The sequence below is a fragment of the Mesorhizobium sp. B2-4-6 genome (assembly GCF_006442775.1).
Lineage (GTDB): Bacteria > Pseudomonadota > Alphaproteobacteria > Rhizobiales > Rhizobiaceae > Mesorhizobium.
This window is the reverse complement of sequence record NZ_VFVI01000003.1, coordinates 387,466-442,009: the sequence shown is the minus strand read 5'-3', so window position 1 is coordinate 442,009 and position 54,544 is coordinate 387,466. Positions and strand designations below refer to the sequence as shown.

Annotated in this window: 60 protein-coding genes, 2 pseudogenes and 1 riboswitch (2 of these 63 running past the window's edge); of the genes and pseudogenes, 29 read left to right on the top strand and 33 right to left on the bottom strand. The window is 63.5% G+C overall.

What is annotated here, in order from left to right; translation table 11 throughout:
* The 8 genes from FJ957_RS12255 to FJ957_RS12220 all read right to left on the bottom strand — a co-directional run.
* Nucleotides 1-1,037, bottom strand: partial view of a PIN domain-containing protein gene (locus FJ957_RS12255; RefSeq protein WP_140831636.1) — the 5' portion only. Its footprint begins 292 nt before the window's first position; only the first 1,037 of its 1,329 coding nucleotides appear in the window; the start codon lies at nt 1,035-1,037; its stop codon lies beyond the left edge, outside the window.
* A gap of 38 nt (nt 1,038-1,075) precedes the next feature.
* Entirely contained in the window at nt 1,076-1,813 is a 738-nt protein-coding gene (locus FJ957_RS12250) for a reverse transcriptase domain-containing protein (RefSeq protein WP_140831634.1), read from the bottom strand.
* A gap of 404 nt (nt 1,814-2,217) precedes the next feature.
* A complete protein-coding gene (locus FJ957_RS12245; protein ID WP_140831632.1) occupies nt 2,218-2,640 on the bottom strand; it encodes a DOPA 4,5-dioxygenase family protein in 423 nt (140 codons plus the stop codon).
* A 527-nt stretch (nt 2,641-3,167) separates the two neighbouring features.
* A complete protein-coding gene (locus FJ957_RS12240) occupies nt 3,168-4,166 on the bottom strand; it encodes a nucleoside hydrolase (protein ID WP_140831630.1) in 999 nt (332 codons plus the stop codon).
* 138 nt (nt 4,167-4,304) lie between these two features.
* Nucleotides 4,305-5,066, bottom strand: coding sequence for a Stf0 family sulfotransferase (locus FJ957_RS12235; protein ID WP_140831628.1), 762 nt, complete (start codon nt 5,064-5,066; stop codon nt 4,305-4,307).
* 99 nt (nt 5,067-5,165) lie between these two features.
* Nucleotides 5,166-7,316: an ABC transporter ATP-binding protein/permease gene (locus FJ957_RS12230; protein ID WP_140831626.1), complete on the bottom strand. Its 2,151-nt coding sequence runs from the start codon at nt 7,314-7,316 to the stop codon at nt 5,166-5,168.
* 361 nt (nt 7,317-7,677) lie between these two features.
* A complete protein-coding gene (locus FJ957_RS12225) occupies nt 7,678-9,651 on the bottom strand; it encodes a GGDEF domain-containing phosphodiesterase (RefSeq protein WP_140831624.1) in 1,974 nt (657 codons plus the stop codon).
* A gap of 144 nt (nt 9,652-9,795) precedes the next feature.
* Nucleotides 9,796-10,554 (bottom strand): alpha/beta hydrolase, encoded by a 759-nt coding sequence (locus FJ957_RS12220; protein ID WP_246685816.1) that lies wholly within the window; start codon nt 10,552-10,554, stop codon nt 9,796-9,798.
* 186 nt (nt 10,555-10,740) lie between these two features.
* On the opposite strand from FJ957_RS12220, the gene FJ957_RS12215 reads away from it, so the two are divergent.
* From FJ957_RS12215 to FJ957_RS12200, 4 genes are all read left to right on the top strand, one after another.
* Complete coding sequence (locus tag FJ957_RS12215; RefSeq protein ID WP_140831622.1) at nt 10,741-12,288, top strand: winged helix-turn-helix domain-containing tetratricopeptide repeat protein; 1,548 nt, start codon at nt 10,741-10,743, stop codon at nt 12,286-12,288.
* 9 nt (nt 12,289-12,297) lie between these two features.
* Entirely contained in the window at nt 12,298-13,236 is a 939-nt protein-coding gene (locus tag FJ957_RS12210; RefSeq protein ID WP_140831621.1) for a GNAT family N-acetyltransferase, read from the top strand.
* Between the two features lie 112 nt (nt 13,237-13,348).
* Nucleotides 13,349-14,497 (top strand): amidohydrolase, encoded by a 1,149-nt coding sequence (locus tag FJ957_RS12205; protein ID WP_140831619.1) that lies wholly within the window; start codon nt 13,349-13,351, stop codon nt 14,495-14,497.
* Between the two features lie 42 nt (nt 14,498-14,539).
* Nucleotides 14,540-15,103, top strand: a complete 564-nt coding sequence (locus FJ957_RS12200; RefSeq protein ID WP_140831617.1) for a DNA-3-methyladenine glycosylase — start codon at nt 14,540-14,542, stop codon at nt 15,101-15,103.
* Here FJ957_RS12200 and FJ957_RS12195 read toward each other — a convergent pair.
* Nucleotides 15,100-15,414, bottom strand: coding sequence for an EthD family reductase (locus FJ957_RS12195; RefSeq protein WP_140831615.1), 315 nt, complete (start codon nt 15,412-15,414; stop codon nt 15,100-15,102). The two genes, FJ957_RS12200 and FJ957_RS12195, sit on opposite strands and share 4 nt — an antisense overlap.
* Before the next feature lie 201 nt (nt 15,415-15,615).
* Here FJ957_RS12195 and FJ957_RS12190 point away from each other — a divergent pair, with 201 nt between their 5' ends.
* Nucleotides 15,616-15,975, top strand: coding sequence for a hypothetical protein (locus FJ957_RS12190; RefSeq protein ID WP_140831613.1), 360 nt, complete (start codon nt 15,616-15,618; stop codon nt 15,973-15,975).
* A 22-nt stretch (nt 15,976-15,997) separates the two neighbouring features.
* On the opposite strand, the gene FJ957_RS12185 is transcribed toward FJ957_RS12190, so the two are convergent.
* Both FJ957_RS12185 and FJ957_RS12180 read right to left on the bottom strand, forming a co-directional pair.
* Nucleotides 15,998-16,609 carry a dihydrofolate reductase family protein gene (locus FJ957_RS12185; protein ID WP_140831611.1) on the bottom strand — a complete coding sequence of 204 codons (612 nt, stop codon included), beginning with the start codon at nt 16,607-16,609 and terminating at the stop codon, nt 15,998-16,000.
* Between the two features lies 1 nt (nt 16,610).
* Nucleotides 16,611-17,141: a cupin gene (locus tag FJ957_RS12180; RefSeq protein WP_140831610.1), complete on the bottom strand. Its 531-nt coding sequence runs from the start codon at nt 17,139-17,141 to the stop codon at nt 16,611-16,613.
* A gap of 80 nt (nt 17,142-17,221) precedes the next feature.
* Here FJ957_RS12180 and FJ957_RS12175 point away from each other — a divergent pair, with 80 nt between their 5' ends.
* Nucleotides 17,222-17,740, top strand: coding sequence for a hypothetical protein (locus FJ957_RS12175; RefSeq protein ID WP_140831608.1), 519 nt, complete (start codon nt 17,222-17,224; stop codon nt 17,738-17,740).
* Nucleotides 17,741-17,796: 56 nt separating this feature from the next.
* Here the strand turns inward: FJ957_RS12175 and FJ957_RS12170 are convergent, their stop codons facing one another.
* From FJ957_RS12170 to FJ957_RS12155, 4 genes and pseudogenes are all read right to left on the bottom strand, one after another.
* Nucleotides 17,797-18,813, bottom strand: a complete 1,017-nt coding sequence (locus tag FJ957_RS12170) for a zinc-dependent alcohol dehydrogenase family protein (RefSeq protein ID WP_140831607.1) — start codon at nt 18,811-18,813, stop codon at nt 17,797-17,799.
* 42 nt (nt 18,814-18,855) lie between these two features.
* The gene (locus FJ957_RS12165; RefSeq protein WP_140831605.1) at nt 18,856-19,251 is read right to left on the bottom strand and encodes a cupin domain-containing protein; all 396 of its coding nucleotides are present in this window, start codon (nt 19,249-19,251) and stop codon (nt 18,856-18,858) included.
* A 19-nt stretch (nt 19,252-19,270) separates the two neighbouring features.
* Nucleotides 19,271-19,734: pseudogene (locus FJ957_RS12160) on the bottom strand (cyclophilin-like fold protein).
* Nucleotides 19,731-20,919: pseudogene (locus tag FJ957_RS12155) on the bottom strand (MFS transporter). Before FJ957_RS12155 ends, FJ957_RS12160 begins: the two co-directional pseudogenes overlap by 4 nt.
* A 177-nt stretch (nt 20,920-21,096) precedes the next feature.
* Between FJ957_RS12155 and FJ957_RS12150 the strand changes: the two are divergent.
* On the top strand, nt 21,097-21,990 hold the full coding sequence (locus tag FJ957_RS12150; protein WP_140831604.1) for a LysR family transcriptional regulator: 894 nt from the start codon (nt 21,097-21,099) through the stop codon (nt 21,988-21,990).
* Nucleotides 21,991-22,176: 186 nt separating this feature from the next.
* Nucleotides 22,177-22,935 carry a sulfotransferase gene (locus FJ957_RS12145; RefSeq protein ID WP_348639755.1) on the top strand — a complete coding sequence of 253 codons (759 nt, stop codon included), beginning with the start codon at nt 22,177-22,179 and terminating at the stop codon, nt 22,933-22,935.
* 25 nt (nt 22,936-22,960) lie between these two features.
* Here FJ957_RS12145 and FJ957_RS12140 read toward each other — a convergent pair whose 3' ends face one another.
* The 3 genes from FJ957_RS12140 to FJ957_RS12130 form a co-directional block, all read right to left on the bottom strand.
* On the bottom strand, nt 22,961-23,149 hold the full coding sequence (locus FJ957_RS12140; protein WP_140831601.1) for a hypothetical protein: 189 nt from the start codon (nt 23,147-23,149) through the stop codon (nt 22,961-22,963).
* Between the two features lie 306 nt (nt 23,150-23,455).
* The gene (locus FJ957_RS12135) at nt 23,456-24,187 is read right to left on the bottom strand and encodes an SDR family oxidoreductase (RefSeq protein ID WP_140831599.1); all 732 of its coding nucleotides are present in this window, start codon (nt 24,185-24,187) and stop codon (nt 23,456-23,458) included.
* Nucleotides 24,188-24,218: 31 nt separating this feature from the next.
* Complete coding sequence (locus tag FJ957_RS12130; protein WP_140831597.1) at nt 24,219-24,680, bottom strand: VOC family protein; 462 nt, start codon at nt 24,678-24,680, stop codon at nt 24,219-24,221.
* Between the two features lie 133 nt (nt 24,681-24,813).
* Here FJ957_RS12130 and FJ957_RS12125 point away from each other — a divergent pair, with 133 nt between their 5' ends.
* The 6 genes from FJ957_RS12125 (at nt 24,814) to FJ957_RS12100 (ending at nt 31,482) form a co-directional block, all read left to right on the top strand.
* Nucleotides 24,814-25,701: a transcriptional regulator GcvA gene (locus FJ957_RS12125; RefSeq protein ID WP_140831595.1), complete on the top strand. Its 888-nt coding sequence runs from the start codon at nt 24,814-24,816 to the stop codon at nt 25,699-25,701.
* Nucleotides 25,702-25,764: 63 nt separating this feature from the next.
* Nucleotides 25,765-25,992: a hypothetical protein gene (locus tag FJ957_RS12120; RefSeq protein ID WP_140541733.1), complete on the top strand. Its 228-nt coding sequence runs from the start codon at nt 25,765-25,767 to the stop codon at nt 25,990-25,992.
* Between the two features lie 317 nt (nt 25,993-26,309).
* On the top strand, nt 26,310-27,308 hold the full coding sequence (locus tag FJ957_RS12115) for a L,D-transpeptidase (protein ID WP_140831594.1): 999 nt from the start codon (nt 26,310-26,312) through the stop codon (nt 27,306-27,308).
* A gap of 148 nt (nt 27,309-27,456) precedes the next feature.
* Complete coding sequence (locus FJ957_RS12110; protein ID WP_140831592.1) at nt 27,457-29,895, top strand: FAD-dependent oxidoreductase; 2,439 nt, start codon at nt 27,457-27,459, stop codon at nt 29,893-29,895.
* Between the two features lie 55 nt (nt 29,896-29,950).
* Nucleotides 29,951-31,060 (top strand): mandelate racemase/muconate lactonizing enzyme family protein, encoded by a 1,110-nt coding sequence (locus FJ957_RS12105; protein WP_140831590.1) that lies wholly within the window; start codon nt 29,951-29,953, stop codon nt 31,058-31,060.
* Nucleotides 31,061-31,158: 98 nt separating this feature from the next.
* The gene (locus tag FJ957_RS12100; RefSeq protein ID WP_140831898.1) at nt 31,159-31,482 is read left to right on the top strand and encodes a DUF2934 domain-containing protein; all 324 of its coding nucleotides are present in this window, start codon (nt 31,159-31,161) and stop codon (nt 31,480-31,482) included.
* A 216-nt stretch (nt 31,483-31,698) separates the two neighbouring features.
* Here FJ957_RS12100 and FJ957_RS12095 read toward each other — a convergent pair whose 3' ends face one another.
* Together FJ957_RS12095 and FJ957_RS12090 are read right to left on the bottom strand one after the other, a co-directional pair.
* Nucleotides 31,699-31,971 carry a PilZ domain-containing protein gene (locus FJ957_RS12095; RefSeq protein ID WP_140831588.1) on the bottom strand — a complete coding sequence of 91 codons (273 nt, stop codon included), beginning with the start codon at nt 31,969-31,971 and terminating at the stop codon, nt 31,699-31,701.
* A 149-nt stretch (nt 31,972-32,120) separates the two neighbouring features.
* The gene (locus tag FJ957_RS12090) at nt 32,121-32,693 is read right to left on the bottom strand and encodes a histidine phosphatase family protein (protein ID WP_140831586.1); all 573 of its coding nucleotides are present in this window, start codon (nt 32,691-32,693) and stop codon (nt 32,121-32,123) included.
* A gap of 85 nt (nt 32,694-32,778) precedes the next feature.
* Nucleotides 32,779-32,922: riboswitch (adenosylcobalamin (AdoCbl) riboswitch) on the top strand.
* On the opposite strand from FJ957_RS12090, the gene FJ957_RS12085 reads away from it, so the two are divergent.
* The 4 genes from FJ957_RS12085 to FJ957_RS12070 all read left to right on the top strand — a co-directional run bounded on the left by FJ957_RS12085 (nt 32,923) and on the right by FJ957_RS12070 (nt 35,624).
* A complete protein-coding gene (locus FJ957_RS12085; protein WP_140658443.1) occupies nt 32,923-33,132 on the top strand; it encodes a CbtB domain-containing protein in 210 nt (69 codons plus the stop codon).
* A 102-nt stretch (nt 33,133-33,234) separates the two neighbouring features.
* On the top strand, nt 33,235-33,975 hold the full coding sequence (locus FJ957_RS12080; protein ID WP_140831585.1) for a CbtA family protein: 741 nt from the start codon (nt 33,235-33,237) through the stop codon (nt 33,973-33,975).
* Nucleotides 33,976-34,026: 51 nt separating this feature from the next.
* A complete protein-coding gene (locus FJ957_RS12075) occupies nt 34,027-34,611 on the top strand; it encodes a hypothetical protein (RefSeq protein ID WP_140831583.1) in 585 nt (194 codons plus the stop codon).
* Between the two features lie 65 nt (nt 34,612-34,676).
* Nucleotides 34,677-35,624 carry a DMT family transporter gene (locus tag FJ957_RS12070; RefSeq protein WP_140831581.1) on the top strand — a complete coding sequence of 316 codons (948 nt, stop codon included), beginning with the start codon at nt 34,677-34,679 and terminating at the stop codon, nt 35,622-35,624.
* A gap of 59 nt (nt 35,625-35,683) precedes the next feature.
* Here the strand turns inward: FJ957_RS12070 and FJ957_RS12065 are convergent, their stop codons facing one another.
* On the bottom strand, nt 35,684-36,586 hold the full coding sequence (locus FJ957_RS12065; RefSeq protein ID WP_140831579.1) for an AraC family transcriptional regulator: 903 nt from the start codon (nt 36,584-36,586) through the stop codon (nt 35,684-35,686).
* A 103-nt stretch (nt 36,587-36,689) separates the two neighbouring features.
* Between FJ957_RS12065 and FJ957_RS12060 the strand changes: the two genes are divergently transcribed.
* Nucleotides 36,690-37,445: an SDR family oxidoreductase gene (locus FJ957_RS12060; RefSeq protein WP_140831577.1), complete on the top strand. Its 756-nt coding sequence runs from the start codon at nt 36,690-36,692 to the stop codon at nt 37,443-37,445.
* Between the two features lie 159 nt (nt 37,446-37,604).
* Complete coding sequence (locus tag FJ957_RS12055) at nt 37,605-37,940, top strand: hypothetical protein (RefSeq protein WP_140831575.1); 336 nt, start codon at nt 37,605-37,607, stop codon at nt 37,938-37,940.
* 37 nt (nt 37,941-37,977) lie between these two features.
* Here the strand turns inward: FJ957_RS12055 and FJ957_RS12050 are convergent, their stop codons facing one another.
* On the bottom strand, nt 37,978-38,127 hold the full coding sequence (locus FJ957_RS12050) for a hypothetical protein (RefSeq protein ID WP_140831573.1): 150 nt from the start codon (nt 38,125-38,127) through the stop codon (nt 37,978-37,980).
* A 246-nt stretch (nt 38,128-38,373) separates the two neighbouring features.
* On the opposite strand from FJ957_RS12050, the gene FJ957_RS12045 reads away from it, so the two are divergent.
* The 3 genes from FJ957_RS12045 to FJ957_RS31810 all read left to right on the top strand — a co-directional run bounded on the left by FJ957_RS12045 (nt 38,374) and on the right by FJ957_RS31810 (nt 39,305).
* Nucleotides 38,374-38,556 carry a hypothetical protein gene (locus tag FJ957_RS12045; protein ID WP_036258067.1) on the top strand — a complete coding sequence of 61 codons (183 nt, stop codon included), beginning with the start codon at nt 38,374-38,376 and terminating at the stop codon, nt 38,554-38,556.
* Nucleotides 38,557-38,615: 59 nt separating this feature from the next.
* On the top strand, nt 38,616-38,996 hold the full coding sequence (locus FJ957_RS12040) for a YkvA family protein (RefSeq protein ID WP_140831571.1): 381 nt from the start codon (nt 38,616-38,618) through the stop codon (nt 38,994-38,996).
* Nucleotides 38,997-39,143: 147 nt separating this feature from the next.
* Entirely contained in the window at nt 39,144-39,305 is a 162-nt protein-coding gene (locus FJ957_RS31810; protein WP_181177536.1) for a hypothetical protein, read from the top strand.
* Between the two features lie 128 nt (nt 39,306-39,433).
* Here the strand turns inward: FJ957_RS31810 and FJ957_RS12035 are convergent, their stop codons facing one another.
* Nucleotides 39,434-39,655, bottom strand: coding sequence for a hypothetical protein (locus tag FJ957_RS12035; RefSeq protein ID WP_140831570.1), 222 nt, complete (start codon nt 39,653-39,655; stop codon nt 39,434-39,436).
* A 475-nt stretch (nt 39,656-40,130) separates the two neighbouring features.
* Nucleotides 40,131-40,313: a hypothetical protein gene (locus FJ957_RS12030; protein ID WP_140831568.1), complete on the bottom strand. Its 183-nt coding sequence runs from the start codon at nt 40,311-40,313 to the stop codon at nt 40,131-40,133.
* Between the two features lie 547 nt (nt 40,314-40,860).
* Between FJ957_RS12030 and FJ957_RS12025 the strand changes: the two genes are divergently transcribed.
* Both FJ957_RS12025 and FJ957_RS12020 read left to right on the top strand, forming a co-directional pair.
* Complete coding sequence (locus FJ957_RS12025; RefSeq protein ID WP_140831566.1) at nt 40,861-42,258, top strand: sensor histidine kinase; 1,398 nt, start codon at nt 40,861-40,863, stop codon at nt 42,256-42,258.
* Complete coding sequence (locus FJ957_RS12020) at nt 42,255-42,899, top strand: response regulator transcription factor (RefSeq protein WP_140831564.1); 645 nt, start codon at nt 42,255-42,257, stop codon at nt 42,897-42,899. Before FJ957_RS12025 ends, FJ957_RS12020 begins: the two co-directional genes overlap by 4 nt.
* A gap of 86 nt (nt 42,900-42,985) precedes the next feature.
* Here the strand turns inward: FJ957_RS12020 and FJ957_RS12015 are convergent, their stop codons facing one another.
* The 8 genes from FJ957_RS12015 to FJ957_RS11980 form a co-directional block, all read right to left on the bottom strand.
* Complete coding sequence (locus FJ957_RS12015; RefSeq protein WP_140831562.1) at nt 42,986-43,519, bottom strand: hypothetical protein; 534 nt, start codon at nt 43,517-43,519, stop codon at nt 42,986-42,988.
* 5 nt (nt 43,520-43,524) lie between these two features.
* The gene (locus tag FJ957_RS31805) at nt 43,525-43,944 is read right to left on the bottom strand and encodes a hypothetical protein (protein ID WP_181180546.1); all 420 of its coding nucleotides are present in this window, start codon (nt 43,942-43,944) and stop codon (nt 43,525-43,527) included.
* A 361-nt stretch (nt 43,945-44,305) separates the two neighbouring features.
* Nucleotides 44,306-44,755, bottom strand: coding sequence for a hypothetical protein (locus FJ957_RS12005; RefSeq protein WP_140831560.1), 450 nt, complete (start codon nt 44,753-44,755; stop codon nt 44,306-44,308).
* 219 nt (nt 44,756-44,974) lie between these two features.
* Complete coding sequence (locus FJ957_RS12000; protein ID WP_246685815.1) at nt 44,975-45,862, bottom strand: DMT family transporter; 888 nt, start codon at nt 45,860-45,862, stop codon at nt 44,975-44,977.
* 322 nt (nt 45,863-46,184) lie between these two features.
* Nucleotides 46,185-46,457, bottom strand: coding sequence for a cell division topological specificity factor MinE (minE, locus tag FJ957_RS11995; RefSeq protein ID WP_140644955.1), 273 nt, complete (start codon nt 46,455-46,457; stop codon nt 46,185-46,187).
* Nucleotides 46,454-47,269, bottom strand: coding sequence for a septum site-determining protein MinD (gene minD, locus FJ957_RS11990; protein ID WP_140644956.1), 816 nt, complete (start codon nt 47,267-47,269; stop codon nt 46,454-46,456). Before minD ends, minE begins: the two co-directional genes overlap by 4 nt.
* Before the next feature lie 107 nt (nt 47,270-47,376).
* Nucleotides 47,377-48,279 carry a septum site-determining protein MinC gene (gene minC, locus FJ957_RS11985; RefSeq protein WP_140831556.1) on the bottom strand — a complete coding sequence of 301 codons (903 nt, stop codon included), beginning with the start codon at nt 48,277-48,279 and terminating at the stop codon, nt 47,377-47,379.
* Between the two features lie 233 nt (nt 48,280-48,512).
* Nucleotides 48,513-48,758, bottom strand: coding sequence for a hypothetical protein (locus FJ957_RS11980; protein WP_140831554.1), 246 nt, complete (start codon nt 48,756-48,758; stop codon nt 48,513-48,515).
* A gap of 359 nt (nt 48,759-49,117) precedes the next feature.
* Here FJ957_RS11980 and mauJ point away from each other — a divergent pair, with 359 nt between their 5' ends.
* From mauJ to FJ957_RS11965, 3 genes are all read left to right on the top strand, one after another.
* Nucleotides 49,118-50,539: a methylamine utilization protein MauJ gene (mauJ, locus tag FJ957_RS11975; protein WP_140831552.1), complete on the top strand. Its 1,422-nt coding sequence runs from the start codon at nt 49,118-49,120 to the stop codon at nt 50,537-50,539.
* Nucleotides 50,540-50,746: 207 nt separating this feature from the next.
* On the top strand, nt 50,747-51,508 hold the full coding sequence (locus FJ957_RS11970; RefSeq protein WP_140831550.1) for a hypothetical protein: 762 nt from the start codon (nt 50,747-50,749) through the stop codon (nt 51,506-51,508).
* On the top strand, nt 51,505-53,589 hold the full coding sequence (locus tag FJ957_RS11965; protein WP_140831548.1) for a hypothetical protein: 2,085 nt from the start codon (nt 51,505-51,507) through the stop codon (nt 53,587-53,589). Before FJ957_RS11970 ends, FJ957_RS11965 begins: the two co-directional genes overlap by 4 nt.
* 464 nt (nt 53,590-54,053) lie before the next feature.
* On the opposite strand, the gene FJ957_RS31800 is transcribed toward FJ957_RS11965, so the two are convergent.
* Nucleotides 54,054-54,218: a hypothetical protein gene (locus FJ957_RS31800; protein ID WP_181177518.1), complete on the bottom strand. Its 165-nt coding sequence runs from the start codon at nt 54,216-54,218 to the stop codon at nt 54,054-54,056.
* A 152-nt stretch (nt 54,219-54,370) separates the two neighbouring features.
* On the opposite strand from FJ957_RS31800, the gene FJ957_RS32185 reads away from it, so the two are divergent.
* On the top strand, nt 54,371-54,544 hold the 5' portion of the coding sequence (locus FJ957_RS32185) for a DUF982 domain-containing protein (RefSeq protein WP_246685814.1). The gene runs 225 nt beyond the window's last position; only the first 174 of its 399 coding nucleotides appear in the window; its start codon is at nt 54,371-54,373; its stop codon lies off the right edge, out of view.

The window sequence follows — 54,544 nt, the reverse complement described above, 5'->3', positions numbered from 1 at the left end:
TTTGGCAGTGAACCAAAACTCTCGAATTTCCTTATGGGCAGCTCAAACATTTTGCGGGGAGTGGGAACATCTGGAGGGCTAGGCAAGGCTGGAATGCCGGCTAGCCGACACGCATCGGTGCGATCTGCTGCAAGCCAAGCGTCGCCCTCTATCGCTGTCTCGATGCGAAGGCCTTTGGTAGCTATACCGCTATCATTTGTGACCGTGTACGGCACTCTAATCACGAGCGCAGCCCTGCGCACCATCTTATGGAGCCGTTCGAAATAACCTTTCACGGACTGCTCGAAACGGTCATATTCTCTGCGGTAACGATCCGCGGATTCCTGGGAGACCCCATGTCCCATTAGCTCTTCAAGGTCGCTAACGCGCCTTAGAGAAGCACGCGGATGTTGGGTAAGAATAGTATCTGTCTTTCGACGGATTTCTTCTGGGTCGAGAGGCGGGAGGATGGGCACCACCCACTCCAAACTCTCTTTCGCCACCCCCAAGGCTAGTAAGATTTTTGGATGCCGTTCACGAGCCGCACGCTCGAGCTGTTCAATTTTGCGGTCTTTTTCCGAGCGCTCAGGCGGCAGAAGCCATGTTTCTTCGGGCTTTAGCGTCTTCACGGAAATGGCGCGGGCACTAATACGCGGCCCACGGTCATGAGAGAACACAATCGCACCTTCGCCATGGACGGCGGCGTGCGCGACGATCAGATCATCTGTCTTGGCAAGGTCAAGTTCCGGAAAGCGCGCCTCCTCAATCCTGTTGCGGGCGCCAACGCGCAGCCAAACGCTCGGGTGACCAGGTTTCCATTCCAGTGCCATGCTATCGAGTTCCATCGCCTCGTCAATTAACGCAAGCGCTGCGCGTGAGCGATCGCGCCGCCGTTCATTGGGCCCGACCTTGAAGGCTTCGAGCTCTTTGATGACGGGCATTATGACCATGATGTCGATGCGGCTTGCCTGTGGAAATGTCGCCGCCCAAGGGATATCCTTCAGATCCCGCATTTGAATGAAGGCGTTAGTGTCGACAAAAATAGGAATAGTCTTCATAGCGAATTCTAGTTCAATTTGTCCGGTGCCGAATGTCACTAAGCCGCTGGCGCATTACCGTTGGCGACGCCGTCGCAATAGCGCTCAAAAGCAGATGCGCTCGCGGCAGAGCGGTCTATCGAATAAAACTCAGCCTTCCGCGCGGCCTTAACCGCCGCGTGTTGATGGGTCAGGTCACAATGGAACAGCGCGACGGCCTCGGCCGGCGGCTGAGTTTTTTCTTTATTCAACGCGAAATTGGATTGCTCGAGTACCTGTAGTAGCCGAGCGAAGGCGGTATCCAACAGCTCTTTGTCGTCGCCCGAGAGCGAGATATCGTCCATATAGACCGACGCCGTCACCGGTAGATCACGCAGGAATGCGCCTACCGGCGAGCGCATCAACACGAGCGTCGCCAAGATCGGCGACTGCACAAAACCGTACGGCAATGCGTAGCGTGGTTCTCCGTAGGGGTTACGCACGCAGGACCATTTTGCAGCCTCGCCTGCCTTTGCAATGCCAATCTCCGCCAGCGCCCGTGCGACTCGATTTCGACCGATGCCATAGAAAAACCGCTCGATGTCGATGCGGGCAAAATAGCGGTGTTGACGATGCGCGTGCAACGCGGCGACGTGGCCGCCCCGGCGAAGATGGTAGAGAAACTGATCGAATTCAACCGCGGCCTCGATCTGTTCCTTCAGCGCGTAACCGATCGCTTGGCCACGCTCGCTAGGCACAAAGACGGGCTTGCCTTTGCGCAAGTAGGAGTAGCGGTAGGTTTCGAATAGAACAGACATAGTTGACGACCTTACTTACGAGATCAAGCGTAACGTTGGCGAGTTCAAGAAGAACTGCAATCCACGAGACGTACTCGTAAGCAAGGCGCGTGAGATTCTGCTTTTTACGCATAAACCCACCTCCATCTTCTCATCCCCGGCAACCTACAACTCCATCAAATGGAGTCGTCAACTGAGAGAACCATATGGCCTCGAAGCGTAACTACAGGGTTGCATGAAGCAGGTCCCAGGTAGCCCGCCGGGTGAGCTGCAGGTTATCGCCGGCAATGTGCTCAGCAATGTAGAAACAGCGTTTGACGATTACAAGCAGGGTTGGGCCCTCAAAAGAAAAAACCGCGTAACTGTAGCGGCAGGTGTCCGGGCTTGCCTCATCATCAAGCCGTCGCATACAAGCAATAGCCTCCTCACACCCCCAGCGTCGGCTCGGTATTCACCTCCAGCGCCTTTTCCGCCTCGTCCTCTTCGCCGAGCACCTCGCCGTGCACGCCGAGCGCGCGGCCGATCCAGATCGGGTCGATCAGGTGGTCGCGCTTGGGGTTGGTGGTGTTGGGGTGGATGAGGATGCTCAGGCCGCCATGGTTCAGCATCAGCCAGGGAACCAGCGTGGCGAAGATCCCGGTGGCGAAGGAGACCTGGTACATGGCCTGCTCGTGCGGGCCGACCGGCTCGTCGCGCCAGTTGCCGAGGCGCACGCGGAAACGTTCGCCGATGCGCTGGCGCAGCCATTCGGCCTGCCGCCGCTGCGCCGCATCGCCGTAATAGATGTGGGCGTGGTAGCTGGCGATCTCCGCAAGCGGTCTTGGATCATGTGGCGTGGTGTCTTTCATCGCGATGTTCCCGATGGTTCCAGTCTGTCGTGCGGAACTCTAGGCGGTTCTTCGTTGCCTGGAAACGGCGGGCCGCTCTACAGACTGTTTAGCATCGGCGCGTTTGGCGCGTGATCGCAGACGCCGGCCCTGCCCCCGCTCCGGCTCGGCGCTGCGCGCCGAGCCACCTCTACCCCACTTTGTCTACGCTATGCACACATCTTCTGTGACTGGCGCGACTGATCAGGCCGAGGCTTGATTGCCACGTGGTTCCCCCAATCCGTCGCTGCTTCGCAGCGCCACCTTCCCCCCTCCGGAGGGAAAGGAAGGGAGCGTTGCTGGACGGGCGTTGAACGCAAAAAAGCTTGGCGCCTTTCCTCTACCCCGTCGATCGGGGGAGAGGTGGCTCGGCGAAGCCGAGACGGAGTGGGGGTCAACCAGTGCTGCATAAGACAATGCATGCGCCAAGCTGCCATGCACGCTATCGCCAAAGGCCAGCCGCGTGGAATGTGTGCATGCCGTAGCCCATTTCATGGGGGCGAGGAACGCTAACCGCCAAGGCCGCGGCCTCGGCCGGCTTTCTTGCCGCTCAGCCGCTCGACCGCGTCGACGATCAGGTCGCAGAATTTTTGATGGTCGAGCTTCATCGCCACGCTGTGGCGGAAGTTCACCTGCTCGCTCGCCGTGCCGCCGAAATGGCGCATGCCGCCCATCTTCTCGAAATTGCAGACCGTCATGCCCCTGGTCCAGCGTCCGGCGGTCTCGACGCGGATGTCGGCCTTCTGCGTGGTGAAGACGCTTGCGTCGATCATGGCCGCCACGCAGCAGGCGTCATGCACGGCGGGATATTCGATCTGCAGGAGGCCGCCATGCGTGGTGGCGATGAATTCCCAGATATCGAGGATGAATTTGGCGATCGAACCGCCGACGGCGCGCACCCTGTCCTGAAGTTCGGGCGTGGCCAAAGCCTGGTGCGTGAGGTCGAGCCCCACCATGGTGACGTCCCAGTCGGCGCGGAACACCACGTCGGCCGCCTCCGCGTCGGCATAGACGTTGAACTCGGCCGCTGGCGTGATGTTGCCGCGCGTGAAGCTGCCGCCCATCGCCACCACCTTCTTCACCCGGCCGATGATGCGCGGGTCCTTGCGGGCCGCGAGCGCAATGTTGGTGTAGGGACCGACCGGCACCAGCGTGACGGTCTTCGGCTCATGCGCCATGACGGTGTCGATGATGAAGTCGACGGCATGCCGCCTGTCGAGCTCGAAGGAGGCCGGCGGCAGCTCGGGGCCGTCGAGCCCGGTCTCGCCATGGATCTCGATCGCCAGCACCTGATCGCCGACCAAAGGGCCGGGCGAGCCCTTCGCCACCGGCACCTCGATGCCATAGGCCGTGCAGGTGGCCAGCGCGTTGCGCGTGGTGTTCTCGACATTGTGGTTGCCCGAAACCGTGGTGATGCCGAGCAGGTCGATGTTCGGGTTGCCGGCCGCAAGCAGGATGGCGATGGCGTCGTCGTGCCCCGGGTCGCAATCCAGGATGATCTTTTCCATGGGTGGCGTCCTCCTCCTGTCGGCCGGTTGGTGCGATTACAGATCAGGCAGCAGGTAAGAGGCAGTAGGCAGTAGGGAAAGGGGACACATACTGCCTGCTGCCTGCTGCCTGCTGCCTGCTGCCTGCTGCCTACTGCATCAGAAGCGCCTTCGGTTGAGCGGCCGCTTTGTCGCGAAGCGGGCCAGATTGTCGAGCGTGCGCGGCACCGGCGCATCCCCGATCGCCTCGATGGCGCCTTTGTGCCCGGCTTCCTGCCGAAAACGCCTCGCCCACTCCTCGGTGACGTCGTCGCGCTGGATCCTGAGTTGAGAGACCGGCACCGTGGCCGGGGCCGGAACATCGAGCAATTCGGCGACGGCGTCGAGATAGGGTTGCGGGTCCGCCAGCAGATCCTCGTAGACGAAACGGCGATAGGGCAGTTCCGAAAGATTAAGATAGGCCCGCCAGAATGCGTAACTCTGCTCGATCTGGAAGAAAGCCTGGCTGATGCCGGCAAAGCTGTATGGAACGACGGAGCCGGAGTCCTGCTCCCGGCTCGTCCACAGCCGCGAAACGCTGGCGCGGTAGAAGGAAATCGCCTGCCTGAGCCGGTCGCGGCGTTCAAGCAGGATGAAACCCAGATCCTTGTCCTGGCGGATCTCCAAGAGGAAATCCTTGCCGCATTTTTCCTTCGACCAGATCAGGTGGCGTGGAAACACCTTGACGGCGAAGCGGCCGTTTTCGGTCGAGGATTTGCGCATGACCGCTTCCTCGAGCGCAGCATAGGCGCGCGGCTCGGAACCCAGATAGGCCGATTTGAGCCATTCCGCGGAACGGCCCATGACGCCTGTGGCATTCGTAAGGCTTCCCAGCCAATTCGAGCCGCTTCTTCCCTCGGTTAAAACCGCGACGCCTTTCAAAATGATCCCCTTTAGAAATGCTTTCCAATAAAGCGGCAAAAACGCCAGGGCTCAATGCCTCATTGCCGCCGCCGCACTTGTTCCATTGTGCCAGCACCCTCACCGCCCCGCTCCGCCGCTGGCGCCGCTGCCCCACAGCGCGCGCTGCAGCAGGCCCCGCGCGCGCTTCCTCGGCGCGAGCTCGACGTCGCTGACCAGCCGCGCCCCGCCCTGGCGCCGTTCCAGCGTGATCTTTCGCGTGTGGAAGGCTTCCAGCTCGGCGCGGTGCGCGACGCTGATGATGGTGACCTGGGGCAGCACCTTGATCACCGTCCGCATCATCTTGTCCTGGCTCTTCTCGTCCAGCGCCGAGGTCGCTTCGTCGAGCACCACGATATCCGGCGCGTGCAGCAGCAGGCGGGCGAAAGCCAGACGCTGCTTCTCGCCGCCCGACAGCGTCTGGTCCCAGGGCGCCTCCTCCTCCAGCCGGTCCTTCAAATAGCCGAGGCCGACCTTGTCGAGGGCCGCATTGATCTCTTTCGTCTTCCAGTTGTCGGCGGCGGCGGGATAGGCGGTGGCGCGGCGCAGCGTGCCGGACGGGATGTAGGGGCGCTGCGGCAGCATGAACAGCCGCTTGCCCGGGTGGAAATCGACGCTGCCGCTGCCCCAGGGCCAGAGGCCCGCAATGGCGCGCACCAGCGTCGACTTGCCCGAACCGGATTCGCCCGAGACCAGCACGCGCTCGCCGGGCTCTATCATCACCTCGGTTTCCTTGACCACGGCGGTGCCGTCGTCGAGCGTCACGGAAAGATCGTTGAGGCTGAGCATCGCCCCGTCTTCGGTCTCGCCGCGCTGGATGCGGCCGAGCTTGTCGTTCTCTTCGGCGCGCTCCAGCCCGTCCAGCGACATCATCAACGAGGCGATGCGGTGGGCCGACGCGTTCCAGTCGGCCAGGCGCGGATAATTGTCGACCAGCCAGCCGAAGGCGCCCTGCACGATGGCGAAGGCGGAGGCCGCCTGCATCACCTGGCCCAGCGACATCGAGCCGTCGAGGAATTTCGGCGCGCACAGAAGCACCGGCACCACCGGCGCGAACAGGCTGGAGCCTTGCGAGACCAGTGCCGTGCGCATGTGCTGGCCGGTGAGCCGTGCCCAGCGGCCGAGAACGCCGGCGAAGGTGCGGTCGATGCCGGCGTTCTCCTCCTCCTCGCCGCCCAGCAGCGCGATGCTCTCGCCGTTTTCGCGCACGCGCGTCAGCACGTAGCGGAACTCGGCCTCGGCCTGGTTCTTGTCCTCGGAAAGCTGGACGAAGCGGCGGCCGATGGCGAACATCGAGGTCGAGGTGATCGCCGCGTAGATGACCGCGGTGACGACGAGGAAGCCGGGCACGGTGAAGGTGGAGCCGCCCAGCGAAAAGCTCAGCGCGCCGCCGATGGTCCACAGCACCACGATGAAGGTCGAGGCCGACAGGAAGGCGTTGAGGACGCCGGCGATGAAATCGACCGGCGATTCGGTGGCGATGCGCAGATCCTCGGTCAGCCGCGCCTCCGGGTTGGCGTGGTCGCCCTTGACGAGGTTGAGCTGGTAGTAGCGGCCGCTGGCCAGCCAGCGCTGGATGACGGCCGTGGTCAGCCAGGAGCGCCAGCGCCGCTGCATGGTCATGCGCAGGTAGACTTGCGCGACCACCAGGCTGATGCTGCCGGCGACCAGCGGCAGGAAGATGCCGCTCAGCCAATAGACGGTGTGGGCATCGCGCTGCTCGATGGCGTCGAAGATCGCGCGGTTCCAGCGATTGATGCCGTATTGGAACCCGACATTGACGCAGATCAGCGTGAGCAGCCCGATCGTCAGGGGCCAGGCGAGCCTGTCGCCGTGCAAACCCCAATAGCCGCGACCGCTGATCCAGAAGCGCCGCAAAAGGTATTTCTTGCGCGCCCGCTCGGCTTCCTCCGGCGAAAGCGCGGGACCCGGCTCGGCGGCCTCCGGCGGCGGCGACCCGGCGTGGCCGATGGCTTCCGGTGCTGCTTCGGCGGGCGCCTTTTGCCCAGGCGGGTTCTCGCCGGCCTGTGGCTTGCGTTGCCGGACTTCGTCGTCCTTCAGCCGGTCTTCTTGAAGTCTGTCTTGCCGCGCCTTCTGCGCGCGCGGCTTCCCGGCGCCACGCGGTTTCGACTGGCGCGGCTTGTCCTGGCGCAGCGGCGCTGAACGCGGCTTGCTTGCACCGCGCTGCGTGGCGCTGTCGGCCGGTTTCGGTTTGTGCTTGGCCGGGGGCATCGCGCGACAACGGCCCAAAAATCAAAAGGTTTCATGCGGGCCGCCCAGGCCAATCGCCAAGGGCACTCCCCCACTCCGTCTCGGCTTCGCCGAGCCACCTCTCCCCCGATCGACGGTAGAGGAAAGGCGCCAAGCTTTTTGCCGCGCTCGTCCAGCAAGGCTCCCTTCCTTTCCCTCCGGAGGGGGAAAGGTGGCGCTGCGAAGCAGCGACGGATTGGGGGAACACGTGGCAATCAAGCCTCGGCCCGATCAGTCTCACCCGTCACACCCCCGGAGCGCTCCGCCGCTCCGAGTGCCGCGCCTCACGGCAACCCTACCCTTTCGAGGCTGCTTGCCTGCTGGGTCACGGGCGAGCGACCCATCACGCGGCGTTGCCGCTGCGAGGATTGCGCAACGGCTCGAAAATAACCTCAGCGGCAGCGGCGTCGAAGGCCAGCGCGTCGCGCATCGGCAATGCGGCCGAAAACAGATAGCCCTGCGCGATCATGCAGCCCAGCGAGCGCAGGATCATGCGGTCGGCGTCGGTCTCGACGCCCTCGGCCATCACCTCGATCCCCAGCGTCCGGCCAAGGCCGATGACCGCCTCGACGAGCGCCTGGTCTTCGACGGATTTCGCCAGGTCGCGGACGAAATCCTTGTCGATCTTGATCTTGCGGATGCGGCTGTCCTTCAGCGACACCAGGGTCGAGAAGCCGGTGCCGAAATCGTCGAGCACGATCGATATGCCGGCATCCGCCAGGCGCCCGACCTTTTCGTCGACCCGGTCGCGATCGACCGGCGCCTCTTCGGTGATCTCGATCTCGAGCATCGCGGCGGGCACATTGTTCGCCCGCAGGCCGGTAAGGATCATGTCGTCGACATTGCCGGCCTCGAGCTCGCGCGGCGAAAGGTTCATCGCGACCCGAACATCGCCGCGCCCCTGCTTCACGAGTTCGCCGATCATGCCGCAGCAGTTGAGGAACACCGTCTCGGTAAGAAGCGAAAGCAAGCCGGTTTCGCGCGCGGCGGTAACGATCTCGGGCGGCGAGATAGCGCCATGGACGTCATGATGCCAGCGCAGCAGCGCCTCGAAGCCGACGACCGCGCTGCTGTCGAGCCGCACCAGCGGCTGGAACCAGGAGCAGAGCCGGCCTGCCTCGATCGCGCCGCGCAGGTCGCGCTCGATGCGGTTCTTGCGTTCCAGCGCGGCGTCGAGCCCCGCGTCGAACAGGCAATATTCGTTCCTGCCGCCGCGCTTGGCTGCATAGAGCGCGAAATCGGCCTTGAGCAGCATTTCCGTCAGGCGCGGCTTTTCGGCCTGATAGATGCCGATCGAGGCGCCGACGCGCACCGAATTCAGCTCCGGATCCGGATTGGCGATGGCCGCGATGATGGCCGACGCAAGCTCGCCGGCCTGCTGCGGACACCTGTCGGCGGAGAAAAGCAGCACGAACTCGTCGCCGCCGATGCGCGCGATCGTAGCGCCCCGCGGGGCGTGGTCCTCGATCCGGCGCGCCACCTTGACCAAAAGGTCGTCGCCAATGTTGTGGCCATAGGTGTCGTTGACGGATTTGAAGCCATCGAGGTCGATCAGCATGGCGACGAACGGGCCGTCGGAAAGACCGAGCTTGGCGATCGCCTGCTCCAGCCCGTAGCGGTTGAGAAGGTTGGTCAGGGGGTCCCGCCTGGAATTGCGCTCCATCTCGGCGGCGAATTCGCGCGCCTCGTATTTGAGGCGGCTGGTCTCGCGGAAACGGGACTGTCCGATCAGCGCGCTCCTGATCATGCCGCCGAGGAAAAGCAGGATCGTGAAGGCGAGCACGCCATTTTCGACGCCGCCTTGCGCGAACACGCAGCCGGCGGCGGTGAGAAGCGGCAGCACGATGAAGTTGATCGAAGCCGGCGCGTAGGAGGTTCCATAAGTGACCGAACCGGCCGAGGTGCCGGCAAGCACGATCAGATAGAGCGGCGCCTGCGGCGTGGTGTATCCGTCGCTGAGCAGCGCCAGGAAAGACCAGGCGACGCCCGAGGCCAGCGCCAGCAGGCCATAGAGGGAAAGCCGCGCGCCCACCGCCCCCGGCCTGTCGTCGGCAGCATCCGACTGAGCCACGGCAAGTACCACACGCGCGCCATTGATCAAGGCGATCGCGATAAACCACAGCACCGCGGCAAGGCCGCCACCCGACAAGAGCTGCACCGCCAGGATCAAGGCCGAGAGCACCGTGCCTATGGGCATCGAGATGAAGACGCACTTGCTCAGATCCGCAAGCTGGTCGCGCAGGATGCCTGCTTCCACGGCTTCGCTGTGTCCCTCGGAGGAGAGACCTGCAAGCAGCCGCTCGTCATGCCCTGTCATGGCCATAGTGGTTAGGCGAGCGGAATGAAAATCGTGTTAAGGATTTCAGCGGTTTACGGTGCATTTCTCGATCAGGGGCCGGCGCGGCAGCCGGAAGCCCGGGCGCCGCCAGGCGTCCGGGCTGTTCGCAAGGATAAAGCGGTTTCAGTTTTTCGCGGCGGCGGCCTTTTCGATAAGGTCGGCGACGGCCTTGGGGTTGGAGACGTAGACGGCGTGGCTACCGGCCACTTCCACCGTCGTCGCCTTGGCGCGGCTGGCCATCTGGCGCTGTGCCGGCGGCGGGATCATGTGGTCGTCGGTGGCGACGAGGTACCATGACGGCTTCACCTTCCAGGCCGGCTGGGTGACCTTGCCTTCGAGCGCCGCCACACCCCACGGAACCTGCGAGTCGGCCATGAAGGACGCGAGTTCGGGCTTGACGTCGGCGGCGAAGGAGGCGGCGAACTTCGCCTTGTCCAGCATCAGGAAGCCGTCGACGGGCGGCAGGATCGGGGGCACCGGAGCGCCAGCAGGCGGGTTGGCGATCAGCGAGGAGACCGACTCGCCGGCGTCCGGCGCGAAAGCCGCGATGTAGACGACGCTCTTGACCTTGGGATCGGTGCCGGCTTCCGAGACCACGACGCCGCCATAGGAATGGCCGACCAGGATGACGTCGCCCTTGGCTGCGGCGATGGCGCGCTTGGTGACCGCGATGTCGTCGGCGAGCGATGTGGTCGGGTTCTGGACGATGGTGACGTCGTAGCCGTCCTTCTTAAGTATCTTGTAGACGCCGTCCCAACCGGAACCGTCGACGAAGCCGCCATGCACGAGGACGACGGATTTCGCAGGCTGGGCATTTGCCGTTCCGGCGGCGGCGACGCCGAGGGCCAGGGCGGCGGAAGCGATGATTGCAGCGGTAGACATTTTGAGTTCTCCTGTTCAAAAGCGTTGTTTGCGTTGCTTGCAGGAGGACTATGCGACGGAGCGGTCGGGTTCGCTTTCAGGCCGCCTTCAGGATCTCTTGATTTTCCCTTGAGATCGCTTTGATTTTGCGCCCAACAGCCGGCTAGACTATCGGAGCCGGCGTTTTTCCGGCGGGTGGAGCAGGCATTGCCATATCATTTCGAGGATTTCGTTCTGGACGGGGACAGGCGCGAGCTGCGCCGCGGCAACGAACTGATCCCCGTCGAGCCGCAGGTGTTCGATCTTTTGCAGCACCTCATCCGCAACCGCGACCGGGTGGTGAGCAAGGACGATCTGGTCGACGTCGTATGGCAGGGGCGCATCGTCTCCGACGCCACCTTGGCCAGCCGCGTCAACGCCGCCCGCGGCGCGCTTGGCGACAATGGCGAGGACCAGCGGCTGATCCGCACCATCCTGCGCCGGGGCCTGCGCTTCGTCGGCACGGTGCGCGAGGACGGCGCGCAGGGCGCCGCCACGGCGGAGCAAGCTGCCCCCCGCCCCGAGATTCCCGCCCGTCCCTCGATTGCCGTGCTGCCCTTCCAGAACATGAGCGGCGATCCGGAGCAGGATTATTTCGCCGACGGCATGGTCGAGGACATCATCACCGGCCTGTCGCGCATCCGCTGGCTGTTCGTGATCGCTCGGAATTCGAGCTTCACCTACAAGGGCCGCGCTGTCGACGTGAAGCAGGTCGGGCGCGAGCTCGGGGTGCGCTATGTGCTGGAAGGCTCGGTGCGCAAGGTGGGCAACCGAGTGCGCATCACCGGCCAGTTAATCGACGCGGAGGACGGCAGCCACCTTTGGGCCGAGCGCTACGACCGCGACCTCACCGACGTGTTCGCGCTGCAGGACGAGATCACCATCGCCGTGGTGGCGGCGATCGAGCCCAATCTGCGCCGCGCCGAGATCGAGCGCGTCAGGCGCAAGCGGCCCGATAGCCTCGACGCTTACGATCTCTTCCTGCGCGCGCTGCCCGATGTCTACACCTTCATGCCGCAGGGCGCCGCCAAAGGGCTGCCGCTGCTCGCCCAGGCCTTGGCCATCGAGCCCGATTACGCGCTGGCGCACGGCTTCGCCGCCTGGGCGCATCAGACCTTGTTCATACGCGGCGGCTTCCAGGCCGAGCACCGCGACAAGGCGACCCGCCACGCCCATGCGGCGATCGAGCATGGCTCAGGCGACGCGATGGCGCTGGCGCTGGCCGGCTTCACCATCGGCATGGTCGAGCATGATCGCAAGCTCGCCGACGAGGCGTTTTCGCAAGCGCTTTCGCTCAGCGCCTCCTGCGCCTTCGTCTATGCTTTCGGCTGCGTTTCGGTAGCCTATGGCGGAGACGCGCGGCGAGCCATCGACTGGGGCCAGCAGGCGCTACGACTGTCGCCGCTGGACGCCATGAACTGCGTGCCGCAAGGCATTATCGGCTTCGGCAATTTCCTGGCCGGCCAGCACGAGCAGGCGGTCGCCGCGGGCCGGCGCGCGGTGGAGATGACACCTGGCTTCAGCGTCCTGCACGGCTGGTTGGCGGCGCCGCTGGCAAGGCTCGGACGGATCGATGAAGCCAGGGCCGCAGGCGCGCGGCTGACGGCCCTCGACCCGCATTTCACCATCGGTGGCTGGTCGAAGGCGGTGGGCTTCGCGCCGGAGATCGTTGACGAGGTGACCGGCGCGCTGCGGCTGGCCGGATTGCCGGAATAGGCGATCAGGATGGAAGAACCCGGCCCGACCGAGCTCAGGCTGATGCAAGGCCTTGCCCAGGACGTGACGGCGCTACGGCCGGAACTGCTCAACGGCGATGCGACAATCGGCGAGTTGGCCTGGGTCTGGGCCAAGGATTTCGATGCGCTCGCCCCCTTCTGGCGGCACCGGCTGTGGTTCGTGGATGGGCGGTTGGTGGCATGGGGATGGGCCTGCCTGCCCCATCGGGTGCCGCGCGGCGACGGCACGGTGCACGAGATCGAGACCGCCAACCTGACCTGGCAGACGCATCCGGACCGCGCCGCGCTGCTTGGGGAAATCCTCGACTGGTACGATGACGTCGCCGGCGGTATCGATCAGTTGCTGACAGTGCAATCCGCCGACATCGAAGCACAGCGGATCGTCGCCGCGCATGGCTATGCCTTCGACGCGGAAGCCGGCGCGGATAACGGGGCCTGGGTGCAGTTCAACACGCGGGAATTGACCGACCTGCCCGATCCGGCGCTGCCCGAAGGCTTCCGGTTCCTGAACGCGAACGACGTTTCGGCGGCCGATGCGGTAGAGGCGCATCGCCAGGCCTGGCATAAGTCGCGCTTCAACGACGCGGCGTTGGAGCGGGTGCGGCGGACCTGGCCGTACCGGGGCGACCTGCATGTGCTCATCGCCGCGCCCGACGGCACGCTGGCCGCCACCGCGATCATCTGGCTGGACGAGACGACGCGGACCGCCGAATTCGAACCTGTCGGCACGCATCGCGATTTTCGCCGGCGCGGACTGGGCACCGCCTTGCAATTGCACGGCATGCGGCTGGCGAAAGCCGCGGGCGCCACGCGCATGTTGGTCGCCTGCCGCGGCGCACCGGCGGATCCGGCCGCCCGGAACATGTATTACGGCGTCGGCTTTCGCCCGATCAGTCGCGACCTGCCGCAGGTGAAGGCGGTCAAATAGCGGCATTGATTTTGCGAAAGCCGATGGACCATCGGAATTGATCGGCATGGCACGGCGCGAGAAAAACCCTATCGTGTTTGTGTGACCGGCAAGCCAATCGGAGCCCCAACCCATGACCCTCACCAATCGAGACATCGTCGAGCTGACCGAATGGCGGCGCAAGCTGCATCGGCAGCCGGAAATCTCGAACAAGGAGGAGAAGACGGCGAGCGAGGTCGTCGCCTTCCTCGCCGATACGGGACCGGACCAGATGCTGACGGGGCTCGGCGGCCACGGCGTGGCGGCGGTCTACGACAGCGGGCAGGCCGGGCCGACGGTGCTGTTCCGGTCGGAGCTCGACGCGCTGCCGATCGAGGAGCTTTCGGGCGTCGCGCATAGCTCGCAGGTGCCAGGCAAGTCGCATATGTGCGGCCATGACGGGCACACGGCGATCCTGGCGGCGCTCGGCCGTCAGTTCGGGCGCGAAAGGCCGGCGCGAGGCCGCGTCGTCCTGATGTTCCAGCCGGCCGAGGAAACCGGCAACGGCGCGGCCGGCGTTGTCGCCGATCCGCGCTTCGGCGAGATTCAGCCTGATTTCGCGTTTTCGCTGCACAACCTGCCGGGCGTGCCGTTCGGCGAGGCGCGGCTGAAGGCCGGCACCGTCAACTGCGCCTCGCGCGGCATGCGCATCGTGCTCGAGGGCAAGACCGCGCATTCCTCGATGCCGGAAACCGGCACCTCGCCGATGCCGGCAGTGAGCGAGCTGATGCCGGCGCTCCCAGCGCTCGGGCGCGGGACCTTCGCTGATGAGGATTTCGGCATGGTGACCGTCACCCATTGCGTGATGGGCGAAGCCGTGTTCGGCATCGCGCCCGGCTACGCGGAAGTGTGGGCGACGCTGCGCACGCGCCGCGACGAGCGCATGGCCGAACAGGTCGCCGCCGCGGAAGCGCTTGCGGCAAAAATCGCCGCCAGGCACGGCCTTGCCGTGCGCTTCGACTATCACGAAATCTTCGTTGCCAGCGTCAACGCGCCGGACGCGGTGGAGCATCTCAACCGCGCGCTCGACGAGGAAGGCGTTTTACGCAGCGAGGCGGCGCTGCCGATGCGCGCCTCGGAGGATTTCGGCATTTTCGGCCATAATGCCAGGTCGGCGATGTTCTTCCTCGGCGCCGGCGAACGCACCCCCTCGCTGCATAATCCTGACTATGATTTCCCCGACGACCTCATCCCGATCGGCTCGCGCATCTTCATGCGCACGGCACGCAACCTTTTGGGCTGAGCGGCGCGCCAAAGATGGCCTGCCCGATCGACGTCAATCACCATGCCATTTAGTGCTGGCTCCGCCGCCGATTTCTTCGCCCGCGACGCGGTTGTCGTGGCACGCGCGCTGATCGGCGCGAGGATCGAGCTCAGTGGCGTCGGCGGCATCGTCGTCGAGACAGAGGCGTACCGGCCCGACGACCCCGCCTCGCACAGCTTTCGCGGCCGCACGCCGCGCAACGCGCCGATGTATGGCGCGCCCGGCTCCGCTTACGTGTACCGCTCCTACGGACTGCATTGGTGCCTGAACGCGGTGTGCCTGCCGGGCAGCGCGGTGCTGATCCGGGCAATCCAGCCGCAGTCCGGTATCGCCGCCATGCGCGCGCGGCGCGGAATGGACGACGAGCGGCTGCTCTGCTCAGGCCCCGGCAAGCTTTGCCAGGCGCTGGGCATCGACAGCTCGCACAACCGGCTGCCGCTGACCGCGCCACCTTTCGAATTCGCCCGTTCCGAAGCCGACCCGGCCGCGATCCTCGCGGGTCGCCGGATCGGCCTCACCAAGGGCGTGGAAGCCGAGTGGCGCTTTGGCCTCGGCGGATCGGCTTATCTCAGCCGCAGGTTCTAAACTTCCCTGCTGTCGAAAATGAACATCTGGACGCCCGACTCGTCAGGTGCGTAAAGCCGGCGATCAGCGCCCGCCGCTTTTCCTTCCGGGCTCGCGAAACCCTTCTTCATGGCGTCGAGATCGTCGAAATGCAGCACCCCGATCAGGTAGACATCGGATGGGCCGGCCAGCACCGTGATAGGCCCCCGGCTGACCTCGTATTTCCTGAGACCCGGAATTTTCTTGGCCAGCCGTATGTGCGTCTCGAAATAATGCTTGTCGAACGCCTGCGCGTCAGCCGGCTGCCTATAGATGACGATCATTCCAGCCATTGCGGTTCTCCTTTTTGTGGTGGACGAACCAAGGACGAAATGGCGGGCGGAAATGGAACGAAGCGTTGAAAAGAATCCGGGAACCGGGCTCGAAGTACGACGATGCGGCTCTCGGTCCTTCCATCCGCTTTCGAAACCATCTCGCTTGTGCGAAGACGCGTTCCGTGTAGTCTTCGCCCTAAATTAGCAGAGACTCAAACGATGAAAATTGCGGTGATCGTCGCGCTGAGCGCGGCAGCGGCTGGGTGCGTATCCTCCCCAGTCGACTATGGCGCCACGCTTCCCCAGCAGGATCCGAAATGGGCGTCGCCGGAATGCCAGCAGGCCCGCACGGCGGCCTCGGATTACGCCACCCGCGAGAAGCAGAACCCCGGCTGGGGCTTCGGCGTGCTGGTTGGCCCTTACAGCATGGGGCTCGTCGCGGCCGCCAAGGAGCACGAGCAGCAGCAGCGACGGCTGCTCGCCCGCCAGATCCATCTGCAATGCTCGAGCCAGCCGCTGCCGAAGGAACTGGATTTCGATCCGTCGACCTACGCGCCGAAGAAGACGCATTATCCGTAGGCGGTGGGCCGCGGCCCGGTTTCTACCGCGGCCGCTCCGCCGCGCCCTCCCCGTCGAACGCGTAGGTGAGGATCGCCACGCCCGTCGCGGTCGATACCAGGTCCGACAGCTTCGGCGCCGACGGCGTCTGCCCCGGCTCAAAAAGGCGCGAGCCTTCCCCCAGCACCAGCGGGTGGACCATCAGCACCAGCTCATCGATCAGCCCGTGCCGCATCAGCGCGCGCAGCAGCTTGCCGCTGCCGAACATGACCAGCGTCTTGTCGTGACCTTGCTTGAGCGCGCGCACGGCCTCTCCGGCATCGCCGGCAAGCAGCGTCGAATTCTCCCAGCGCGGTTCGTAGCCGGCGTCATGCGAGGCGACGAACTTCCGCGCGCCGGTCAGCGCCCTGGTCATCGGACTGGCCGGCTGCCGGACAGCCCAGGCTTCGTGAAGGTCCTCATAGGTCGTCCGGCCGGCGAGCAGCGACCAGCCGCCGGCCATGGCGCGTCCGATGACCTCCTGCATCCGCGGGTCGCTGCCCGGAATGCCCCAGCCGCCATGCGCAAAACTGTTGCGCGTGTCTTCATCAGCGCGCGCCGGCGCCTGGAAAACACCGTCCAGCGTCAGATGCTCGATGGCGACGATCCTTGCCATTTCAGCCTTCGCTCCATGCTTTCAGCAGCGGCCCGTCGCCGCCATGGACCGGATCCTTGTCCGGCCGGCCGACAGCCGGGATGGTGCGCAGCGCCTCGGCGTGCTGCTCGGCGCTCCGGCACAGATCATATGTGCCGAAAGGCGGATAGGCGCCGACCACCAGAAGGTCGGCCGAGGCGGACAGGCGCTGATGGCCGGTGCCGGCCGGCAGCAGCGCCACGTCGCCCGCCTTGACCTTGAGCACCTTGCCCTTATCGCCGCCGAAGCGGATCTCGGCGGCGCCGCGCGCGATGCCCAGCACCTCGTGGATGCGCGAATGATAGTGGACGAAGCCGTAGATGCCGTCTCGCCAACTATCGCCCCAGCCATTGGCGCCAAAAATATCCTCGAAGACGGCCGCCGGATCGGCGTCGTCCGGCAATTGTACCGCGCCGGGATAGACGAGCATCGGCCAGCGCGGATGGTTGGGCACCAGCCCGTCATCGGCAAAGCGGAAGGCGAGCGGTTCCTGTTTGTTGACAGATTGTGCCATCCTTGCGGCTTCCTGCATGGTCTTAATCGGACCTAACGGTTTTCCGCGGGTTTTGCTCCGGCCAGTCCGAGGAGGTCACAATGGCTGCGTTTCGTCTTTCGGCAATCGGCCTTTTTGCATCGACACTTGCCTTTACCGCCGCTGCTGCCGGCAACGCCACGGCGGCGCCTGCGCAGGATCTCCACAAGCTCTGCCGCCAGGTGAAGAATGACGACACGGTCCGCCCCTATTCGCACGCGCTTCACGCCGGCACCGTCAAGGCGTTCAAGAAGCTGTTTCCGGAGGCCAAGAGCGCGCCGCAGGAATCGGAGCTTGCGACGCAAGCCAACTATCGCTGCATGAACGGCAAGCTGCTGGCCTGCTTCGTCGGCGCCAACCTGCCCTGCGCGAAGATGAACGCCGCGCGCGACAATCCCGGCGCGGACGAGTTCTGCAGGACCAACCCGAATGGCGACGTCGTGCCGGCTTTCGCGACGGGACACGACGCCGTCTATGCCTACAAATGCGCGGCTGGCAAGGCGGTGATCACCGGCCAGCCATGGGTGCTCGACAAGCGCGGCTTTGCCACCAAACTGTGGGCCGAAGTGCCCCGGCACTGACATGCGCGGGTCCTCGGCCCGACTGCCGAGGGCTCGCGGCCACCTGCCGGCGAAACCTAGACCTCGAGCATGACCTTGACGGCGCGGCGCTCGTCCATCGCGCGGTAGCCTTCCGCCACCTCGGCCAGCGGCAGCTTGAGGTCGAAGACCTTGCCGGGCTTGATGCGGCCTTGCAGCACGCGCCCCATCAGGTCGGGCAGGAAGCGGCGCACCGGCGCCGGCCCGCCCAACATGCGCTTCTGGCCGAAGAACAGGCGCTGGCCGTCGAAGCTCACGCCATGCGGCACGCCGACATAGCCGATGGTGCCGCCGGGCCGCGAGCAGGCCAGCGCCTGGTCGAAGGATTCTCCCGTGCCGACGCATTCCAGCACCGAATCCGCGCCGATGCCCCTGGTAAGCTCTTTGATGCGCGCAATGCCTTCCTCGCCACGCCCGGCCACGATGTCGGTGGCGCCGAACTCGCGAGCCAGCTTCTGGCGGCTCGCGTGGCGGCTCATGGCGATGATGCGCTCGGCGCCCATCTCCTTGGCCGCCAGCACGCCCATGAGGCCGACAGCGCCGTCGCCGACGACAACCACCGTCGATCCTTCGCGGACCTCGGCCGCATCGGCCGCGTACCAGCCGGTGCCGAGCACATCGGAGACGGCCAAAAGATCCGGTACCAGTTCGGCCGGCGGAACCTCGGGAGTCGCCACCAGCGTCCCGTCGGCCAGCGGCACGCGGGCATAAGGCGCCTGGGCGCCGCTCATGAACTCGCGCTGCTCGCAGGACGACTGGAAGCCGAAACGGCAATGCGGGCAGGTGTTGTCGGAGAGGCAGAAGGAGCCGACGACGAACTGGCCGGGACGGACATTGCGCACCTCGCTGCCGACGTCGACCACGATGCCGCAATACTCATGACCCATGTGCTGCGGGCCGTCGACCGGCTGCAGCCCGCGATAGGGCCACAGGTCCGAGCCGCAGATGCAACTGGCCGAGAGCTTGATGATGGCGTCCGTCGGGCGCAGGATTTTCGGATCGGCGACTTCCTCGCAGCGGATGTCGCCGGGCTTGTGAAGAACGGTTGCGAGCATTTGCTTTCCTTTCGTTCAATCAGACAGGGTCGGGCAGGAAGCTCAGGCGCCGTAATCGGCGTCGCTGACGTGTTCCAGCCAGTCGACGACCTTGCCGTCCTTGACCTCCTGGAGGGCGATGTGGGTCATGGCGGTTGCGGGGGACGCGCCGTGCCAGTGTTTTTCGCCAGGCGCGAACCAGACGACGTCACCCGGCCGGATCTCCTCGACGGGGCCGCCCTCGCGCTGCACGCGGCCGAGGCCGGAGACGACGATCAGCGTCTGCCCGAGCGGGTGCGTGTGCCAGGCGGTGCGGGCGCCGGGCTCGAAAGTCACCTGCGCGCCCTGCACACGCGCGGCGTCGAAGGGGTTGAAGAGCGGATCGATCCGCACCGTGCCGGTGAACCAGTCGGAAGGGCCCTTGCCGGAAGGCCTGGTGCCTGCGCGAAGAATGTCCATGGTGATCTCCTTTACGTCGTCAAATGCGTTCGATGTGAAGCGGGAAAGCGCCGCGACCGTGCAAGCCCTCCTGGCCCTCGTCGAAGCGGCCGAGCCTGATCAGCCCAGGATGGCGATAGTCGGCGTAGAACATCGCCAGGTTGCCCCACGGCATGAAGTAGCAGAGATCGTGGGGCTGCTCGTTGCCGAATGGACCGCGGCCCTCCCCGGTCAGCTTGCGCGGCAGGTAAGCGATCTTCTCATTGTGTGCGTAGTCCTCGATCTTGAGGTCGAGCGGCAGCATCGAGAAGAAGTCCCGCGCCGCAGGACTGTCGTGGAGCGCGGCGGTCATGGTCGGGCCATCGAACGTCATCCTGATCCTCATGTCGGTCGGCTCCCGGTTGGCCGGATCCCAGCCCTGTTGGCTGTTGGCCGACCGCGGCTCGGCCAGGTTGCAAGCGCGGCGTAGAGCAGCGTTCGCCGGCTGACCGGTTGTCGCGTCATCGATGGTTGCTCCCGCGCGCTGTCGCCGCGGCGGCAAGCAGCGCCGAACCGAGAAGCAGCACGGCGCCGAGCGCGAATGGGCTCCACCAGCCGGCCGCGTCAAACAGCAGCCCGCCCGCGAACGCGCCGAAGGTGATGGCGAACTGGATCAGCGCGACCTGCAGCCCGCCGCCCGCCTCGAGATCGTGCGGGATCACCCGGGCCATCCAGGTGTTCCAGGCGACGGGAATCGGCGTGGTGAACAGGCCCCAGGCGATCAGCAGGGCGGCGGTCGCGATGGCGAACGGGCCGAGCGCGATCAGCAGCAACGCGATGATCGCCAAAACCGTCGGCAGGCCGACCAGCACCACGCCAAGATGCGTGCGAAGAATGAAGCCGACGAGCGACGCGCCGACAAGGCCGGCGAGCCCGAGGCCAAGCAGCACCAGCGACAGCGTATTCACCTCCAGGCCGGTGACGCCTTCGAGGAAGGGGCGAAGATAGGTGGAGAGTGCAAACTGGCCCATGAAGGCGAGCGTGGTGGCCGCCATGCCGATGGCGAAGACGCGATTGCCGAGCAGGCCCAGCATTTTGCCGACCGAAGCCTGCTCACCCGCGGGCATTTTCGGCAGGACGGCAAGCTGCCAGACGAATCGGGACGACGATGAAGAAGGCGCCGCGCCAGCCGATCAGTCCGCCGAGAAAACTTCCGAGCGGCGCCGCGATCACCGTGGCAAAGGCCGTTCCGCCCTGTAGCATGGCAATTGCCCTGGGCAGGTCGGAGCCAGGCACGAGGCGGGCCAGGATAGCGGTGGACAAGGACCAGAAGCCGCCGATCGACACGCCGATCAGGGCCCGGCCGAGCATGAAGACGAGATAGTTCGGCGCGAAGGTGATCGCCAGGCCGGAGACCACGAGGATGGCCGTGTAGAGGACAATGACGGTCCGCCGGTCGAGCCGCGACAAGAGCGCGCTGCCGAACAGGCTGGTAAGGACCGCGAAGAAGCCCGAGACGGAGATCGCCTGGCCGGCCTGCCCTTCCGAGATGGCGAGTTCATCGGCGATCGGAGTCAGCAGGCTGACCGGCATGAACTCCGACGCCACCAGCACAAAGGTGAGCAGCGACAGGCATGTCACCGCTCCCCAGGCGCTGGGCGCTTTCACCGCTTGGGCTTTCGCCAATTGGCTGTCGTAGGTCGTATCCATATGCCGCGACCCGCCGTCGGGCCCTCCAGTCATTTCGCTGACGGCTATATAGATCACTGGCACTATTCGCATTAGCCGTTGCAATCTGCATGGACTTATCCATTCTCGATATGAATTGACGAGTGGTGGCCACGAACCGCCAGAGCTAGAACGAGCGCCCGAGCCAGGATTGTGCCCATGCAGCGCGAGGATCTGAAGGATTTGCTGTGGTTCCTGACGGTGGCCAGGGAGCGCAGCTTTACCAGGGCGGCGGCAGAGCTCGGCACGTCGCAATCGACGCTCAGCCATACCATCAAGCAATTGGAGGCGCGGCTCGGCGTGCGGCTGCTGACCCGCACGACGCGGAGCGTGGCGCCCACGGAAGCAGGCGAGCGGCTCTACCAGTCGCTTGTCCCGCGGTTCGAAGGCATAGAGTCCGACCTGTCGAGCCTGGTCGCCTTCCGCGACAGGCCCGCGGGCACGGTGCGTATCACGCTGTCGGACCATGCGCTGCGGATGGTTGTCTGGCCGAAGCTGCAGCCGATGCTGCGCGACTATCCCGACCTGCGCGTCGAACTCTACAGCGACAACGGCATGCGCAACATCGTCGAGGAGCGCTTCGACGCCGGCGTGCGGCTCGGCGAGAACGTCGACAAGGACATGATCGCGGTGCGCATCGGCGCCGACTGGCGGCTGGTGGCCGTCGCTTCGCCGGACTATTTTTCGCGCCGCCCCATCCCGAAAGCGCCGCAGGACCTGGTCGCGCATGACTGTATCTGCCTGCGGCAGACGACATTCGGCGGGCTCTATGCGTGGGAGTTCGAGAAAAAGGGCCGTGAGCTCAGGGTGCGGGTGGAGGGCCAACTTACCTTCAACACGACCATCCCCATGGTCGACGCCGCGCTCGCCGGCTACGGCATAGCCTATGTCCCGGAAGACCTCGTCAGCCAGCATGTGGCCGAGGGCCGGCTGAGGCTCGTTCTCGACGACTGGAGCCTGCCCTTTCCGGGCTACCACCTCTACTACCCAAGCCGGCGCCAGCTCTCGCCGGCGATGGCGGTGATCGTCGCGGCGCTTCGGCACCGCGTTTGACGGCAGAACGTCCTGGTCGTTTCCGCCGACTGGACCAGCCGGACGTCCGGCGCTTGCCCCCCGCCCTCCGGATCACTGTCGTCAGCGGCAATCAGCTGTTCATCGCCGACCCCCATATAAGCATTTCCTATTGCAATCTCCGGAAGAAGAAGGTTCATTAAAATTTCCGGGGGAGAATAAAAAATCGTGCATAGGGGTGTGGTGCGGCTTCTTCCGAAGCCCAAGGTTTCCATATTCATTTGCGGTTGTGGGCATACGGGATCGACCTTGCTCGCCCGGATACTGGCTGGCCATCCGGATGTTTTCGCCATTCGACGCGAGACAAGCGCTTTTGTCTCGCCAAACGGGGCGCGATGGACCAAGCTAAGCCTGGTCTTATTGCAGGCGGCCATTTCACGCCGCAGCGTCTGGGTTGAAAAGACTCCCAATCATATCCACTACACAAGGCAGATCATCGAGACGATCCCGGGCGCGCGCTTTATCGTCGTCACGCGCGACGGCAGGGATGTCGTGGCTTCGCTTGGACAGCGTTACGAGGGCGATTTCGACAAGGCTTTCCAAAGATGGATCGCCGACAGCAAGGCCTCGATGCTGCGCGTCGAAAAGGGCGAAAGCATCCTGTGGCGCTATGAGGACTTCATCGAATCGCCGGCGCTTTCCATCGAACGGCTGTGCCGCTTCATCGGCGTGGCCTTCGATCCGGGCATTCTGAACTATCACAAGCAGCCTGTTGTATGGGGGCGGGAAAAGGCGGTTCGCACGGCGCATTCCGCTCGCCGGCACGCCCAGGTGAACCAGCCGATCACCGATTATAGGGGCGGCTGGCGATCCAGGCTGCCGACGGAAGTGGCTTGCCGTTTCGACGCCGGCGAAGCGCGGGAAATCATGGACTATTTCGGATACGCGCAGGCCGAGCATTCGGCTGATGTCGATCACCAGACCTAAGCGTAGTCGAGGAGCGATCGTTTGATCAGCGCGGGAGCAGCCGCGAGACCTTGAGCCGCGGCGCGAAGAAGCAGCGCAGATAGGGCTGGTTGGTTATGACGTAATGGTTCTCGCAGATATGGTAGCGGCCGTCCGGCGATTCCTGCACGCGCTCTCGCGGGATGTTGAAACCATCGGGAAGATAGACATAGCCACCGTCGGCCCTGGATTGCACGGCAGACTCCTGTATGGGGCGGCAATCCGAGCCGCCGCAGCATTTGAAGTTGGTTACCGGGTCAACCTTGTTTTCGTACCAGTCATGGGCGTTGGCGCCTGTCGCGGCGCCAATCCACATGGCTGTGACGATGACCCTTCGCATGGCATTCCTCGACGAAGCGGAGGCGCTGCTCATTCGAGCGTCTTGTATATTAGCGTTCGGCCGGAAACGCCATTGCCCGGCGAAGGTCCGGAAGGCGACGCCCGGCCCTTGCGGCGGCGATGGATGAGGCCGGATCCTCAGCAGAGATCCGGCCCTGCCCGCTCACACCAGCCGCTGCCCGCCGTCGATGTGGACGGTCTCGCCGGTCACGAATTCGTTCTGCATCAGATAGAGATAGGCGGGTGCGATGTCGGCGGGCTTGGCGATCTTTCCCGCCGGGATACGCGCGCCCATCTGCTCGAAATAGCCTGCCTTAGCCTCGCCGACGATCTCGTCCCACATCTCCGTGTCGACCCAGCCGGGCGAGACGATGTTGACGCGGATCGGCGCAAGCTCCAGCGCCAGCGCGCGGGCGAAATAGCTGAAAGAGCCGGCGACCGCCGCGACCACCGAGCCGCCCGGGACCGGCGGGCGGTCCTTGTTGATGCCGGAGGTGAAGATCATCGAGCCGCCTTTGTTCAGCGTGCGCACGGCATGCTTGGCCAGCATCACCGCGCCGATCAGCTTGCCGTCGACGAAGCCGCGTACGAAATCCATGTCGGTCTCGCCGATCGGATAGTTGGGCGGTGGCGTGCCGGCCGTCGCCACCAGATGATCGAAGGTGCCGGCTGCCTCGAACAAGCGGGACACCTCGGCCTCATTGGCCATGTCGGCGGCGATGCCAGTCACGCGCCCTGCCCCGCCGAGCCGCTTCTCGGCGGTCTTCAGTTTTTGCACCGAGCGGCCGACGATCACGACTTCGGCGCCGTTTTCCAGCGCCGCGGCCGCGACGCCGAAACCGATGCCGGAGCTGCCACCGACGACAATGAGCTTCTTTCCCGTGAGACTGGCCATAGGTCTTCTCCGTTCTTCAATTGTGGGATGTTCAGGCGCGGCCGGCGTGGGCGGCCGCGATGTCGGCGAGGATGATCTTCTTCATCGAATACATCGCCTGCCGCGCTCGGCCGGCCTTTTCGCGGTCCGGGTCGTTCATCAGCCGCAGGGCTTCGCTGGGAATGACCTGCCAGTAGACGCCGAATTTGTCCTTCAGCCAGCCGCAGGGCTGTTCCGAGCCGCCGTCGGCGGTCAGCGCGTTCCAGAAATAGTCGGTCTCGGCCTGGTCCTCGGTCTCGATGTAGAGCGAGATGCGCTCGTTGAAGGGCGGCACGCCGCCGGCATTCAAAGCGGTAAAGCGCTGGCCTTCCAGTTCGAAGTCGAAGATCGCGTGCGGCTTGTCGGTGAACTCGATGCTCTGCAGCGCGCGACCGTTCCTGAAAACGGACAGATAGAAGTCGCGCGCGACTTCGGCGTTCAGGTTGAACCAGAGGAAAGGGTGAACGGTGGCCATGATGTCCTCGCAGGTTTGATCTGAAGTGAGTGTTGATCACAAATTCCGTGAGGATTTTTGGCTGGAAAAAGCTCGACGGACAAACCAAAGTTTGGCAAGGATTTGTTACCAACACTCACAAATCGATCTGGCCATGACCCGCAGACTGCCGCCGCTCAATGCCCTCCCGGCCTTCGAGGCTGCCGCCAGGCACCTGAATTTTTCCAGGGCCGCGGACGAGCTCAATCTCACCCATGGCGCCGTCAGCCGGGCAATAAAACATCTGGAGGAGCAGCTCGGCGTGCAGCTCTTCGAACGCGCCACGCGCTCGGTGCGGCTCACCCCGGTCGGCGAGCCTTATGCGCTGGCCGTGCGCGAGACGCTCGACCAGCTCGCGCTGGCGACGCAGACGGCGACCTCGCGCCATTCGGGTTCGACGCTGAATGTCAGCACCTCGGACGGCTTTGCCGGCAAGTGGCTGGTGCCGAGGCTCTATCGTTTCCACCGCGCGCATGGCGACATCGACGTGCGCGTCTCGACCACCGGCAAGCTGACCAATTTCCGCGGCGACGGCATCGACGTCGCTATCCGTTATGGCGGCGGGCACTATCACGGGCTGACGTCGGAATTCCTCACCGGCGAGGAGGTCTTTCCGGTCTGCAGCCCGAAGCTTCTGGAAGGGCCGCGTCCACTCAGGACGCCGCAGGACCTCAGGCACCACACGCTGATCCGCGACGGCTACCGCATCGACTGGGCGGCGTGGCTGGCCAGCGCCGGCGTCGCGGGCATCGACCCGAACAGCGGCCTCACCTTCGACTCCGCCACCTTCGCGGTGGAGTCGGCCGTGCAAGGCGAAGGCGTGGTGCTCGGCCGCACCATGCTGGTTTCGGCCGACCTCGCCACCGGCCGGCTGGTGCGGCCGTTCGACCATGCGCTGAAAGCGGTCTCCAGCTTTTACCTCGTCTACCCGCCGGAGGCGATCCGCCAGCGCAAGGTGAAGGCGTTTCGCGATTGGCTGTTTGAGGAGATCGGGCCGGGCTGAAGCAAAGGCTTGCCAAAATCCCAGCCTTGCGAAGACGTGCCGATTGCGCGATGTTGCGCAACCATGGCTGGCGAGTATCTGGATCACAAATTGGAATGCCCGTTTTGCGGCACCATCCGTTTGCAAATTCCGGCCGATGCTCAACCCGAAACGGCGATCCATTGCGCTGAGTGCGGCAAATATCTCGGCTCATGGGATGAGCTTCAAACCGATTTCGAGCTCCAAGGCGGCACGGACGGCGTATTCCGGCTGGATAAGGGGCGCATCCAGAAGCTCAATTCCAGCCGATGACCAGCCGCTGCCGCCGGAGCCCATGGGGCTCAGACCGGAAAGCGCCCGACAGGGCAACCGACGGCATGGGCGGGGGCGTTGGGGAGCCGCCGGTTACCAGGACGAGGGGCCATGGAATGAGAAAAAATGCGCAGGCCCTGACACAATAATGCCAGTTCTCTGCGTTCCTGGAAACTGGTTTCCGGCTTAAAATTCAAATGTATATGGGAGAAAGCGCACACTCGCGATGACCTTCGTGCGGCTCCCCGCGACAGGAACCACATCGGCCGTGCCGCGTCATAGGGACAGGCTCTTGTCGCGATCCTGGAGTGACGTCGATGGTCAAGCTGCTTGTTGTCGTTGCATTGGCGCTCGCGCTCGCTTGCGGCGGGACGTTGGCAGCCAAGCTCGACCTCGCTGCTGTCAACCAGGCGCAATTCGGCGAGGGCGAGCCGAAGGGCGTCGATCCGATGGTGCTCAGAGCGCAGATCCTTCTCGATCGCGCCCGCTTCTCCCCCGGTCTGATCGACGGCCGCCTTTCCGACAATTTTTCCAAGGCCGTCGCGGCCTTCCAGGCGGCGAACGGACTGCCCTCCGACGGCAAGCTCACCCGGGATACCTGGGACAAGCTGGCGGCGACTTTCGCCGGCCCGGTGCTGATAAGCTACGAGGTCACGGCCAAGGATGTGCGCGGGCCGTTCACCAGGCGCATCCCCGCCCGCATGGAGCGGATGGCGCATCTGAAGCGGCTCGGCTATCGCAACGCGCGGGAAAAACTGGCGGAGCGCTTCCATGTCAGCGAACAATTGCTGAGGCTGCTCAATCCAAAAACCGGTTTCAGGAAGGCCGACACCACGCTGGTGGTGCCTGATATCGGCCGCGGCGGTCCTCCCGCGACCGTCGCCAGCGTCGAGGTCGACAAGGGCGCGCGCCAGGTGCGCGCGCTCGATGCGTCAGGCAAGGCGCTCGCGGTCTATCCCGCCTCGATCGGCAGCGAGGAAAAGCCGGCGCCGAGCGGCGCGGCGGAGGTCAAGCGCGTCGTCCACAATCCGGCCTATCATTACAATCCGAAGTTCGCCTTTAAGGGGGTGAGGAGCAAGCGGCCCTTCACCATCGCCGCGGGGCCGAACAATCCGGTCGGGATCGTCTGGATCGATCTGTCGATCGAAAGCTACGGCATCCACGGCACGCCCGATCCGGGCAAGATCGGCACGACCTTCTCGCATGGCTGCATCCGGCTGACCAACTGGGATGCCGAAGACCTCGCCGCCATGGTCAAGCCCGGCACCAAAGTCGACTTCGAGCAGGAGACGGCGCAAGACGGGCAGGCGCAATGAAATGCCGGCAGGTCGAGGCCGCCGAGTTGTAACCTGCTGCATAAATCCAGCTTATCATGACCCCCAGTTTTTGAAGACGTTACACGGGCTTTCCCCGCCTGTAGCTTCGGCGGCGCTCGTTCAACAATGATACGGTTTCGGTGGTTTGATGCAGACACATACGCGGGTGGTGATCGTTGGCGGCGGATGCGTCGGCGCCGGTATCCTTTATGGGCTGGCGAAGCGCGGCTGGACGGACGTCGCGCTGCTGGAGCGTACGCAACTGACCGCCGGCTCGACATGGCATGCGGCCGGGCTGATCCCGTCCTACGCCCGCAACATCAATGTCGGGCGGATGATCAACAAGACCATCGAGATCTATGAAGGGCTCGAGGCCGAGACCGGGCAGCCGGTCGGCTGGCACAAATGCGGGCAGCTGCGCATCGCCAATTCCAGGGACCGGCTCGACGAATACAAAAGCTATATGAGCGTCGCCGAGGTGCAGAACATGCGGGCGCAGTTGCTGACACCCGACGAGGCGCGAAAACTCTGGCCGCTGCTCGACAACAAGCAAATGCTCGGCGCGCTCTATCATCCGGACGACGGCCATATCGCGCCGGCCGACGTGACGCATGCCATGGCCAAGGGCGCGCGCGATCTCGGCGCCAAGGTCTATCTCAACACCGAGGTGACCGGCTTCAAGCGGACGGCCAGCGGCGAGTGGGTGGTTGAGACCAACCAGGGCGACATCACCTGCGAGCACGTCGTGTGCGCCACTGGCAATTACGCGCGCCAGACCGGCGCGTTGCTCGGCCTCGACATCCCGGCGATCCCGATCCTGCACCAGTACTGGATCACCGAAGCCGTGCCGGAAGTGGTCGAGCGCAAACGCGCTGGCCGGCCCGAAATGCCTATCCTGCGCGACGAAGGTTTTGAGGGCTATCTGCGCGAGGAAGGCGACGGCCTGATGTTCGGGCCTTACGAGCGCACCGAGCACCTCAAGCTCTTCGCCGAGGATGGCGTTCCCGCCTGGTTCGGCGCCGACCTGCTGGAAGAGGATTTCGACGCGGTGGCGTGGAACTGGGAACAGGCGCTGCAGCTCGTCCCGGCGCTCGGACGCGTCGGCATCAAGGCCAATGTGCGCGGCCCCTTCCAGATGACGGCGGACGAGCTGCCCTTGATGGGTCCGGCCTGGGGCCTGCCCAATGTGTGGCTGGCCGAGGGCGTGCCCGGCGGCATCCTGTGGGGCGGCACGATCGGCTATTATCTGTCGGAGCGGATCGTCGAAGGCGGCAACAGCCTCGATGTCTCCGACCTCGACCCACGCCGCTTCGGCGACTATGCCAACAAGGAATGGACGCGCGAGAAAGTGCGCGAGGCCTGGGGCACGCATGCCGAGCAGAAATATCCCGGACAGGACATGCCCGCCGCCCGCCCGCAGAAGACCGCGCCCTCCTATGACAGGCTGACCGAGCTCGGCGCCGTCTGGGGCGTGCTCAATGGCTGGGAGATGCCCAACTGGTTCGCGCGCGACGGGGTCGAGGCCAAGGACCAGTTTAGCTGGCGCTGGACGCCGAAGGGCAACCTCGTCGGCGAGGAGGTGCTGGCGGTGCGCAACGCCGTCGGCCTGGTCGAGATGACTCCGATGACCAAGTTCGAAGTGTCGGGACGAGGCGCGGTCGCCTGGCTGGACCGGATCATCGCCAACCGCCTGCCGGCGGTCGGCAAGGTGACGCTGGCGCATCAGCTTACCGCCAACGGCGGCGTGCAGGCGGAATATATGGTGGCGCGCCTCGGCGATGACCTGTTCTACCTGATCTCGACGCCGCGCGCCGAGCGCTGGAACTTCGACGATCTGTCCAGGCTGCTCCCCGCCGATGGCAGCGTGAGCCTGAAGAACGTCACCAACGATCGCGGCTGCTTCACGGTCGTCGGACCCAAGGCGCGCGAGGTGCTGCAGCCGCTCACCGAGATCGACCTTTCAAACGAAAATTTTCCCTGGTTCGGCGTCAAGACCGGCAATGTGGCTCTGGCCAGCGACGTGCGGCTGCTGCGCGTCAACTATGAAGGCGAGTTGGGCTGGGAGCTCTACCATCCCCTGCCCTATCAGCGTCAATTGCTCGACGCGATCCTGAAGCAAGGCGAGAAGCACGGCATGCGGCTGGTCGGGCTGCACGCGCTGGAGTCGCTCAGGCTCGAGAAATCCTATCGCGCCATGTACCGCGACATGAATCCCGAGCTCAACGCGCTGGAGAGCGGGCTGGAGCGCTTCATCCGCCTCGACAAGGGCGAGTTCGTCGGGCGCGAGGCGGTGTTGAAATACAAGGAGCGCAACGACCAGCGCCGGTCGGTGACGCTGAAAATCAACACCGACGGCGCAAGCACGCTTGCCAATGAAGGACTCTACAGCGACGGCGCGCTGGTCGGGCGCATCACGTCGGGCGGCTATGGCTATGCGCTTGGGCATGACGTGGCGCTGGCGCTGCTGCCCGAACTATTTTCCAAACCCGGCACGAAGCTCGACGTCGCGATCCTTGGCGAATGGAGGGCCGCCGAAGTGATCGCGGATTCGCCTTACGACCCGACCTCGGCCAGGGCGCGGATGTAATAGGCGGGGCCTGCAAAGGCCCCGTTACCGACGTGTCCTTCGGAGGGAAGCCCGTATGCGTATCGACCGCATCAACGTCTATTCGGTGCAGCTGCCAGTCAAATGCGGTGTCTACCGCATGGCGAGCGCCGACGTGGAGGCGCTCGACTCCACACTGGTCGAAATCGTCACCGATGATGGTTTTGCCGGCTGGGGCGAGACCTGTCCGATCGGCCCGGTCTACCAGCCGCATCATGCGCTTGGCGCCCGCGCCGCGATCGCCGAAATCGCGCCGGGCCTGATCGGCTCGGAGGTCGCCTCGATCAGGCTGCTGGCGAAACAGATGGACGAGCGGCTCAGCGGGCACGGCTACGCCAAGGCCGCATTCGACATGGCGTTCCTGGACCTGCTCGGCCAAAAGCTCGGCGTGCCGGTCTCGACGCTTTTGGGCGGCGCGCTGACCGACCGCGTGCCGGCCTACTATTCGCTGATCGTCGGGGCGCCGGACGAGACGGCGCGGATCGCCGCCGACAAAGTGAAGGCAGGCTATCCGCGCCTGCAGGTCAAGATCGGCGGGCGCAACCTGGAAGAAGACGTGGCCGTCGTCCACAAGGTCTGGGAAGCGGTCGGCTACAAGGCTCGGCTAGCGGTCGACGGCAACCGCGGCCTGACGGTCGCCGCCGCGATACACCTCGACCGGCTCTGCCAGCAAATCCCCTTCGTCTTCGAACAGCCCTGCAACACGATGGACGAGATCGCGACCCTGAAGGGCCGCATCACGCATCCGGTCTATCTCGACGAAAGCACCGAGGACCAGAACGCCGTGCTGCGCGCGATCTCGCTCGGCATCGCCGACGGCTTCGGCTTCAAGGTCACGCGGCTTGGCGGCCTCACCAAGATGACGACGGTGCGCGATCTCTGCGCCATCCGCTCGCTGCCGCACAGCTGCGACGACGCCTGGGGCGGCGACATCATCGCGGCGGCCTGCGTGCATCTGGCCGCCACGGTCGAGCCGCGCCGCATGGAAGGCGCCTGGATCGCGCAGGAATACATCAAAGGCCATTTCGACGCGAAGCACCCGATCGTCATCAAGCAAGGCCACATCGCCGTACCGCAACGGCCGGGGCTGGGCGTGAAACCGGAGCCCGGCATGTTCGGCAAGCCGGCCGCCATCTACGGGCCCTGAGCGGACGCGCCTGGAACAGCGCCGGTCGATCACCTTCGCGATGCCACGGATCGTTCCGCCCTGTCCTGCGTTCTTGTGACACGCAAGGAGGAATGGCGATGGACGACGATCGGACCGAGAAGATCAGGCAACGTGCCTATGAGATATTTCAACGCGAGGGCGGCGTCCTCGGCAATCACGAACGGCACTGGCAACAGGCCGAGTTGGAGATCGACCGCGAGGCGGCCCTGCCGCTGACAGCGGACGATGCTCTGCCCGAAACGCGCGAGATCGACAGCGCCGATGTGCTCACGGTGGAGGCGCTTGCCATGCGCACCGGCATTTCCGGCGACGAGGCGCAGGAACTGCTCGACCGGCTGGGCAACGACCGCGCGGCGATCGAGCAAGCGGCGCGGAGTCTGAAAGCGAAGGGGCGGAGTTGATCCTCACATTAAAATCGAGCGCGAGTTGAGGTGGGAAGCACGGCCTGCAACAGGTAAATGGCGAGCAGCGCCACCCAAACGGCTGTCCTGCTCATTCGCAAATCCCTGCTGGTCCGGCAGTGGACGCGCTCGCGGCGGCTGCGTTCCCGATATGCCAGGTTGCACGTCGCCTTAGGCAGGATCAAATCAGAAATTGCTGAGCGGCGAGCCCGCGCATCAGTCCTTCGGCGCGTTGCTGTAGAGCGCCACGCCGACGCGGTCGTTGCGCCGCCACCGCACCCAAGCGCGATAGGCCGTATCGTCGGCCGGGACCTCGAGCAGGAAGCGGTCTGGGATCTCCACATCGGCGCCGATGCGCAATTCCGCACCTTGCTCGTGCTGATTTCTGACCGAGCAGCCGATCCTAACGCCGGCGGCGATGATCGTGGCTTCCTTGAGCACGAATTCGCGCGCATGAAGACGGCGCTCGGTCTCGGGAAAATTGGCCATATCCGACGGGCTCCTCAGGCAAGGCTCTCCTCGCAACCGGGCAGCACCATAGCAGCGAGGCGTTTCCGTTCCGTTAGCAATCACTGAAACGCGGAACGGCAGCTTCATAGGCCGACCGCGTTCATCGGGATCTTTCACGCCCAGAGGGTTCAACCAGAGACGATGACACCGCTCGCATGCAGCACCCAGCGGCGGCCGTCGCCGCGGAACTCGGTGAGCGACAGCGGCTCGATGTCGATCTTCCAGACCGAGGAAAGCGGCGCGCCCAGAACATGCACCATGGCCGCGCGGATCGGCAGGGCGTGCGTGAGCGCGATGGTATGACCGCTCTCGGAAGCGAGGCGCTCCATCAGCGCGGCGCCGCGCCGGGCGACGGCGGCAAGCGATTCGCCGCCATGGGGCGCCGCGTCCGCATCGGCGAACCAGGCCGCCATGCCTTCCGGATCCTCTGCCTGCACCTCCTCGAAGCCTTTGCCGGCCCAGCGCCCGAAGTCCTGCTCACCAAGCAGCGGCTCGACCGTCGCCTCGAGGCCGAGCGCCTCGGCCGTCTGCCGCGCGGCAAGCGCCGGACTCGTCCAGACGCGGTCGGCGCGGCGCAGCGAAACGGCCAGCGCAACGGCGCGGTCGATGGCTTGCAGTTCCAGCCCCTCGTCACTCGGAAAGCGCCCCTTGCGCATGGACTGCGTCGCGCCGCTTGCGATCATCGTAAGGCGGGCGAGCATCCCAAAACTCCGTGGTCCAGTGAAATTTCGGCCGCGCGAAGCCGTGTTGGCCATTACATGTCGTTGACAGGCGAACGAAGTGCTGACAAGTGTTTTAGCGCTATACGGGATTGGAAGCCGGTGCGAGTCCGGCACGGTCGCGCCACTGTGATCGGCACCAGCCGAAAGTCAGGCCTTATTCCGCAGCATTGTTCGATCAACGGGACGCAGTATCCCACGGGAGGTCAATATGTCCGACACCACCTTCGCCCCCAGCTACGGTCCGGTTGCGATTCCGGTTCGCGAGCTTCTGCCCTGGGCCATCTTCGCCGGCCTGCTGTTGATGCTGGCGATCTATTTCGTCGGGGCGGAAGAAGGCGCGACGTCGCTGATCCGCGGCACCTATGTGCACGAATTCGTGCATGACGGCCGCCACCTGCTCGGCTTCCCCTGCCACTAAGGCGGTTCAGCATCGCTGAACTTGCTTCGATTCTGGTCTAACGCGATTCCGGACGGAAAACCGCTACGCACTTTTCCTGGAATTGCTTAGAGGGTTAACGACATGGTCGGAAAACTTTTGCTGCGCGGCATGCTTGTCGGGCTGGTTGCGGGGATTCTGGCATTCGCCTTTGCCCGCGTCTATGGCGAGCCGCAGGTCGACAAGGCGATCGCCTTCGAGGAACAGCAGGCCCAGGCGACCGGCGAGGCGCCGGAGCCCGAGATGGTCAGCCGCGTCACGCAGGCCGGCATCGGTCTCGCGACCGGCGTGCTGGTCTACGGCGCCGCCCTCGGCGGGCTGTTCTCGCTGGTCTTCGCCTATGCCTATGGCCGTCTGGGTTCGCTGGGCCCCCGTGGCACTTCGGCGCTCATCGCGCTGCTCGGCTTCCTGGCCGTGATCGTGGTCCCCAGCCTCAAATATCCGGCGAATCCGCCCGCGGTCGGCAATGCCGAGACCATCGGCTACCGTACCGAGCTGTTCTTCATCATGATCGTGGTCTCGATCGCGGCGATGGTGGCGGCGGTTGGATTGGCGCAGCGGCTGTGGACCCGGCTCGGCGCCTGGAACGCCTCGATCGTGGCTGGGCTGGCCTTCCTCGTGGTCTTCGCGCTGGTGAAGGCAGCCCTGCCCGACATCAACGAAGTACCGGAGAACTTCTCGGCGACGGTGCTGTGGCAGTTCCGCGTCGCCTCGCTCGGCATCCAGCTTGTGCTATGGACCGTCGTCGGGCTCGGCTTCGGCGCGGTTGCCGAGCGCGTGGTCGCGGCGCGCGACCAGCGCAGCCCTGCCCGCCGCTTCGCCTGAAATCCGATGCGTCGGCCGCCACGATTCCTTGCCCTGGCGGCCATTTTCTTTTTGGCGACCGCCCTTTCGATCATGACGGCGGGAGCACCCGCCGAAGCGCATAGCGGATCCTTCGCCCCGCCTCCTCCCGGCATCCAGATCCCGAGCCTGACACACGGCCAGATGGCCGTGATCGCCCGCTACCGCGGCGAGATCCTCGAGCTCGCCCAGCGCCAGACCGCAACCGACCCGACCTTCCGGCGGCTCTACAATCACGGCAATCTGCAATTCACCTATTGCCTCTGGGGCCTGATGCCGGGCAGCCTCGGCGACGAGGAGAGCCCCTTCAACGAATGCAGCCACGCCTACCTCGCCACCGCCAAGGCGCTGCTCACCCATATGGCGACGATGCCCTCAGCCGAACGCAACGCGAAAGCACTGATCTCCGATATCGACGCCGACATGGTGCGCAGCGGCGCGTCGTGGATCCTGTGCCAGTATAGCGGCGAGGCTTTCAGCACCGGCGCCGTCGTCGAGCCGAGATGGCGCGACATGGTCTTCCACCTGCCGAGCCTCTGCGTGCTGCTTGCCACGATAGCGGCGCTCGCCGCCGCCGCATGGTCCATCTTCGGCACGCCGCGCGCCCGCGCGGCCTAGCCGAGCACTGCGCGCCGGCGTAAGCATCGGCAATTGTCCGGTTCCCGGATTCGCAGCCGCCAGCCATGTTCGCCCCCGAAGCCTTCGCCATCACCGCCGCCTTGTGCAGCGCGCTGAGCTCCATGTTCCTGAGCGAGCTCAAGGGCCGCGTTCCCCTGCTCCAGCTTGCCCGCTGGCAGATGCTCGCAACCTTCGTGATGACCGGCTCGGTGTCGTTGGCGATCGGCGGCTGGCACACGATCGGACCAAGGGAGTTCTGGCTGCTTGCCGGATCGGGCTTCGCCGGCATCAGCATTGCCAGCACGACCTATTTCGCCACCATCTATTCGGTCGGCCCGCGCATCACGGCGTTGCTCTTCTCGCTTACCTCGCCTTTCGCCCTGGCACTCGGTTATCTCGTGCTCGGCGAAACCATCAGCCGCTGGCAGGCGCTGGGCGTGGCGCTGGCGCTTGCCGGCATCGTGCTTGCCATCGGCATGCCGCGGCGGTTCCTCAAGCGCGGCGACCTGGCGCCGGCGATGCCGGTCGTCACCCCTTCCACCGTGCCGGTCAGCACGGCGCCCGGCCCGCCGCTCACCGGGCGCCTGGGACCTGGCATCGTGCTCGGCGTCACGACCGCATTCGGCCAGGCGATCGGCACCCTTTTGGCGCGGCCGGCCATGGCCGCCGGCGTCGAGCCGTTCAGCGCCATGGCGCTGCGCTCGGGCCTAGCCGTGATCCTGTTCATCGCGCTCGCCGCGACGCCGTTCGGCAGGGGCAAGCGGGAGGCCGTCCAGTTCGGCACGGTCGGGCTCGCCGTGCTTTCCGCCTTCGTCGGCACCTCGCTCGGCATGTCCTGCCTGATGGCCGCGCTGCGCACCGGCAATGCCGGCATCATCTCGACGCTGTCCTCGATGACGCCGGTCATCATCCTGCCGATGGTGTGGCTGCGCAGCGGTCAGCGGCCGACCGCGGCCGCCTGGGCCGGCGCGCTGCTGGCCATCGCCGGCACGGCGCTGATCAGCGTTAGGTAGATCAAACCGGCCGCCGCGAGCCCGCTGCCGTGGCGGCGAGAGCAGTCGACATGCGGAACCTAGTGCGCCGCCGACCGGGCATAACGGCCGGGTGGCTGGCCGACATGACGGCTGAAGGCGGTGCTGAACGTGCTCGCGGAGCCATAACCGACTCGCGCGGCGACCTCGGCGATGTCCGCCTGCTCGCGGCGCAACAGGTCCTTCGCCAACGCCATGCGCCAGGCGAGCAGATATTCCATCGGCGGCACGCCGACGCCGCGCACGAAACGGTCGAAGAAGGCGGATCGCGAGAGCGCCGCCTCCTTCGCCAGTTCGACAATCGTCCACGGCCGCGCCGGATCGGCATGCATCCGGCGGATCGCCTCGGCAAGCCGCGCGTCGCCCAAGCCGCGCAGCAGGCCGGCCGGCGCGTCGGGCGCCTGCGTCTGCCGCAGGGATTCTACCAGCAGGATTTCCACCAGCCGGGCGAGCACCAGGTCGCGCCCCGCATGCCGCCCAGAGGCCTCCTCGATAAGCAATTTGACCAAGGTCGACAGCCGATCGACGCCGCGGACATGCACCTGACCGGGCAGCAGCGAAACGAGCAGGCCGGAATCCTCGCCATCGAACAGGAAATAGCCGCCAAGCATGCGCAGATCCGGGGGGCCGTCCTGCTTGCCGTGACGCAGCTCTTCCGTTGCCGCCGCGGCAAGGTTGGGATCGATCAGCGTCGGAATGACCGGCTCGAAGCCCGTCATGGTGAAGCCAGGCGTGGTCGGCAAAAGGACGAAATCGCCTGCTTCCAGCGTCAAAGGCGGCTGGCCGTCCACCGCCAGCCGACAAGCTCCCTCGATGACCATGGCGAAGCTTGGATGGCCGAAATCCGCGTAGCGGACGCCCCAGCGCCCGGCACCGCTGATGCCCTTGGTGAATACGGCGCGCGGCCTGAGCAGGCCTATGACTTCGGATAGTGGATCGACCATATCCGGACTTTTGCAAACAAAATGCGGACTGTCAATTGTAGATAGTCCTGAATTTTGCGATAAACCTTGCCGCAGTGAACACCAAGCAACAAGGACCAATCCCATGAAAACCGTCCTGATCACCGGCGCTTCCTCGGGCTACGGCCTGGAAACGGCGCGCCATTTCCTCTCGAATGGCTGGAACGTCGTTGCCACCATGCGCAGCCCCCGCGATGACGTGCTGCCGCATTCGCCGTCACTGCGCGTGCTTGCGCTCGACGTGACGGATGACAACAGCATCGCGGCGGCGGTCGAGGCGGCCGGGTCGATCGACGCGCTGATCAACAATGCCGGCATCGGCGTCGCCGGCGCTTTCGAGGCAACGCCGATGGCGCATATCCGCAAGGTCTTCGAGACCAATACGTTCGGCGTCATGGCGATGACCCAGGCGGTGATCCCGCAGATGCGCGAGCGGCGCTCCGGCGTCATCGTCAACGTAACGTCGAGCGCCGCGCTTGCCCCCTTCCCGCTGGCGGCGCCCTATACCGCGAGCAAGCAGGCAATCGAAGGCTTCACGGGCTCGCTAGCGCTGGAACTCGCGCCCTTCAACGTGCTCGCCAAGCTGGTCGAACCCGGCTACGGCCCGACGACAAGGTTCTCCGCCAACACCGGCGTCAATGTCCAGGATCTCATCCCGGAGGCCTATGCCGATTTCGCCAAGGCAATCTTCGGCAATCTCGCCAATCCGGCGATGACCGGGGCGCTGACCACCAGGGAAGCCGATGTCGCCGAAAGCGTGTGGCGGGCCGTCAACGACACGACCGGCACGCTGCGCTTTCCCGCCGGCGCCGATGCGGTCGCCCTGGCGCTGTCGGCCTGAGGGCAGCGGGCAAACGCCGGGGGTCAACGCCGGCCTCTGCAGGCGGCCGGCGGCAACCAAATGCTTGTTTTGCCGTTTATTTCAGCGGCTGCCGACACACAGCGTGGCGCCAGCCGGCTCCGTCGGCGAGATACCGCCGAGGGCGGAAAGGAGGCCGCGATGACACGGCCGGCAGTGGAGATAGGCGACAGGGTGGCTGTCATCGCCACGGTGGTCGAACGCACCGAGGACCGCGTGATGCTGAGGCTCGACGGCGACAGCCATAAATATTCGATGGTCGAGCCCAATGCCAAGGCTGGCGACAAGCTCAGACTCGAGGGCGAAGTCGTGCATGTCGACGAGGATCTCGGACGCACGACCGTGCAGGTTCTGGGGCGCGTGACCGTCGACACCACGTCGATCGAGATGGTGACGCGACGTTGCGACCTGGACCATATCGGCTCGAACGTGCCGGGCCACCCTCGCCCACGCACCCCGCCGCGACCGCATGGGTGAGCCGGGGCTGCGACTCTGTCGTGGGACGATGACCGGTCTAATGGCGCTTGAAATACTGCACTTCGCGTTCGTGCTTTTCCGCCGCTTCGCGCGACTTGAAGGTGCCTAGATTGCGGCGCTTGCCGGTTCTCGGATCGGTTTTACGCGAGTAGAGCCTGTATTCGCCGGATTTCAGCTTGCGGATCATGGCGATCTCCTTGTGGACCAGGAATCTAACCCGCTGGAGCCGTCGCGGTTCCAGGCAGGCCATCCAGCCCGCTCGCGGCCCGGCCGAAAAAAAAGCGCCGCTGTCGGTGAACCATTTCACGGACGTAAACGACCCAATGTCGGAATCGACGCCGCAGCGACACGATTAAGTCGGATTATTTGCATTCAAATGACTTTGGCGACGTTATGCGGATGTCGCCGAAGTGCCGGATCTGAGGAGGGTGAGATGGTTACGGCGAAGCTTCACGGCGTTGAACTCGTCAGGGGCCAAAAGTGGACGGTGCGCGTCACCGCCTACGGCACGACACTCATATTTCCCTTCGAAGCCGAGCAATATGCGCGCTCCTATGCCGATGGCCAGGCTTTCCGCCTCGGCGTCGAGGTTGTCGAGTTGAAGGACTGCGCCTGAGAGGCCGAGCCATCGATCGCCAAATGGCCTGAAGACCCGCGCACCCATATATAAGCGGCATGTCGATACTCGATACGGCGAAGCGGTGGGCGCGCAAGATCAAGCGCGATGTGGTTGCGCTCTGGATCGCCGCCCGCGATCCGCGTGTGCCCTGGTATGCAAAAGCCGCCGCGGGCGCAGTCGCCGCCTACGCGCTGAGCCCCATCGATCTTATCCCGGATTTCATCCCGATCATCGGCTACCTGGACGACCTGCTGATCGTGCCTGTCGGCATCATGCTCGCGGTCAAGCTGGTCCCGCCCGGTCTGATGCAGGAATTCCGCGAAGAGGCCGAGCGACGCGAGAAGCCGGTGAGCAAGGCCGGGCTCGCCTTCATGATCGCGCTCTGGGTGCTTGCGGCGTTGGTCCTCGCCTGGCTGTTCTGGCCGAAGCCGGCCTAAATCCTTCAGCCGGCGCAGCCGCGCATCCCGGCGGAATCTCACCCGACAGCTAAATTAGCTGTCCCTTGTAATTTATGCAAATCAGGGTCATGCTCGCCGAGCGCGTGAAATGGCAGGCGCAATGGGTGGGTCAACAAGGGGTCAGGCGTGATGGAGTTCGCAGTCTGCTACGACCACAGCGGGTTCGATCTGGCACGGTCGCTCTTCCTCGATGTCACGGCGTTCTTTGCGCTGATGGCGCCATGGGCGGTCGCGCGGCTCATCGAGATGTCGCGTGAGGATGGCGCAGTCGGGCTACAGGCGGTCTGAGGCTCGAGCCACCGTTTTCATTGCTAAAGAGCGGTTCAGCGTTTCGCGGAAGCGCCGAACGGCTCTAACTCTTCGTGCTTATGCAATTCCGGACGGAAAAACCGTTACACATTTTTCCTGGAATTGCTCTAGCCGTTGCGGACGACCTTTCGGATCGACAGGTCGCCGAACAACGCCGAACAGTCGATCTCCTCCTGGAAGTTTGCCTGCGGGTCGAGCACCAGCCATGAAGCGTGGGTGCGAAGATCCTTCAGCCTGGCATTCTTTTGCGCGCGCGCCAGGCGCTCGGCCTCGGCAACCGAGGCCTGAAAAGCCCTTTCGGCCTTGCTATGGTGAAGGATCCTCGACATAGCGGCGGAAAACGCGCTTGCCCCGCTTTTCGTTCCGTCGAAAGCGGCGGGTCGGACGCCTCGACCCTAACGCGTTCCCGGATCGACGGTGGCGCGGCGGAAACTCCATGCGTCACGATACCCGCGAAGGCGCATTTCTTTAAGTTTGCGCCCTGTTTCAAGCGGTATCGAGCATGAGAGCGCGCCGGATCGGCGGCTGGGGTAGCCCGGCTTGCCTTGGCGGTAAAAGAGTACGGCTCTTTGACAGACAAGCCGGGCTAAAGCGCCGACCATTGGGTTTCCTTGGGGGGAAGCCGGCGCACGGATAGAGTGTCCGTTTCCCGTTGCGCCCGCAATTGTCGCTGAGGTCCTATGCGCCAGCGCAATGGTCCGACCGGCTGGAGACGTGATGCCGCAATTCCGGACGGAAGGCTGCGGGGAAGCGCCGAGCCTAACCGCTCACACTTTTTGCTGGAATTGCTCTACGCCCGAACGCTCAAGCCCCCGTAAGACCGCCCTTTTGCAGCGCCCTCCTGACGAAAAGCTCGGCGTGCTGCGCCCATTCCGCTTCAGCGACGTCGTTCTCACGAACGGACTGCCTGAAAGCTTCCCGCAAAGCCTCGAGCTCAAAGATCGACAGCCGCTGGTTTCTTTTTTGTTTTTTTGTGCCGGCGTCCATAGTGCGTTGCCAAGAAGCGCAAGGTGAAGCCCATCGTATATGCGGCGGCCGTTCGACCCATCAACACCGTGGCCCTGACTTCTTTTGGGGGCAAATTTTGCCGCGTCTTCTGCCGCGAGGGTGCGGCTCGGCCTGCCGAATGTGGACGGGTTGCATGCCGATCCATCCGACAGGTCCGCCGCTATATGTCTCCACCTACAACGCCCGATAAAAAGACCGCCTCAGGCCAAGGCGCGGGCGGTGTGGCGCTATATCTTGCAGGTTATACGTCTTTTGGTATGGACCCGGCGCTCGATTGGTGGTTGTCTTGCTAAAATCATCCATAATTTCAGGTGGCAGCCGGCCCGCGTCTTCTCCGTCAACAGGAATGACGCGGGCTTTTGCCGCTCGGGGAGAGCCACCCTTGCCGCTGGCGAAACCAAGCCCGACCGTTCGCGAGCGCGCAAACCCGTCGCCATTAACCTTCCCCATGGGCACGGACCAAGGTCGGTGTCGCAATTGCCGTCCCTCGCCTATAATCTTGCAAGCGGGTGGGTGAGCGGGGCCGATGTTTGGGAGATATTTCAAGCGACTTGCACGAGTCTGGAGCGGGCTCTCCCTGGCCTGGCAGTTCGTGATCGCGGGCGGCATCGGCCTTCTGGCGGTGATGCTCGTGGTCGGGCTGTGGGTGACATCGCAGATCCGTGACGGCGTCCTGCACAATTCCGCCGCCACCACCGCGCTCTATGTCGACAGCGTGATCGCACCCTTGCTGCCCGATATGCGCAAGAGCCAGGAGCTCGACGACACCGTCAAGCGGGCGCTGGACGAGACGCTCGGCCAAGGCGCGCTCGGGAAACGGCTAGTGTCGTTCAAACTATGGCGGCGGGATGGCACGATCCTCTACTCGAAGGACGCGAGCCTTATTGGCATGCATATCAAGCCCAACGCCAATCTCATCGCCGCTTTCGCCGGCGATATCATGGTCAAATACAACAGGCTCGAGGACGAGGAAGATGACAAGGAGCGGTCGATGGGCGTTCCGCTGCTGGAAATCTACAACCCGGTGCGCGAGCCCTGGTCGGGCGAGGTCGTCGCCGTGACCGAATTCTACGAATTGTCCGGCGACTTCGAGGAATCGCTGCACTCCGCCCTATTGTGGACGTGGCTGGTGGTGGCGGCCGCCACCGCGGCGGCGCTGGCGCTGCTCTCCGGCATCGTTTTCCGCGGCAGCCGCACCATCGTCACCCAACAGGCTGCGCTCGAGGCCAAGGTTGCCGAATTGCAGGCGGCGCTGGCGCAGAATTCGTCGCTGCGCCAGCGCGTCCAGCGCGCCTCGCGCCGCGCCACCGCCATCAACGAGCGGTATCTGCGGCGTATCGGCGCCGACCTGCATGACGGGCCCGCGCAACTGGTGGCGCTCGCCGCGCTCAGGATGGACAGCCCGGTGCTGGTCGATCCGACCACATCGAGCGCGCTGCGCGAGGCCGAGATCGCCGGCATCCACAAGACGCTCGGCGAGGCGATGCGCGAGATACGCGGCATCTGCAACGGGCTGGTGTTGCCGCAGATCGAAACGCAGGCTATCGCCGACATTTTGCGGCTGGCGGTGGCCGAGCATGAGCGGCGCACCAGCACCAAAGTGTTGCTAACCCTGCCCGAGCGCTTGCCGGAACTCGGCACATCGGAAAAGATCAGCATCTATCGCTTCGTGCAGGAAGGCCTGAACAACGCCTTCCGCCACGGCAAGGGCAAGGGCCAGCAGGTCAGAGCCACGACGAAAGGCGGCAAATTCCTGGTCGAGGTGCTGGACACCGGCCCCGGCTTCGACCCGGCCCGAAGCGAGGGCCTTGGGCTTGCCGGCCTCAGGGAACGTATCGAAAGCATAGGCGGGCAGTTCGAAACGCTGACCGGCCCGGGAGGAACCAGGCTGGTGATCACCTTGTCTGTCGAGGAGCAACCGTGAGCACATCCATCCGCATCGCAATAGTCGACGACCACCCTCTGTTTCGCGAGGGCGTGGCGCGCAGCCTCGGCGAGATAGGCGGCTTCGAACTTGTGGGCGAAGGCGCCAGCGCCGAGGACGCCGAAAGGCTGGCGCGCGCCAGCACGCCCGATATTCTTCTGCTCGACATCAGCATGCCGGGCGGCGGCCTCAACGCGCTGGCCGGCATCCTTTCAGCGATGCCCGAGCAGAAGGTCGTCATGCTCACCGTGTCGGAGACCAACGCCGACGTCGCCCAGGCGCTGAAGGCCGGCGCGCGCGGCTATGTGCTGAAAGGCGTCGGCTCCAAGGCGCTGGCCGAGATCCTGCGCGACGTCGCCGGCGGCCAAAGCTACGTATCGCCGAGCCTCTCGGCGAGGCTGCTTTCCGACCTTTTGCAGCCCACCGGCAGCAAGCCCGATCCGCTCAGCCAACTCACCGGCCGCGAGGCCGAGATCCTGAAACTTGTCGCGGAGGGCCTCAGCAACAAAGAGGTCGCCGCCCGGCTGTCGCTGCAGGAGAAGACGGTCAAGCATCACATGACCAGGGTGCTCGCCAAGCTCAACGTGCGCAACCGCACCGAGGCGGCGCTGCTGATGCATGAGGCGAGGGAAAGGAATTGAGGAATTGAGGAATTGGGGAATTGAAGATTTGAAGAAGAAAGGGTTCCTCAATTCCCCAGATCTTCAGTTCTTCAATTCCTAAACCCTCACAGGTTCAGCAGGCGCGACAGATCCTCCTCCGTCGCCTGCCGTTCGATGATGGTGCGGCCTTGCGCGTCCTTCATCTCGAAACGGCCGTTCTGGACCTGCTCCTTCATGCCGTTGCGATGGATGACAGTAACCTTGTCGCCATCGATCGAGAGTGTGTCGCCGGTTGCAGCGTTGGTGTAGCTGTTCTTGCCGCCAGGATCGGTATTGCCCTTGCCGCTGTTGTTGCCCGGCCCGGCATTGGGGTTGCCGCCGCCGGCATTGCTGTTGCCGGAATTGCCGCCGGCATTGCTGTTCCCACTGTTGCCGCTATTGCCGGAATTCGAGCCGCCGGGCGAGCCGGAATTGCCGCCACCGCCGTTGCCGCCATTACCACCGTTCCCACCGCTATTGCCGTTGCCGGCATCGGCCGTGGCTACGGCAATCCTCGGTGTACCCTCAAAAATGACGTGCCAGGGCGCAACGGTCAGCGCCAGCGCGCTGGAGGCACGCAGTATGAACCAGCCTGTGCTGAATGCCCGGGTCGCTCTCATCAGCCTTAGTTGGGCGTAACCAATGGCGGCGCGTCGCCATTGTCCTCGCCCTGATCGTCATTGTCATCGGCAGTTTCGCCATGATCGTGTTCGGCGCCGTCGTCGCCGCCATCGTGATCATCACCCTGGCCATCGTGGTCGCCACCCTGACCGTCATGGTCGCCGCCGTCATGGTCGCCGCCGTCATGATCGCCACCATCGTGGTCGCCGCCGTCGTGACCGCCGCCACCGTCATGGCCGCCGTCGCCGCCACCACCATGGCCACCCTCGCCGCCGCCACCACCACCTTCGCCCTCTGCATAGGCGGCGGATGGAACCAACTTGGCGCCGTCGAGCGTCAGGTGATAAGGCGTGACGGTGAGCGCCAGCGCGGTCGAAGCGCGCAAGGCGAGCCAGACGAGCTTGCTGAAAGGAATGTTTTGCATCTTCTCTCCTCGTTCCGGTTCCATCTCGGCATGGCCGAAGTTCCGCTCGCGGCATAGCCGAGGCGGAACCGGTGTCTTGAAGAATTCATATCCGGCGGGGCGACGAAAGCGGCCCACGACCCATGCCCCGGCCAGTCGGACCATTTCCGGCGCCATGGCTGACCAATGTCGCAACGACAGGTTCTACCGCGCAAAAAATTACCCCCGCACGAAGGCGGGGGTAAGGTGAGTAGCCAAGTTCTACCGCAAGACGATCAGGACCGCAGAGACGAAGCAAAAGGTGGCAACCTGATTTTGCAGCGCTGACCTTCGGTCCCTTAAGATCTAATCCCGATAAAACCTCGCTCTCACAAACTCTGTCTCACAAATTCTTCAGGCGATTGAGATCGGCCATGGTGGCTTTTCGGTCGACGATGGTGCGTCCGTACTTGTCTTCCATCCTGAACCGGCCGTTCTCGATCCTCTCCTTCATTCCATTGCGGTGCGTGACCTGGATTCTGTTGCGTGTGGCCTCGACCTTGTCGCCGGTTACAGCGTTGACGTGATTATCGACATCGGCGGCGCTTGCCGCGCTCGCGCTGCTGTTGCCATTGTCGCTGTTGCCGCCACTATTGCCGTTGCTGTTTCCGCTGTTCCCGTTGCCGTTACCGTTGTTTCCGCCGCCGCTGTTGCCGCCGCCGCCGCCACCTTTGCCGGCATAGGCCTTGGTCACGACGAGACCATCGGTGGAGAAACTGAGAGGTGTGACGACAAACGCCAACGCAGCCAGCGCTGGCAAGACTAGCCTGCAGCCCCCGCGCGATGCGCGCATTCCGTTCTCCCCATGCCAGCCCTTCAGCCCGTCGGCCGAACTACCCCACCGGCAATGTCGCAGCATAAGCATCCCCAATCAGCAAGGCATAAGGAAGTGGCCCACGACCCTTGTCTTGTCCACTCGGACCTATTGCAAATCTTTCATAGGACCTAAGTCTTATTTCAACCGCTGGATGCGGTCGGACATTGCCGCCGCCGAGGTGTTCGGAAGATGGATTCAGGCCGGCAAAGGCATCGGCCGCCGTGCCGCAACTGCCGTGCCGAAAGCGGCGGCAATGACGGCGGCGACGCCAGCGCATTGCAAAAGGTCGAGCTTCTCATGCAGAAACAGAAAGCCGGTCAGCGCGCCACCCGCCGGCTCCAAGCAGACCAGCATGCCGTAGACCTTGGCCGGCATACGGACGAGCACCAGCATTTCCAGATAGAAAGGCAGCGCGCTGGAGAACAGGCCGACCACGGCGGCGCCCGCCATGATGTGCGGGTCGCTGAGATAGGGCTGCGCGACGTTGAAGCCGAAGGGCAGCGCCAGCACGGCGGCGATCGCCATGCCATAGGCGGAGGTGCGCACGCCGAGCTCGGCGCCGGCCTTCTGCGCGAAGATGATATAGAGCCCCCAGCAGGCGCCGGCCGCCAGCGCCAGCGCCACGCCTGTCGGATCGAGCCCGCGGCTGATACCGGCAAAGGGCGACAAAAGCACGATGCCGACGACGGCCAGCGCCACCCAGACAAGGTCGAGCAGGCGCCTGGAGCCGAGCGTGGCGACGAACAGCGGCCCGGTGAATTCGAGCGCCACGCAGACGCCGAGCGGAATGCGCTGGAGCGCGGCATAGAACAACATGTTCATGGCGCAGACGGTGATGCCGTAAGCGGCGAGCCAGGGCAGGTTTTTGCGCGAGGGCAGCACTTTCCAGGGCCTCAGCACCGCCGCCAGCATCAGCGCGCCAATGGCGAGCCTCAGCATGGTCGTGCCTTCCGGGCCCAGAACCGGGAACAGCCCCTTGGCAAAGGCGGCGCCGACCTGCACGGAAAGCATCGCGCCGAGCAGGCCAAGCACCGGCATGGCGCCGACAGGGGCCTGTTGGTTAGCTTCCTGTGCTGCGGTCAATCCTGGCTCCATCCCTGGTTTGGATATGGAGATAGGGCGCGGGCGCCACGCTGTCGTGAGGCAGCGGGAGGCGGATCGATGGGGCAAGGGGAGCGAGGCTTGTCGCCTTCGCCGTTCCAGGGCGGAGCAAGGAACGAAGCGACGCGCGCAGACTCGAGGATCCATGCCGTTACGCTAAAGCGTTGCAATGATTGTAGAATTCTCCACGGCCGAACTCCGTGGCAAGGTCACGGAATGGATCCTCGGGTCAAGCCCGAGGATGACAAGCGTCAGGGCACGCCCCCTCCCCGATCCGCTGCGCGGATCGGCCTACCCCATCAACTCACCCCGCCATGGCGAGCGGCGCGGCGCTCTTGTTGGGGATCTGGATGTCGATCTCCAGCGTCGACATGGTGGCGCCGCGATCCATCGAGACCTGGAGGTAGTCCTGGTCGATCTGCACATGCCTTGCGATGACCGCCATGATCTCCTCGCGCAGGATGGAGACGAGATCCGGCTGGCCGCGGCTCTGGCGCTCATAGGCGAGCAGCAGCTGCAGCCGCTCGCGCGCTACCGGCGCGCTGGTGCGCCGCTTGAAGAGATCGAGGATGCTCATGCGGCCCTCCTTCCGAGAAGCCGGTCGAGGAAGCCCTTGCGTTCGAAGGGGACGACCACCGGCAGGTCCTCGCCTTCCAGGCGTCTTGCCGCTTCGAGATAAGCCTTTGCGGCACCATTGAGCGGTTCCGAGAGCGTGACGGGCGAGCCGAGATTGGAGGCCCGCAGCACATCCTGGCTTTCCGGGATGATGCCGAGCAGCGGCGTGGAGAGGATCTCCAGCACGTCGTCGATCGACAACATCTCGCCGCGCGAAGCGCGCGCCGCGTCGTAGCGCGTGACCAGCACGTGCTTTTGCACCAGTTCGCCCTGCTCGGCCTTCATGGTGCGGGCGTCGAGCAGGCCGATGATGCGGTCGGAGTCGCGCACCGACGACACTTCCGGGTTGGTGACGATGACCGCCTCGTCGGCGAAGCGCATGGCGAGCTGGGCGCCGCGCTCGATGCCGGCAGGGCTGTCGCAGAAGACGTAGTCGAACACAGAACGCAGCCGGGCGATGACTTCGGCCACGCCCTCTTCGGTCAGCGCGTCCTTGTCACGCGTCTGCGAGGCGGGCAGCAGATAGAGCGTCTCCAGCCGCTTGTCGCGGATCAGCGCCTGCGACAGCTTCGCCGAGCCCTGAATGACGTTGACGAGGTCGAACACCACGCGGCGCTCGGCACCCATGATGAGGTCGAGGTTCCTCAGGCCGACGTCGAAATCGACCAGCGCCACCTTCTTGCCGGTCTTGGCCACGGCAGCGCCGAGCGCGGCCGTCGAGGTCGTCTTGCCGACGCCCCCCTTGCCCGATGTGACCACGACTACCTTGCCCATATATCCAGCCTCCATTGGCGGTTTTTATTCTCTGGCCGTGCGCGGCACGGCGGACTCGTTAATAACTTTGGCACGCGAAACCGGTCTGAAGCTTGCGGCCTGAAAACTCAGCCGAGCGGCACCACGCACAGCGCATCGTTGTCGAGGAAGGCCTGCACGGCCTTGCCGCGCGAGACGCCCTCCATCTCCTCGGCCGTGGTGTACCAGCCGTCGACGGCGAGCAGCTCGGCCTCGTTCTTGCGGCAGAAGATGCGCGCCGAAATATTGCCTTCGGAACCCGCGATCGCGCGGCCGCGCAAGGTGCCATAGACGTGGATCGAGCCGCCGGCGACAATTTCCGAGCCGGACGCGACCGAGCCCAGCACGATCACGTCGCCATGCGGATGGAAGACCGACTGCCCGGAGCGGATCGGCGCCTTGATCATCAAAGTGCCGGCCGAAGGCGCCGGAACAGCGCCCTGCCCGGGCTTTTCCGCTTCTGCCTGGGCCGGCTCGATCCTGACTGCTTCCAGCCTCGCCAGCTCGGGGTCGACCGGTTCATCGCCGGACATCTCGATAGGAGAAACTTCCGCCTGCGCCACCTCCGTGGCCAACTGGGTCATCTGGATAGCCTGCACCCGCTCCCCTGCGGCGGTCATTTCGAGTTCTTCCGCTCGCGCCTTGCGGGCTGCCCGGCCGAGCAGTCCCTCGGCGGTCGCCTCCTTGGCGCCGGCGAGCAGAGGCGGCAAATCAGGCCCGAGTTCGGCGCCGTCCAGTTCGATGGCGTAGACGCGGATGCCGCGCGAGCCGAGCACGCCGACGAGGGCGACGATCTCCTCCGGCCCAGGCTGCAGGGCGTTCAAATCCAGCACCACCGGGCGCCCGTTGAAATAGCCCGGCGAGTTGGCGATCCAGTGATCCAATCCCTCCAGCCAGTCGGCGATCGGCGCCTCCGGCGTCAGCGTGAAAGCGACGAAGGAACGGGCGCGAAAGCGGATCGATTTGTTGTGCAAAGGGGCGGCGAAGGTCACGTCCAAGCGAATCCTTACTCAATGGTTAAAGGGTGCCGGGGCAATGGTTAACAAAAGGTTAATTTTGGGGATCGGAGGCGTTAACAGCTGACGCGGCTAAGTTCTGTGGCAGCGCGGTCACAGCGCCGGCCGTGGAGCCGCCAATGAGCTGAGCCCGATCGGCCAAGCATGTGAAGCGCCTGATGTACGAAGCGATGTGCGCGGACCATCCTCTTGCCCGAGACCTTCCACTTTCAGGAAGCGAGACGGGCATGGGCGCCGATCGGGAAAGCAGCACGCGAGCAGGCAAGACGGGTGCTGCCATGGCGGCGCTGATGCTGCTTGCAGCACCAGCCGACTGGCACGGACGCATACCGGACGAGCAGCATAGACCAATGGCTGACGACCGACGACGCCGACAAGGTGGTCAGCGCGATGAGCGCCAAGGGCATGATGCCGGCGACTACCGACTGCCGGTTCGCCGACACCACGCCTGGCAAGGTGGCCTACCGCTCGAAATTCACCTGGAAACGCGCCCCGGCCAACACCCGCTACCACTGGGAAGTCGGCGACCCGACCTATCTCGCGAGCAAGGATGTCGCATCCAGCAGGGTTGGGCTGCGCCGGACGTTCGCGAAGACGTGCGGGACCCGGCCACGGGGCAGAAGGTGGGGTGCTCGATCTGAACCAGTTGAGGCAGGGAAACGGGTGCGCTGGTCGAGCCATCACTGCCATCAAGTAGTGCAAATTTGTCGACGAGTTGTTCTGATTGGTGCCCGCAACATGAGGAGCCAGCCGACGCTCAAATGTGACAAGAGAGTCTGGCGCCGACCGTGCGCGCGCGATATCGAATATACGCATGTACGCCCGCCACCTTTCCGACCTTCTACACCGTCAACTAGCTGAGCCGAGAGAGTTTGAAGATACCATCAAACGCTTCGAGGCAATGCGCGGCTATGGCCTGTTGCCACGCGGGCGCCAAAATGCTGGCGTCCGACTATCTAATCAACAGATTGCGAGCGCCGTGTTGGGATTTGTACCGACCCAGCCTAGTTGGGCGGGGCATGTGTCGCTCGTTCTTGGCTCGCTATGCGCTGTTGGTGGGCCACCAGCTTCAATCCAGGGCACTACAACCCTGTTAGATTCCATTGCGGCGGTTCTGGCGAGCGATGAAGCTTGCAATGCTGTTGTCGCATTCTCATTCATAACCGCACATAAACAAAGCGGCGATGAATATTATGCGAAGGCTATCATCGAGGAGAGCACGAAACGAAGGACGGTTTCGTACGTTTCTCACATGGCGGTCGCTTCCCTTCGTGAGGGGGCGGAACTGGCCTACGATCACGATAGGATTGCCTCTCCGTCCGCTCGTCAACTGGTACTAGGGCGTGACTTCTTTAGCAAACTCCGTAAAGATGTAACTATTTCGCGGCATCTCGATCTGCCGCTGAAGGCCGATTGGCGTGAGTATGAGACGGAAGAGGAAAAAGATAAATTCCACCGGCGCTTGGGCGCAAAGGCTAATTCGCGATTCCTGAATCTCGGCGTCGATACGCAAGTTACCTGGCCGAAAGAGCCAACTCGGGTACAGTTCGCAGGCTATAATTTTGTGATGTTTCCTCGAACGAAAGAAACCTCACATTCGATCAGTATCGATCTGAACAACGAGCACCTTTCATCTGAAGACGCCAGGACCCTTATCAGCCGTTTCCTGAGCTTGCTAAGCTGGTGCGACGATAGCCATGCGGTGCTAAAGGATGGCTGGTTGGGGAATCCGGTACCGGTCCCTGTCCCACGGTCCGAGAGTGCGTTTTCCACGACACTCCATTGGCTTTTCAATCGATCTATTCCCAAAGATTCAGAATTGCTTCAACGCCTGGCATACTACAGAGAGGGGCTCAATGCCCAGCAGGCGGGACTAGTTACGTTCGAAGTATTGAGCTTCTTCAAGGTATTTGAAAGGCGAGTTCGATCAAAGCCGGGCGAACCAAATCCGACAAAGGCTTGGATCAGGGATGTTTTTGATAAAGTCTCGATTTCACTAGATAAAAAAATACTTGAGCGTTTCAACGCCGACCGCGATGGAAAAGAGGTCGAAAAGTATGTTTTTGACAATTGCCGCGTGGCAATTGCCCACACATCGGACTCATTTCCGTCCGATGCTGATGCATCTCCGGAGATTCGACGCCTCTATTCAGCTGCTGAAGTTATTCGCGAACTTGCCCGTTACTTTATAAATACTGAGTACGGTCTATCTAAATTTCACTCCCATGAGGATTGATATATCTTTTCTGATCTGTTTTTGCCAATTTATACACCAACCGCTTTAATCCGAATTGGTATGACGTTCTTTGTAGATAATTGGTGAAGGACGCGCTTCGCTGCTATCATAGTTGTTCCCCGACGCTGATTCCTAAGCTTATATAGGCGACAGCATAACCACGCTCATAAGCGAGTGGTTATGCAGTGATGCGTTGGGGGAGCAGCTTTGACATTGACTGAATTCCTACTGGCAACAGCGCCAATATCGCGCCGGCTTAGTTTGGTTCATTGCACTACGGTCGGCAGCGGCCTTAACCTACTAGACCATGGGAATCTGAAACCGACCCGGTGCCCAGTTTACAAAACAGACCTCCTCTATCTTTTCTATGGCCGACCAGCTTACAAACCCGCCGCCGGTGTGGGCGCCAGTGGTATTCTGGACCTTGCGCCTATTTGTCTCGTGCTTGACCCGACCCTAATTGATTCGGCGGTACGGGTTGTTCCGTTCGATAGTGGTGGTTTTGCGCGCTATGAAGCGCTGATTGGCCCCAACCTCAAGCGATCCGATTTCGAACTGAATGGAGACCCAAGCCTTCCTCTGCGGCTTGTGAAAGCATTCTATCAAACGAATAGAAATTACTACGATCAAGCGCCTACTGTACGAGAATCGGACCTTCCACCTTCGCGGCGCACGGCACGCGCGTTAGCTCGCTTGATCAACGATCCTGCTATTCGAAACATTGATGACCGCTGCGGCGCAATTGAGTTGCAATTCTCGACGGCGATCCCCCTAGCAGATGCACTGCAGGCCATCGTAGCCCCCTCAGCGATGCTCGATGATTCCGACGTGTTGCAAGCGCTTGCACGTTGCCCTGGTGCGGTTCCGATCCCCTACAAGACATATGGTCGGTTTGAACCATTGGGCTTCGCAAATACGATCTACGAAAGAGTCGATAGCTTTCTTGAACGCAAGGGGAGCTTCGCATGACGTCTCAGGTTAATCTAATTGGCTATGCCGATACGGTTGGAATGGATTTAGGCTTTTTAGTTCCGGTGTTTGACCGACGCCCGTCGAACGCATTGCTCGTCCAACGCTTATCTAGCAGCGGTAAGATTATTGATTTCGAAGCAGTCGATAACATCGACTCGAACTTAGTTTACATCGACCGAAAAGTAGTCAAGGAAGGTGAGGATGCGATATGGGCATTCTCCTTTTCCAAAGGGGACATTATTGCTGGCCGCAACACGGAATTTCGGGACGATCTAATGAAGCGAATTAACGATCCAGCATTGGCTGATCGTCCGTTTCTCTCGATTGAAATTGCTGAATTTCTGGATATGCCTAAGCGCCGCCTGTCCTTGGCTAGAAAGGCGCTCAGAAGCTTAAGTAAGCTTGATACGAAGGCCGCTAGGACATGGATGGATTTATCCATTCTTACGACGGATTTGCGGCGCGCACTTTCCCGTATTAGCCCGCAATACACAGTGGCCGTAAAGCGGTTAGTTGCCACCGTCGATGATGATCGTGTCCGACTTCGGGGGATTGCGCCAGGCCTTAGCAACGAATCTATCCATCAGATCGCGAATGTAACGCGCCAAGTGTTAGAGGACCTAAGTTCCCTCTATCAGTCAGGATCGGGGAGATGGGATATCCGCATTGTCCAGCGTGATCCCAAACGCGAGAGTCCGACGGCCGAGGCTGTTGTTTGGCTCTCCGATCGCTCAGATATCGGAGCGCAACCCTATCTTGCAGATCGTTCTTTATGGCGCATTGATGCTTATCGCCCCGATGAGATAGAAGATTTCAAAGCTGCAGCCCTTTCGCGTGATGTCCCTGCGTTTGTGGTCTTCCGTGGTGAAAGCCTCCGCACCATTCAAGAAATTGAAGATGCGCTCAGATCAAAGGCAACGAGCATCCAGCTAATCCCGCAGAGCCGTTTCAAGGTAGCCACCTATGACAGTTTGTTCGATAGGTCAGCAGAGTCGCCTCGAGTTTGCGTTCCTATGGGTGGCTTTATGGGGACTAGGGTACCGGATTCGACGACGAGCAGAATCGTTCGGCAGGTAATCGCAGCGACCTTGGCGATCAACGGCTACAGCAGAAGACTCGAAACAGGAGAAAAATTTCTCTTCTTTCGAACAACTGGTACTGGGACCACTCCTTCAACCGACGCATGGGCAACTCTCTACGATCGGGCGTTTGCCGTGGGTCTTTCTGCTGCGAGTGCATATACTTTGGCGAGCCTCGGCGAACCGCGTAACGACGAAGATAACGGCACGGTACACGATCTATTATTTCCAAATTCACACCATCTAAGAGACCCTCGTGTCGACTCGGCAATGAAACACGCGAGAGCGCACGCAGCTATCTTGCTCGCAGCGAAGCCTAGGGACCGAGAAGATTGGACAGCACACGTCAGAGCAGTCAGAGGCGTGCTTTCCCGGCGCGGATGGCGCCCCAAGGATGGGAACGACGAATATGAGTTAAACCTAGAAGCGGAAGATTCAAGCAAACAATATCTGTTACGAGCACGTTCAGAACCGGTGGATGGAAAACCTTCCTGGGATCCCTCCGAACTTATGCGAAGCGATCTTCAATCTATCAACACATTTTCTTTTACAGAGGATGGAAATACTCCAAATATTTTAGCTCGCCTTTATCGGCACGGGGAGCTTGTCGTAAATATGCGTGATATATGTGGCTCGGAAGCGACCGGTGGAGTTTGGTCGATTCTGGCTGCACAATTGCGTCGTTTGACAAGTGGCCAAATGAACCGCGCCCGTTCGCACTTCATGGCCATGCTTATCAATTGTGCCTTCCGACATGGGCATGTAACTCTTCAGGAAGCCGGCGTGATTGGAGAAGCGATTGACGGTCCAAGTCTCGGGAATGAAATACAGCTAATGTGGAGTCGTGTTCGCCAAACTCGGGGGGAGACGCGCGCTTCGGTTCGTCTATTGGCTGGACTGTCGAACCCATTTCATCAGCCAGGACATGATCTCATCCCGCCGTTCTCGATAGCTCTTGGTGCTCGCGGCGTTCATGTCTTCGGTGACGATGTATCTTGACCAGCGACTTGGTATTGCAGTCTATTGGAACAATCGTGCTTTCGCTCGCCCAGTCGCGACACGAACTCTTCACTGGTGCGATATCTTGACTACTTCCCCCCGGAATCTCATCCCACTCGTCCCCCTCCGTTCTGCCTGCCGACGCCAACAAGACCGTCGATGCCATGGCGGCGAAAGGCATGATGCCGGCGACCATCGACTGCCGGTTCGCCGACACACGCCTGGCAAGGTGGCCTACCGCTCGAAATTCACCTGGAAACGCGCCCCGGCCAACACCCGCTACCACTGGGAAGTCGGCGACCCGACCTATCTCGCGAGCAAGGATGTCGCATCCGGCAGGACTGGCCCGCGGCGGGTGTTTGCGAAGACCGTGCGGGATGCGGCGAGCGGGCAGAAGGTCGGGTGCTCGATCTGGGCGAGCAGTAATTAGGGAAGCGAATTGTGCCGGCCGGCGACGGACACGGCTACGATTTCCCGACTTTAAGCGCCTTCGCCTCTCTAACGAGGGACGGCCAATTCAAACCGACAAAACGGATGAGTTCGAGCGCCTGAGCTTCGGTGATGCCCGTCTGATGCATCAGCCTTTTGACGATGTCGTCAAATGTAGGCTGGCCGTTATCGTTCGCCATAAGGTATCCCCTTGGTATTCAATGGCTCTCATTTGTAACGGTTCCACTGGCCAGACAGGAAACAAAGGCGCAGAGTACGATCTCGCTGGTGCGGCGAGGACAGTCCGGCTTGACCTCTTGCTAAGTGGGTCGGGCTGTCCAGGAGACTGTCCTTGGCTGCATCACGCGAACGGAGCTTTGCCTGCAACTGGTTCCGCACCAACTGCCTGACGTCGTACCACTCGACCCTATCTCCCATTCCCTCCGACAGTCCCACAACAAACAGTGGTTGCTATGTTGCGCGCCCCGGCCTAAGCGCAGTGATGGCAAATGAAAAATTCGACCAG

Bases quoted from the DNA above. Each gene is read 5' to 3' on its own strand.
- FJ957_RS12170 (WP_140831607.1), bottom strand. From the start codon at position 18,813: ATGCTCGCAACCGTTCTTCACAAGCCCGGCGACATCCGCTGCGAGGAA.
- FJ957_RS12190 (WP_140831613.1), top strand. From the start codon at position 15,616: ATGAAAATTGCGGTGATCGTCGCGCTGAGCGCGGCAGCGGCTGGGTGC.
- FJ957_RS12135 (WP_140831599.1), bottom strand. From the start codon at position 24,187: ATGGCCAGTCTCACGGGAAAGAAGCTCATTGTCGTCGGTGGCAGCTCC.
- FJ957_RS12055 (WP_140831575.1), top strand. From the start codon at position 37,605: ATGACACGGCCGGCAGTGGAGATAGGCGACAGGGTGGCTGTCATCGCC.
- FJ957_RS12080 (WP_140831585.1), top strand. From the start codon at position 33,235: ATGGTCGGAAAACTTTTGCTGCGCGGCATGCTTGTCGGGCTGGTTGCG.
- FJ957_RS12030 (WP_140831568.1), bottom strand. From the start codon at position 40,313: ATGGACGCCGGCACAAAAAAACAAAAAAGAAACCAGCGGCTGTCGATC.
- FJ957_RS12045 (WP_036258067.1), top strand. From the start codon at position 38,374: ATGGTTACGGCGAAGCTTCACGGCGTTGAACTCGTCAGGGGCCAAAAG.
- FJ957_RS12245 (WP_140831632.1), bottom strand. From the start codon at position 2,640: ATGAAAGACACCACGCCACATGATCCAAGACCGCTTGCGGAGATCGCC.
- FJ957_RS12070 (WP_140831581.1), top strand. From the start codon at position 34,677: ATGTTCGCCCCCGAAGCCTTCGCCATCACCGCCGCCTTGTGCAGCGCG.
- FJ957_RS12180 (WP_140831610.1), bottom strand. From the start codon at position 17,141: ATGGCACAATCTGTCAACAAACAGGAACCGCTCGCCTTCCGCTTTGCC.
- FJ957_RS12210 (WP_140831621.1), top strand. From the start codon at position 12,298: ATGGAAGAACCCGGCCCGACCGAGCTCAGGCTGATGCAAGGCCTTGCC.
- FJ957_RS12195 (WP_140831615.1), bottom strand. From the start codon at position 15,414: ATGGCTGGAATGATCGTCATCTATAGGCAGCCGGCTGACGCGCAGGCG.
- minE (WP_140644955.1), bottom strand. From the start codon at position 46,457: ATGAGCATCCTCGATCTCTTCAAGCGGCGCACCAGCGCGCCGGTAGCG.
- FJ957_RS12230 (WP_140831626.1), bottom strand. From the start codon at position 7,316: ATGCCCCCGGCCAAGCACAAACCGAAACCGGCCGACAGCGCCACGCAG.
- FJ957_RS31805 (WP_181180546.1), bottom strand. From the start codon at position 43,944: ATGCAAAACATTCCTTTCAGCAAGCTCGTCTGGCTCGCCTTGCGCGCT.
- FJ957_RS12200 (WP_140831617.1), top strand. From the start codon at position 14,540: ATGCCATTTAGTGCTGGCTCCGCCGCCGATTTCTTCGCCCGCGACGCG.
- FJ957_RS12050 (WP_140831573.1), bottom strand. From the start codon at position 38,127: ATGATCCGCAAGCTGAAATCCGGCGAATACAGGCTCTACTCGCGTAAA.
- FJ957_RS12065 (WP_140831579.1), bottom strand. From the start codon at position 36,586: ATGGTCGATCCACTATCCGAAGTCATAGGCCTGCTCAGGCCGCGCGCC.
- FJ957_RS12015 (WP_140831562.1), bottom strand. From the start codon at position 43,519: ATGAGAGCGACCCGGGCATTCAGCACAGGCTGGTTCATACTGCGTGCC.
- mauJ (WP_140831552.1), top strand. From the start codon at position 49,118: ATGTACGCCCGCCACCTTTCCGACCTTCTACACCGTCAACTAGCTGAG.
- FJ957_RS12005 (WP_140831560.1), bottom strand. From the start codon at position 44,755: ATGCGCGCATCGCGCGGGGGCTGCAGGCTAGTCTTGCCAGCGCTGGCT.
- minD (WP_140644956.1), bottom strand. From the start codon at position 47,269: ATGGGCAAGGTAGTCGTGGTCACATCGGGCAAGGGGGGCGTCGGCAAG.
- FJ957_RS12125 (WP_140831595.1), top strand. From the start codon at position 24,814: ATGACCCGCAGACTGCCGCCGCTCAATGCCCTCCCGGCCTTCGAGGCT.
- FJ957_RS12035 (WP_140831570.1), bottom strand. From the start codon at position 39,655: ATGTCGAGGATCCTTCACCATAGCAAGGCCGAAAGGGCTTTTCAGGCC.
- FJ957_RS12150 (WP_140831604.1), top strand. From the start codon at position 21,097: ATGCAGCGCGAGGATCTGAAGGATTTGCTGTGGTTCCTGACGGTGGCC.
- FJ957_RS12025 (WP_140831566.1), top strand. From the start codon at position 40,861: ATGTTTGGGAGATATTTCAAGCGACTTGCACGAGTCTGGAGCGGGCTC.
- FJ957_RS12250 (WP_140831634.1), bottom strand. From the start codon at position 1,813: ATGTCTGTTCTATTCGAAACCTACCGCTACTCCTACTTGCGCAAAGGC.
- FJ957_RS12060 (WP_140831577.1), top strand. From the start codon at position 36,690: ATGAAAACCGTCCTGATCACCGGCGCTTCCTCGGGCTACGGCCTGGAA.
- FJ957_RS12110 (WP_140831592.1), top strand. From the start codon at position 27,457: ATGCAGACACATACGCGGGTGGTGATCGTTGGCGGCGGATGCGTCGGC.
- FJ957_RS12105 (WP_140831590.1), top strand. From the start codon at position 29,951: ATGCGTATCGACCGCATCAACGTCTATTCGGTGCAGCTGCCAGTCAAA.
- FJ957_RS12175 (WP_140831608.1), top strand. From the start codon at position 17,222: ATGGCTGCGTTTCGTCTTTCGGCAATCGGCCTTTTTGCATCGACACTT.
- FJ957_RS12100 (WP_140831898.1), top strand. From the start codon at position 31,159: ATGGACGACGATCGGACCGAGAAGATCAGGCAACGTGCCTATGAGATA.
- FJ957_RS12185 (WP_140831611.1), bottom strand. From the start codon at position 16,609: ATGGCAAGGATCGTCGCCATCGAGCATCTGACGCTGGACGGTGTTTTC.
- FJ957_RS12240 (WP_140831630.1), bottom strand. From the start codon at position 4,166: ATGGAAAAGATCATCCTGGATTGCGACCCGGGGCACGACGACGCCATC.
- FJ957_RS12225 (WP_140831624.1), bottom strand. From the start codon at position 9,651: ATGACAGGGCATGACGAGCGGCTGCTTGCAGGTCTCTCCTCCGAGGGA.
- FJ957_RS31800 (WP_181177518.1), bottom strand. From the start codon at position 54,218: ATGGCGAACGATAACGGCCAGCCTACATTTGACGACATCGTCAAAAGG.
- FJ957_RS12095 (WP_140831588.1), bottom strand. From the start codon at position 31,971: ATGGCCAATTTTCCCGAGACCGAGCGCCGTCTTCATGCGCGCGAATTC.
- FJ957_RS12090 (WP_140831586.1), bottom strand. From the start codon at position 32,693: ATGCTCGCCCGCCTTACGATGATCGCAAGCGGCGCGACGCAGTCCATG.
- FJ957_RS12115 (WP_140831594.1), top strand. From the start codon at position 26,310: ATGGTCAAGCTGCTTGTTGTCGTTGCATTGGCGCTCGCGCTCGCTTGC.
- FJ957_RS12085 (WP_140658443.1), top strand. From the start codon at position 32,923: ATGTCCGACACCACCTTCGCCCCCAGCTACGGTCCGGTTGCGATTCCG.
- FJ957_RS12120 (WP_140541733.1), top strand. From the start codon at position 25,765: ATGGCTGGCGAGTATCTGGATCACAAATTGGAATGCCCGTTTTGCGGC.
- FJ957_RS11965 (WP_140831548.1), top strand. From the start codon at position 51,505: ATGACGTCTCAGGTTAATCTAATTGGCTATGCCGATACGGTTGGAATG.
- FJ957_RS12205 (WP_140831619.1), top strand. From the start codon at position 13,349: ATGACCCTCACCAATCGAGACATCGTCGAGCTGACCGAATGGCGGCGC.
- FJ957_RS12165 (WP_140831605.1), bottom strand. From the start codon at position 19,251: ATGGACATTCTTCGCGCAGGCACCAGGCCTTCCGGCAAGGGCCCTTCC.
- FJ957_RS12130 (WP_140831597.1), bottom strand. From the start codon at position 24,680: ATGGCCACCGTTCACCCTTTCCTCTGGTTCAACCTGAACGCCGAAGTC.
- FJ957_RS12220 (WP_246685816.1), bottom strand. From the start codon at position 10,554: ATGTCTACCGCTGCAATCATCGCTTCCGCCGCCCTGGCCCTCGGCGTC.
- FJ957_RS12040 (WP_140831571.1), top strand. From the start codon at position 38,616: ATGTCGATACTCGATACGGCGAAGCGGTGGGCGCGCAAGATCAAGCGC.